The organism is Chlorogloeopsis sp. ULAP02 (assembly GCF_038404745.2).
GTDB lineage: Bacteria > Cyanobacteriota > Cyanobacteriia > Cyanobacteriales > Nostocaceae > Chlorogloeopsis.
Genome location: NZ_JAYKTT020000088.1, coordinates 1 through 57,671 on the forward strand (window position 1 = coordinate 1; position 57,671 = coordinate 57,671).

The 57,671-nt window shown below is 39.9% G+C and carries 46 protein-coding genes, 2 pseudogenes and 1 riboswitch (1 of these 49 running past the window's edge); of the genes and pseudogenes, 26 read left to right on the plus strand and 22 right to left on the minus strand.

The annotated features are described in order from the left end of the window. The 3 genes from U2718_RS31950 to hoxE form a co-directional block, all read left to right on the plus strand. The coding region (locus U2718_RS31950) for a dihydroorotate dehydrogenase-like protein (RefSeq protein ID WP_411813401.1) at positions 1-1,023 on the plus strand (1,023 nt) is incomplete at its 5' end. 308 nt (positions 1,024-1,331) lie between these two features. After that, positions 1,332-1,868, plus strand: a complete 537-nt coding sequence (locus U2718_RS31955) for a universal stress protein (protein ID WP_341994587.1) — start codon at positions 1,332-1,334, stop codon at positions 1,866-1,868. A 34-nt stretch (positions 1,869-1,902) separates the two neighbouring features. Beyond that, positions 1,903-2,409, plus strand: coding sequence for a bidirectional hydrogenase complex protein HoxE (gene hoxE / locus U2718_RS31960; protein ID WP_341994584.1), 507 nt, complete (start codon positions 1,903-1,905; stop codon positions 2,407-2,409). 122 nt (positions 2,410-2,531) lie between these two features. Here hoxE and dprA read toward each other — a convergent pair whose 3' ends face one another. Further along, positions 2,532-3,650 carry a DNA-processing protein DprA gene (gene dprA, locus U2718_RS31965; protein WP_341994582.1) on the minus strand — a complete coding sequence of 373 codons (1,119 nt, stop codon included), beginning with the start codon at positions 3,648-3,650 and terminating at the stop codon, positions 2,532-2,534. Between the two features lie 154 nt (positions 3,651-3,804). Here dprA and U2718_RS31970 point away from each other — a divergent pair, with 154 nt between their 5' ends. Further along, a complete protein-coding gene (locus U2718_RS31970) occupies positions 3,805-4,407 on the plus strand; it encodes an alpha/beta hydrolase (protein WP_341994580.1) in 603 nt (200 codons plus the stop codon). A gap of 9 nt (positions 4,408-4,416) precedes the next feature. Here U2718_RS31970 and U2718_RS31975 read toward each other — a convergent pair whose 3' ends face one another. Continuing rightward, positions 4,417-5,106, minus strand: coding sequence for a YdcF family protein (locus U2718_RS31975; RefSeq protein ID WP_341994578.1), 690 nt, complete (start codon positions 5,104-5,106; stop codon positions 4,417-4,419). Continuing rightward, positions 5,106-5,762, minus strand: coding sequence for a DUF2301 domain-containing membrane protein (locus tag U2718_RS31980; protein WP_341994574.1), 657 nt, complete (start codon positions 5,760-5,762; stop codon positions 5,106-5,108). The genes U2718_RS31975 and U2718_RS31980 overlap by 1 nt, the downstream gene beginning before the upstream one ends. Positions 5,763-5,948: 186 nt before the next feature. On the opposite strand from U2718_RS31980, the gene U2718_RS31985 reads away from it, so the two are divergent. Then, positions 5,949-6,128, plus strand: a complete 180-nt coding sequence (locus U2718_RS31985; protein ID WP_341994572.1) for a hypothetical protein — start codon at positions 5,949-5,951, stop codon at positions 6,126-6,128. Positions 6,129-6,194: 66 nt separating this feature from the next. Here U2718_RS31985 and U2718_RS31990 read toward each other — a convergent pair whose 3' ends face one another. Beyond that, positions 6,195-6,839 (minus strand): class I SAM-dependent methyltransferase, encoded by a 645-nt coding sequence (locus U2718_RS31990; RefSeq protein ID WP_341994570.1) that lies wholly within the window; start codon positions 6,837-6,839, stop codon positions 6,195-6,197. 201 nt (positions 6,840-7,040) lie between these two features. Next, positions 7,041-7,838, minus strand: coding sequence for an SAM-dependent chlorinase/fluorinase (locus tag U2718_RS31995; RefSeq protein WP_341994568.1), 798 nt, complete (start codon positions 7,836-7,838; stop codon positions 7,041-7,043). A gap of 112 nt (positions 7,839-7,950) precedes the next feature. Here U2718_RS31995 and U2718_RS32000 point away from each other — a divergent pair, with 112 nt between their 5' ends. After that, entirely contained in the window at positions 7,951-8,106 is a 156-nt protein-coding gene (locus U2718_RS32000) for a hypothetical protein (protein WP_341994566.1), read from the plus strand. A gap of 137 nt (positions 8,107-8,243) precedes the next feature. Here U2718_RS32000 and U2718_RS32005 read toward each other — a convergent pair whose 3' ends face one another. Beyond that, the gene (locus tag U2718_RS32005; RefSeq protein ID WP_341994610.1) at positions 8,244-9,539 is read right to left on the minus strand and encodes a hypothetical protein; all 1,296 of its coding nucleotides are present in this window, start codon (positions 9,537-9,539) and stop codon (positions 8,244-8,246) included. Positions 9,540-9,871: 332 nt separating this feature from the next. Here U2718_RS32005 and U2718_RS32010 point away from each other — a divergent pair, with 332 nt between their 5' ends. Further along, positions 9,872-10,315: a DUF3574 domain-containing protein gene (locus U2718_RS32010; RefSeq protein ID WP_341994564.1), complete on the plus strand. Its 444-nt coding sequence runs from the start codon at positions 9,872-9,874 to the stop codon at positions 10,313-10,315. Positions 10,316-10,553: 238 nt separating this feature from the next. Further along, positions 10,554-12,581, plus strand: coding sequence for a glycoside hydrolase family 10 protein (locus tag U2718_RS32015; RefSeq protein ID WP_341994562.1), 2,028 nt, complete (start codon positions 10,554-10,556; stop codon positions 12,579-12,581). Between the two features lie 149 nt (positions 12,582-12,730). On the opposite strand, the gene sipA is transcribed toward U2718_RS32015, so the two are convergent. Beyond that, on the minus strand, positions 12,731-12,958 hold the full coding sequence (sipA, locus tag U2718_RS32020; RefSeq protein WP_341994560.1) for a regulatory protein SipA: 228 nt from the start codon (positions 12,956-12,958) through the stop codon (positions 12,731-12,733). A 98-nt stretch (positions 12,959-13,056) separates the two neighbouring features. Further along, the gene (locus U2718_RS32025) at positions 13,057-14,079 is read right to left on the minus strand and encodes a sirohydrochlorin chelatase (RefSeq protein WP_341994559.1); all 1,023 of its coding nucleotides are present in this window, start codon (positions 14,077-14,079) and stop codon (positions 13,057-13,059) included. A gap of 38 nt (positions 14,080-14,117) precedes the next feature. After that, a riboswitch (cobalamin riboswitch) is annotated at positions 14,118-14,253 on the minus strand. A 200-nt stretch (positions 14,254-14,453) separates the two neighbouring features. Here U2718_RS32025 and U2718_RS32030 point away from each other — a divergent pair. Beyond that, positions 14,454-14,795: a hypothetical protein gene (locus U2718_RS32030; protein ID WP_341994557.1), complete on the plus strand. Its 342-nt coding sequence runs from the start codon at positions 14,454-14,456 to the stop codon at positions 14,793-14,795. A gap of 284 nt (positions 14,796-15,079) precedes the next feature. Here the strand turns inward: U2718_RS32030 and U2718_RS32035 are convergent, their stop codons facing one another. After that, positions 15,080-15,805, minus strand: coding sequence for a hypothetical protein (locus U2718_RS32035; protein WP_341994555.1), 726 nt, complete (start codon positions 15,803-15,805; stop codon positions 15,080-15,082). A gap of 184 nt (positions 15,806-15,989) precedes the next feature. Here U2718_RS32035 and U2718_RS32040 point away from each other — a divergent pair, with 184 nt between their 5' ends. Next, positions 15,990-16,625, plus strand: coding sequence for a sigma-70 family RNA polymerase sigma factor (locus tag U2718_RS32040; protein WP_341994553.1), 636 nt, complete (start codon positions 15,990-15,992; stop codon positions 16,623-16,625). Positions 16,626-16,896: 271 nt separating this feature from the next. On the opposite strand, the gene U2718_RS32045 is transcribed toward U2718_RS32040, so the two are convergent. Continuing rightward, positions 16,897-18,870 (minus strand): response regulator, encoded by a 1,974-nt coding sequence (locus tag U2718_RS32045; RefSeq protein ID WP_341994551.1) that lies wholly within the window; start codon positions 18,868-18,870, stop codon positions 16,897-16,899. A 9-nt stretch (positions 18,871-18,879) separates the two neighbouring features. Beyond that, on the minus strand, positions 18,880-25,026 hold the full coding sequence (locus U2718_RS32050; RefSeq protein ID WP_341994549.1) for a protein kinase domain-containing protein: 6,147 nt from the start codon (positions 25,024-25,026) through the stop codon (positions 18,880-18,882). A gap of 266 nt (positions 25,027-25,292) precedes the next feature. On the opposite strand from U2718_RS32050, the gene U2718_RS32055 reads away from it, so the two are divergent. Further along, entirely contained in the window at positions 25,293-26,123 is an 831-nt protein-coding gene (locus U2718_RS32055) for a DUF3386 domain-containing protein (RefSeq protein WP_341994547.1), read from the plus strand. Positions 26,124-26,145: 22 nt separating this feature from the next. Here the strand turns inward: U2718_RS32055 and U2718_RS32060 are convergent, their stop codons facing one another. Further along, entirely contained in the window at positions 26,146-27,474 is a 1,329-nt protein-coding gene (locus U2718_RS32060; RefSeq protein ID WP_341994546.1) for an AAA-like domain-containing protein, read from the minus strand. Between the two features lie 570 nt (positions 27,475-28,044). Between U2718_RS32060 and U2718_RS32065 the strand changes: the two genes are divergently transcribed. From U2718_RS32065 to U2718_RS32080, 4 genes are all read left to right on the plus strand, one after another. Next, positions 28,045-28,449, plus strand: coding sequence for a hypothetical protein (locus tag U2718_RS32065; RefSeq protein ID WP_341994545.1), 405 nt, complete (start codon positions 28,045-28,047; stop codon positions 28,447-28,449). Between the two features lie 108 nt (positions 28,450-28,557). Further along, positions 28,558-28,686, plus strand: a complete 129-nt coding sequence (locus tag U2718_RS32070; protein ID WP_341994543.1) for a hypothetical protein — start codon at positions 28,558-28,560, stop codon at positions 28,684-28,686. A gap of 76 nt (positions 28,687-28,762) precedes the next feature. After that, positions 28,763-30,046: a TIGR00341 family protein gene (locus U2718_RS32075; RefSeq protein ID WP_341994541.1), complete on the plus strand. Its 1,284-nt coding sequence runs from the start codon at positions 28,763-28,765 to the stop codon at positions 30,044-30,046. A gap of 2 nt (positions 30,047-30,048) precedes the next feature. After that, the gene (locus U2718_RS32080) at positions 30,049-30,858 is read left to right on the plus strand and encodes a potassium channel family protein (RefSeq protein WP_341994539.1); all 810 of its coding nucleotides are present in this window, start codon (positions 30,049-30,051) and stop codon (positions 30,856-30,858) included. Between the two features lie 89 nt (positions 30,859-30,947). Here the strand turns inward: U2718_RS32080 and U2718_RS32085 are convergent, their stop codons facing one another. From U2718_RS32085 to U2718_RS32095, 3 genes are all read right to left on the minus strand, one after another. Next, complete coding sequence (locus U2718_RS32085) at positions 30,948-31,820, minus strand: PEP-CTERM sorting domain-containing protein (RefSeq protein ID WP_341994537.1); 873 nt, start codon at positions 31,818-31,820, stop codon at positions 30,948-30,950. A gap of 319 nt (positions 31,821-32,139) precedes the next feature. Continuing rightward, entirely contained in the window at positions 32,140-34,458 is a 2,319-nt protein-coding gene (gene selD / locus U2718_RS32090; protein ID WP_341994535.1) for a selenide, water dikinase SelD, read from the minus strand. A gap of 305 nt (positions 34,459-34,763) precedes the next feature. Beyond that, positions 34,764-34,940: a hypothetical protein gene (locus tag U2718_RS32095; protein ID WP_341994533.1), complete on the minus strand. Its 177-nt coding sequence runs from the start codon at positions 34,938-34,940 to the stop codon at positions 34,764-34,766. Between the two features lie 287 nt (positions 34,941-35,227). Here U2718_RS32095 and U2718_RS32100 point away from each other — a divergent pair, with 287 nt between their 5' ends. Next, positions 35,228-35,905 carry a pentapeptide repeat-containing protein gene (locus U2718_RS32100; RefSeq protein WP_341994531.1) on the plus strand — a complete coding sequence of 226 codons (678 nt, stop codon included), beginning with the start codon at positions 35,228-35,230 and terminating at the stop codon, positions 35,903-35,905. A 132-nt stretch (positions 35,906-36,037) separates the two neighbouring features. Further along, positions 36,038-37,450 carry a pentapeptide repeat-containing protein gene (locus tag U2718_RS32105; protein WP_341994529.1) on the plus strand — a complete coding sequence of 471 codons (1,413 nt, stop codon included), beginning with the start codon at positions 36,038-36,040 and terminating at the stop codon, positions 37,448-37,450. Between the two features lie 840 nt (positions 37,451-38,290). Here the strand turns inward: U2718_RS32105 and U2718_RS32110 are convergent. Beyond that, the gene (locus U2718_RS32110) at positions 38,291-39,130 is read right to left on the minus strand and encodes a carbohydrate ABC transporter permease (protein ID WP_341994527.1); all 840 of its coding nucleotides are present in this window, start codon (positions 39,128-39,130) and stop codon (positions 38,291-38,293) included. A 1,421-nt stretch (positions 39,131-40,551) separates the two neighbouring features. Between U2718_RS32110 and U2718_RS32115 the strand changes: the two genes are divergently transcribed. Next, positions 40,552-42,750 (plus strand): ATP-binding protein, encoded by a 2,199-nt coding sequence (locus tag U2718_RS32115; RefSeq protein ID WP_341994525.1) that lies wholly within the window; start codon positions 40,552-40,554, stop codon positions 42,748-42,750. Between the two features lie 41 nt (positions 42,751-42,791). Here U2718_RS32115 and U2718_RS32120 read toward each other — a convergent pair whose 3' ends face one another. The 5 genes from U2718_RS32120 to U2718_RS32140 form a co-directional block, all read right to left on the minus strand. Continuing rightward, entirely contained in the window at positions 42,792-43,361 is a 570-nt protein-coding gene (locus U2718_RS32120) for a 5-formyltetrahydrofolate cyclo-ligase (protein ID WP_341994523.1), read from the minus strand. Between the two features lie 114 nt (positions 43,362-43,475). Continuing rightward, positions 43,476-44,420 carry a GDP-L-fucose synthase gene (locus tag U2718_RS32125; RefSeq protein WP_341994522.1) on the minus strand — a complete coding sequence of 315 codons (945 nt, stop codon included), beginning with the start codon at positions 44,418-44,420 and terminating at the stop codon, positions 43,476-43,478. A 23-nt stretch (positions 44,421-44,443) separates the two neighbouring features. After that, on the minus strand, positions 44,444-45,523 hold the full coding sequence (gmd, locus tag U2718_RS32130) for a GDP-mannose 4,6-dehydratase (RefSeq protein ID WP_341994520.1): 1,080 nt from the start codon (positions 45,521-45,523) through the stop codon (positions 44,444-44,446). 445 nt (positions 45,524-45,968) lie between these two features. Further along, complete coding sequence (locus U2718_RS32135; protein ID WP_341994608.1) at positions 45,969-46,802, minus strand: sugar transferase; 834 nt, start codon at positions 46,800-46,802, stop codon at positions 45,969-45,971. A gap of 112 nt (positions 46,803-46,914) precedes the next feature. Beyond that, on the minus strand, positions 46,915-48,048 hold the full coding sequence (locus tag U2718_RS32140) for a glycosyltransferase (RefSeq protein WP_341994518.1): 1,134 nt from the start codon (positions 48,046-48,048) through the stop codon (positions 46,915-46,917). A gap of 306 nt (positions 48,049-48,354) precedes the next feature. Here U2718_RS32140 and U2718_RS32145 point away from each other — a divergent pair, with 306 nt between their 5' ends. From U2718_RS32145 to U2718_RS32160, 4 genes and pseudogenes are all read left to right on the plus strand, one after another. Next, positions 48,355-49,293 carry an NAD-dependent epimerase/dehydratase family protein gene (locus U2718_RS32145; protein WP_341994516.1) on the plus strand — a complete coding sequence of 313 codons (939 nt, stop codon included), beginning with the start codon at positions 48,355-48,357 and terminating at the stop codon, positions 49,291-49,293. Between the two features lie 111 nt (positions 49,294-49,404). After that, positions 49,405-49,703: pseudogene (locus U2718_RS32150) on the plus strand (type II toxin-antitoxin system Phd/YefM family antitoxin). Beyond that, a pseudogene (locus U2718_RS32155) lies at positions 49,697-49,939 on the plus strand (Uma2 family endonuclease); the annotation flags it as partial. The pseudogenes U2718_RS32150 and U2718_RS32155, both read left to right, overlap by 7 nt. Before the next feature lie 42 nt (positions 49,940-49,981). Then, complete coding sequence (locus tag U2718_RS32160; RefSeq protein ID WP_341994514.1) at positions 49,982-50,869, plus strand: SMP-30/gluconolactonase/LRE family protein; 888 nt, start codon at positions 49,982-49,984, stop codon at positions 50,867-50,869. A gap of 114 nt (positions 50,870-50,983) precedes the next feature. On the opposite strand, the gene U2718_RS32165 is transcribed toward U2718_RS32160, so the two are convergent. Then, positions 50,984-51,901 (minus strand): DMT family transporter, encoded by a 918-nt coding sequence (locus U2718_RS32165; RefSeq protein WP_341994512.1) that lies wholly within the window; start codon positions 51,899-51,901, stop codon positions 50,984-50,986. A 283-nt stretch (positions 51,902-52,184) separates the two neighbouring features. Between U2718_RS32165 and U2718_RS32170 the strand changes: the two genes are divergently transcribed. The 4 genes from U2718_RS32170 to U2718_RS32185 all read left to right on the plus strand — a co-directional run. Continuing rightward, positions 52,185-52,529 (plus strand): hypothetical protein, encoded by a 345-nt coding sequence (locus tag U2718_RS32170; protein ID WP_341994511.1) that lies wholly within the window; start codon positions 52,185-52,187, stop codon positions 52,527-52,529. Positions 52,530-52,585: 56 nt separating this feature from the next. Further along, positions 52,586-52,771: a ChaB family protein gene (locus tag U2718_RS32175; RefSeq protein ID WP_341994509.1), complete on the plus strand. Its 186-nt coding sequence runs from the start codon at positions 52,586-52,588 to the stop codon at positions 52,769-52,771. Between the two features lie 331 nt (positions 52,772-53,102). After that, entirely contained in the window at positions 53,103-53,591 is a 489-nt protein-coding gene (locus U2718_RS32180) for a hypothetical protein (RefSeq protein ID WP_341994507.1), read from the plus strand. Between the two features lie 647 nt (positions 53,592-54,238). Beyond that, on the plus strand, positions 54,239-57,671 hold the 5' portion of the coding sequence (locus tag U2718_RS32185; protein ID WP_341994505.1) for a translocation/assembly module TamB domain-containing protein. It continues 2,219 nt past the right edge of the window; the window shows 3,433 of its 5,652 coding nt (coding positions 1-3,433); its start codon is at positions 54,239-54,241; its stop codon lies beyond the right edge, outside the window.

The following is a 57,671-nucleotide window of genomic DNA, read 5'->3' on the forward strand; positions in this document are numbered from 1 at the left end:
ACTACGACTTATATGGGGATGAAATTGCGATCGCCCCTTGTGCCTTCAGCATCCCCCTTATCAAAAGACACTGATAACATCAAACGCATGGAAGATGCGGGTGCGGCGGCAGTAGTAATGCATTCATTGTTTGAAGAACAAATTACCTTAGAACGCTACGAATTACACCATCACCTCACCTATGGCACTGAAAGCTTCCCGGAAGCTTTGACATATTTTCCTGAACCGAACGGTTTTCAAATTGGCCCAGAAGAATATCTTAACCATATTCGTAAAGCCACAGAACAAGTCAAAATTCCTGTGATTGCCAGCCTCAATGGTTCTTCTGTGGGTGGATGGGTTGACTATGCCAGATTGATTCAACAAGCAGGAGCCTCGGCGCTGGAGTTGAATATTTACTATGTTCCTACGGATATGGAACTCACCAGCGAACAGATAGAGCAAAACTATATTGATATTCTCCAGGCAGTTAAAGCTGAAATAACCATCCCTGTGGCAGTCAAACTCAGTCCTTATTTCACCAACATGGCAAATATGGCAAAGCGTTTGGATGATGCAGGAGCTGATGGACTAGTATTGTTTAACCGCTTCTACCAACCAGATATTAACCTCGAAACCCTGGATGTCGAACCAAATGTGCTTTTAAGCACTGCACAGGCGATGCGTTTGCCTCTGCGTTGGATTGCTATTCTCTATGGTCGCATCAATGCTAGCCTAGCTGCCACCAGCGGCATTCACAATGCACGGGATGTACTAAAGGTGTTGATGGCAGGAGCAAGCATTACTATGCTTTGTTCTGTGCTGCTACGGGAGGGAATCACTCACATTCGCTGTATTGAGAAGGAAATACGTGAATGGATGGAAAAACATGAATACGAGTCTATACAGCTGCTTCAGGGAAGCATGAGCCAAAAAAATTGTCCCGATCCCAGTGCCTTTGAACGCGCCCAATATATGCGAGCGCTACAAACATACAATCCAGAATGGGGAAGGGTTTACGAACCATCGTATTACTTGGGGTAATACTGTTCCTCACAATTTCCTCAAATTCTTGCCCTACAAAGTTAATTGAAGGACAAAGAGTATGTGACGCTTGGGCTTTGCTTTCAGCAAATTTCATTTATTGGAACCATAATTTTTTGTCGGGGCGGGTTTAGCGGATATCCTTTCGGTTTGAGCTACGTATTGTGTGTGATCTATTCATCTGAAAATAGCTGTAAGTTATGACACGAAATTGACACGCGGAAGTTTGGTTTCAAAATTCTGGAATAGACTATTAATCAATGATTTAATCCAAAATCTAAAATCCAAAATTGGTATGAGAGGTTTATATGTTTAAAAAAATTTTAGTTGCATTGGATCGCTCTGACATGGGCAAACCAGTTTTTGAACAAGGATTAGCTTTAGCAAAGATGAGTGGAGCTAGCTTAATGTTGCTGCACGTTTTATCTGTAGAGGAAGAGGGCGTGCCTTATATACCAATAGGTTCTAGTTTTGACTACTATTCAGGAATGACAGATCAAGTCTTAGAGTTTCAGCAACAGCAGTGGGAAAATAGGAAAAATCAAGGGATTGAGATGTTGCAACGCCTGAGCGCTCAAGCAAATACAGCAAGCGTAAATGCTGAATTTACACAAAATCTTGGCAGCCCAGGGCGAGTGATTTGTGATTTAGCTAGTAGTTGGGGTGCCGATCTTATTGTCGTTGGGCGTCGAGGGCATTCCGGTATGGCGGAACTATTTCTTGGTAGCGTAAGTAATTACGTCCTCCATCATGCTCCTTGTTCAGTTCATGTTGTGCATCTTGCCGCTAGTGCTAAAAAAGCTGAAGTGGCAAAAGAAAATACTGACACTTTCACCTCCAACTAAGTACAGATTTGTGTAAATCGCAGCTTAAAGAAATATGAAATCATCTCCCACTGTCCCACTACCTCATCCTAGTGCTGATAAGCGCTTTAAAATGCTAGATGCAACAATGAAGCGTCATCAATATCAACAAGATGCTCTGATAGAAATTCTCCATAAAGCACAAGAACTATTTGGCTACTTAGAAAGTGACTTGTTGCTTTACATTGCCCATGCTCTCAAACTACCACCCAGTCGGGTTTATGGTGTAGCTACCTTCTATCATTTGTTTTCACTTGCGCCCAAAGGCAAGCATACCTGTGTGGTGTGTACGGGTACGGCTTGTTATGTTAAAGGCGCACCTGAAATTCTCGCAAATTTAGAAAAATCTGCTCACATTCGCGCTGGAGAGACAACACCAGATGGACAAGTTTCACTGTTAACAGCTAGGTGTTTGGGTGCTTGCAGTCTTGCACCTGCTGTGGTTTTTGATGGCGCGGTGTGTGGCTATCAAACTGCGGAATCAGTTCAAGAACGGATTCGAGGATGGAAGTATATCTCGTGAATGTGAAAAAATTACATCTTAAAAGTGATGCTATCATCATGCTGAGAGTGAAAAAAAATCTTACCCAAGCCAATAATAATAGTCTCTTTTACTGGGAATAGTTGCGTGCCAAAAAAACACTATCAACTACGCCTATACCTCATTCCCGGCATTTGCGACACTAAACCCATCAATTCCAACTGCAACAAAGCACTAGCAACCTCACCTGTCGCCATAGCTGTTTGTTGGACAATTGTATCGAAGGGCAAATAATCTGAGGCAACTACATCCATTACCTTTTGCAGTTCTGGTGACAAACCAGGCAGTGTTAATTGCTGTGGTTCAGGAGATGCCTGAACAAAATCCATCTGTGGAATTGCTCCTAACATTTTTAATAGTTCGTCTAATTCCTTGAGGATGGGGGCAGCACCTTGGCTAAGTAGCTTTAAACAACCTTGAGATGGGTAATCATCCAGTCTCCCTGGCAACACATAAATATCTCTGCCAAATTCATTTGCATAGTTGGCTGTAATCAAAGCACCAGATTTCAAGGGCGCTTCCATTACCAATACGGCACGACACAACCCGGCAATGATCCGGTTTCGGCGGGGAAAGTGAGCGCGATCGGGTGGGGTTTTGGTTGGATACTCACTTAAAACTAACCCAGCAGCTAAAATCTGCTTGTACAGTTGTTGATTTTGGGCTGGATAGATGACATCTACACCTGTTCCTAAAACTGCAACTGTGCGTCCTCCGGCTTTAATGACGGTAGCGTGAGTTTCAGTGTCGATTCCTTCTGCTAAACCAGAAACTACTGTAAAACCATTTTTAACTAAAGCTGTACTAATTTGGCGAGTCCAACGAATACCATATTCTGAGGGTTGTCGTGTTCCAACAATTGCCACCATTGGTGTTTGTCCAAGATTCTCTTGTAGTTCCACTGCACCATGGTAGTACAAAACAGGTGGAGGACTGGAAATTTCCAGCAGTAAGCGAGGGTATTCTGGATCTGCTGGTGTCCAAAAATAGGGATTTTGCTCTTGGTGCTGGGCAAGTAATTGTTCGGGATGAAGATGCGATCGCTGTTTTACGACTTTTGCCAATGTCTGAAACCCGAAACCCTCCACAGCTTCCAATTGCTTTGGGCTGGCTTCCCAAGCTGTTTTGAGTGTACCAAAATGCTGTTGTAATCTTTGCATCAATATCGGGCCAATTCCAGATATGTGCGACCAAGCTAGCCAATATGCACGTTCAACTGCCAATTCTCCATCCTCATCTGCTCTGGGTTGATTATTCCCAGATTATGTATGTCTGTTTACGATAAGATGAAAATAGAATCTAAAATCGTGCATTTTTTATAGTAAAGACAAAGATTGATGGTATGTTTGATGCATAACAGCCAGCAATAAGTTGCCAATGTCATTGCCACGATTTTCTACCATCAAATGCCTCAGTCATTTTCTGTTCTGCGTTTCTAGTTGCTCATTATTTTTAGCTTTTAATAGTATTCTTAATTCTTCTCCTAGTTTGGCAGCAGAAGAAGTTGTGATTAGATATGGATTGTTTGAGGAATCACTCCCTGTCGCAGATTTACGTAAGTACGCCGAAAAGCAACAAGTTTCTGATGATTTACAATCTATTTTGGGTTACTTAAGCTCAAAACAGCAACAGAAATTACTGAAAGTACTACAGATGAAAATACCTTTGGGTGTTGTGGCTTTAGATAAGCTAGTAAACTCAGAAACTGGTAAAATAGCTCTAAATTTTGTTGCTCCAGCAATCGTTCGTCGTGACAACGCAGGGATACAAGCACTGCGATCTGCGATTATTTTAGGAGCTGCATCATCAAACGGTTTAGGAGTAATCTCATTTCTAGAAGCTTATCCTAGTCAGAAACTAGTCGTTAATTTACCAACAGCTTTAGAAATAATAAACAAAGCTGATTTATTTTCTAGTTTCTCTGGTTCTCTATTTACAGATGACTTAGGCTCCACATTACTATCGCCGTTAGAATTCTAAAATTAAATCTTAAGCTTTCCAACTGACAACCAAAGCATAAATATAAGCCACAACTTCATTAATCACCGATCGCACACCTGTACTATACATCCACCATTTACTTGGCTCGTAATTTTGTGGTGAGCTAGCAATCACTCCTACTTTAATTTTAGGTACAAGTGCTTGTTGGAATATCAGCCAACTTCTACGAGCATGGGTTGCATGGGTGAAAATATTAATTGCTTCTAATTTTAAATCGGCATTTACTAGCCACTGCTGCAATGCGATCGCAGATGCGTAGGTGCGATCTTTGGTAACTTCTTGGGAGGAAACAACAATAATTTTTTCTGGTTCTAAACCCAATTTTTGCAAAGTTGCCGCAGCTAGTGCCGCATAATTCTTATATTCAGCCAGATAAAATCCTCTTTCTAAAGGAGTTCCTGTAATAATGAGTAGACGATAGGAATTCTTTTTAAATTCAGCTAAAGCCTGTACCAGTGCATAGTCTGGTATCCAGCCTTCTACAACTAAGATATCTGCTTTGACAGGAGAAGTAACGGCAAGAAATGGATGTATGTTAACAAAGGTAAAACCAATTAAACTAGCAACCAAAGTCATGAAAATTCCCCATCCTGGAACCGTCAGCATCCACATTTGTTGACGTTTAAATAGACGGAAGACGGGGAACTTTTTCTGCCTGGGCTGAATTTTTCTGTGCATTACACCTTTGCAGAACGTTGGGATTTGAGATATTGAAACACAGATTTGTCTCCTATATCTGGAGGAATTGCTTGTACTGCTTTACGTACAGCAAAAACTATGAAGAAAATTGCCCAAATACCTAATAAAACTCGTTCCCACTGCATCGATAAAATACCTAGTAAATGTCCTAGTAATAGTAACGGCACAATCGGAGTGAGTACTTTAGTTTCCAGACGATTAAAGCAAAATCCTTCTTTAAAATAAATTCCTGTCAAAGCAGCAAAGGTAAAACCGACTCCCAATAAAGTCAAAGGTTGAGTGTAAACAGTAACAGCTAAGGGTTCACTACTTGATAGCGCCACTACTATCGAGGAAATGCTACCAATAACCCAAAATGCTTGCAAGATGCGGTGTAGTTCTACCATGTAAATATGAATGGTTAATAAACTCACACCAAGAGCAAGGCTGAAACAAGCATACAGAAGATTTACCCAATTGAAAATACTGGGGTGAGGATTGAATAACACTAGTGCAGTAGCGATCGCAAAGCAAACAGCAGCTACCATTAAGCCACCGCGATAGATCATCACGCCTGTGCGATCGCCCTTGTTAATTGTAAATTCACCAAACTGTCCTTGGTATACTTCTGGTGCAGGTAATGTTTGTGTAGTCATATACAAAATCACATGAATTGCTTAGACTTGGCTGGGCAATGTCTAATTAGATAGATAATTGTAACCAACACTTTTTATGATAAACAGCACAGGTGATCGCAAGTTGATAATTACCTAATTATATTTTCAGTACCTCCACAGCTTTTTTAACGTTGTTATAGTAATTCAAAACTGTAGAGTCACGTAATGATCGCCTCGATCATTCAACGCAAACAGAAAACTGGTGTCGAGTATCGCGTGCGATCGCTTAACTATGAACACCTACAAGTAACTTTCCCACCGAACATTTTTAGTCTAGCGATCAAGCTCACGCCTTCGCAGATAACTTTTCAACAGTTAGTGTGCATTGGGGTTGTTATGTGGTGATCACAATGCTTGCTGCAAATTTTTCTTTAGAAAAGGCGCTTACAACCCTGCGGAAAATCTGCGTCTCTATTGAACATTTCCTCCTTGCACGTACACCGTCGAAACAGGCTTCATCATCTTCCGTTCCACTTTGATGTCTTTAAATCCAGCCATTTCCAGATAGCGTGCGAACCTTTCTCCCGCTTCAGTCGCATCATCTTCTGTAGCGCCAGGGATTCTGGGCTGGTGAACAAGGGCTATGATTCCTCCTGTGCGCAACTGCTCTCTTAGCCGTCTTAGCACCTCAGTCTTGTGATCCCAGAACTGAAAGTTATTAACAGCCAGAATCTTGTCAAATGGGTTGTCGAAGGAGGGTAATTGCGATACCGAAGTGAGAACCAATCGCACTCGTCCAGCCGAAATGGCGCGTTGATTTCTTCTTGAAGCTTGCCTGAACATCACTTCAGAATGATCGATACCCCAAATCACACCGTAGATTACAATTTCACTCATCTTTTGGATTGTTACTCCAGGCCCAAAACCGATTTCCAAGACGCGGTCGGAGGGTTGCAGGTTAAGCAGGGAAATTGCCCACTCATTGCGTTCAAGATTTGATGGTCTATGTGCCATGATGAAGCCAGTGATATTCCCCCAAAATCCTGTGGGATGGGCGAATTGTGCTACAACTTTCTCTACAAGGCTCATAAGATACCTCCCTAAGCATCTTGTCAACAGAATACAGACACACAAGGTAAGCGGCTAACTATTTATGATGCGGAAACTTTCCGTATATCACACTAAAAGATTCAGGTCGAGAAAGGATTGCAAGTATGTTAGTTATAAACATTGGACGAAAGTTTTCTGGCTAACTTCTAACACCTGTGCCTTAACAGTACAACTTATCTGTTTGATGCCAATCTATCAAACAACCTCTTAATACCGAACTTGTACAGTATCTCCCAAATTCATCTGCAACTGAACCCGTGCATTACCGCAATTAATGGCAATTTCTACCCAGCCGTGACTGCCAACCAGCGCGATCGCCTCTCCTATTTTAACGTCTCCATAAGTACCACACCCGTTAATCATCTTTTCACCCACCTGTATGCTCCAGCTTTTGTCTTGCACGTAACTTCCAGGAATGTTAGTTACTAAGTTGCCGAAAGTATCTATATATTGAATAGAACCAGTAATATTGTTCTTTTCTAAGGAAATTTTGCCTATCTCCAGCCTAATCAAGGTTTCTGGGTTAATTTCTCGCCCTAACTCTTTGAGGGAAATACCGCTAGCTAGATGCGCTCCCACGGGTGCAAAGATGTCTCTACCGTGGAAAGTACTACTAGGTTGAGGAGTGCGCCAGTAATCGGGGTTTGTGAGTTCTACTGCTGCAATGGCAGAATTTTGACTTAACACTCCACTGAATAAACCATTATCCGGCCCCACTAAGAAACCTTTCGCAAACTGGAGAGCGATCGCTCTTCTTTTTCCTCCCACGCCCGGATCTACCACCGCTACGTGTACCGTCCCCACAGGAAAATAAGGGCAAGCATCCATCAAACAAAATCTGCCTGCTGCAATGTCTTGCGGCGGAATTTGATGTGTTAAATCTACCACTGTTATTTTGGGATTAATTTGGGCAATTACTCCCTTCATCACGCCGACATACACGTCGCGATCGCCAAAATCACTCAGCAATGTTAAAAGTGGTTGATTTTTAAAAGTTTCAGACATAAATTAACACTTTCTATACAATTTAGAATATTTTTCTGTAGCAAAAGTAACTAAATATTTGATATGTTATGATTACAACACATAAGTAAAAAGATGAAAGAGGATAATGCTTATGATCACAAACAGACTTGAAGCCGTCAGAAAAGCACGGGAAGCTCACAGAGAAAGTATTCGCAGAAGCCTGCAACATCGCTTAGAAGTAGCTAGAGCTAGAGGTGATGAGAAACTAGTTCGTCAGCTAGAGGAAGAGATGAGATATTTTAGCTAAATAAAAAGATTATTGTTCATAGTTTTCATAGTTTTGTTGTGCTTTAGCCCGCCTCATCAGCGGGCTGTTCTCTTGTTAAAGATGCGTAAAATACAGCAATTTGATATTCAATTCAGTGCATCACTTCTTGAGTCTGTTTATTTTTTCACTAAAATGTACGCCGTTGCATATTCAGGTAATTGGCTGATATACTGCCTAAAACCATTTTGATTCTGAAAAATACCAGCTAAAAAATCAAGTTGATAAAGATTGGGTAAAAATGCTCCGCCTGTATCGGCTATGATTCCCATTTTTAGTCGTTTGCTTCCACCTTGAGGATACTCAAGCACAATTATTTTGCCTAGACCAATGTTTAGAACATCTCCAGCAAAAGTTACTCCTGGTTTAATAGAAATTTTTGCATCTATCTTATAACCATAACCTTTGATAGCATCAACCTTTCTAAAATACCAATAACGCTTTTGTGCTCTGGGTGCTACTCCTTTTATAAAAGGTATTTCATTGTTTCTATCTACATTAAAAAATGCCTTAGAGCCATCATTAAAATTAATCAGTATTGTTCCCTGCATCAATGCTTCTTCTAATCCTTCTCTGGTGAGATAAGCAAGAGGTTCTACTTTTCCAAACTCTTTCCCACCTGGTTCATAAATACCTGATAATACATCTTGCTTTGTATATTTTGTGAAAAATTTATTTCCACTTAAATTATCTTTTAAGCTATAAATAGGTGTATTAAATTTGGCAGTTTTTTTGCGAGAACCTGGATGGGTAAATACAGCATATTTGGTAAGACGTAAACGTTCTTGATTACGGTTTTGGGGGTTATAAGCAGACCATTTTATAACTCGAAAATTCTGGTTAATAAAATTCGAGTCTTGTAAACGAGTAACCCGATTGTTAGCAATATCTTCTTGCAAAACAGCAATCATAAAATCTAAGGTTTTGAGAACATCTTGTACAGTTACTCCAGAACTAGCTAACAATCCTGTACGTAAAACATTTGCGTCTTGGGAAGAGTGGTTTTGAAAATATTTTTTGGTATTAATCAGAACAAATAATAAATCTTTTTGATTGAAGTTGACATTGGCGTTTGGTAATTTGGCTGAAGAGAGAATTTGATTACCACGAACGCTAAATTTATATTTTTTTAACTCATCTATAACTTTATAGGGTGCTGAACCTGATTTTTGCTTAGAGAAGGTAGATTTTTGTTGCTCTGTAGAATCTGAAGGTGCGAGTTGTGCGATCGCTGTATTCTGAAAATGCTGTTGAGGTAGATCAGAAATTTTCTGCTGCACAAGAGATACATTTTGTTGTTGGGATAGCTGGTTGGTAGTTGATTTAGTGTATAAATAACCACTCCCTAAACCAATAAGTGATAAAGTGGTAAAACCTACTGCGAATCGGAATTTTAAGCTAGATAGAATACTCATAGGTTGGTAACAATTTTTTGCTGATATAAAGTTAAATTTGCTCAATCTCGGAACAACATTAAATTGCTAATTTAGCAGTTGTACACACTATAGAACATCAAATTTTATCAAGTTCTACGAGAAAAGGGACTGGGTACTCGTGATTGGGGATTGGGAAGAATTTCTTTCCCAGTACCCAATCACCAATACCTATACAAAAATCACTTCCAATCCTAAAACTCTTTCAGGAGGCTTGTAGGAATAGATAGTGTGGGTACATTTTCCGTGTCGGTAGTTCACTGCAATTTTGGATTTAGAAATTATCAATTCTATATTGTCAGACGCATAAACAGATGATAACTTGGCAAAAAAGTCTCAATAATCTCATTCTTACAAGCCTTCTTGTAATCACTCCTGTCCATACAAATACTTATCTTCGCGCCCAGTCTCTCCAATCTTCTCAGAACTCAAGCATAAAGATTCTCATTAAAGAAGAGTTGTTCTTCGGCTTAAGCAAACCAAACGGAGGAACAATTTCTGAGGAGCAATGGCAACAATTTTTAAACCGTGTCATCACACCCCGTTTTCAAGAAGGATTAACCGTGATGGATGGCTACGGACAATATTTGAACAGTTCTGGCAGCCTGAACAGGGAAAAGACTAAGCTAGTGATTTTGATTTATGAAAATAACCACAAGAGGAATCAGATGATTGAAGAGGTGATCGCAAGTTATAAGCGCGCCTTCCATCAGGAATCTGTTTTGCGCGTCACTAGTTCTGTTAAGGTATCTTTTTAAGGAACAATTTGTACACTTACAAACTTCCTTGACTGCTAGTATGTAAATTTACTTAATAAAATGTCTAATAATTTTCTTATTCTACTAGTTTAAATTAAACCGTAAGGTAGGTACTGTAAAGAACGTAAAAGGCTTTGAGGAAAGTTAAGCATTACCCACCCTACAGAAGATGTTTGTTTATTGACAAGCTCAAGTTAAATTAACTAAAGAATAATATACAAACTAGCAGGGAGCGACAATGGTATCTAATTCTACTTCTTTCTCTGATATTCAGAACCATTGGTCACGCTTATTTATTATCGCTTTAGCCGAGCGTCGTATTTTAAATGGTTATCCTGATCGCACGTTTCGCCCTAATAATTCAGTTACTCGTGCTGAGTTTGCAGCCATCATTGCCAAAGTCTTTACGCAATCTTCAAGGCGAGAATATGTCCCTTTTACTGATGTTCCAAATACTTACTGGGCGGCGAATGCTATTAAAGGAGCTTATGAAACAGGATTTTTGTCTGGTTACCCCGATCGCACTTTTCGTCCCAATCATAGAATTGCCAGAGGCGATGTTTTAGTCGCTGTGGTTAATGGTTTAAACTTTGCTGCCAATATTAAACCTGATCTGCTCACAGAACTTCCCCAAATCTACAAAGATGCGGCAAATATTGCTGGATACGCTAAAAACCAGATAGCTATTGCTACCAAAGCTGGAATCGTAGTTAGTTACCCAGATGTAAAATTACTTAACCCAAATATAGCGGCAACCCGTGCTGATGTAGCAGCGATTGTTTATCAAGCTTTGGTGTATCTGGGAAAAGCCGAAAAAATTCCTTCTAACTATATAGTTGTGCAACCTCTAGCAGGAACACCAACGCCGACACCGCCTAATACTGTTAAGGTAAACCATCGCCGGGAATTTCGAGGGGCGTGGGTAGCCTGCGTCTGGAATAGTGATTGGCCGAAAAAAGCTGCACTTTCAGCTCTACAACAACAAGCTGAGTTAGTAAATATTATTGAAAAATTGCAATCACTAAATTTCAATGCCCTGATTTTACAGGTACGGCCGGAAGGCGATGCATTGTATGCTTCTCAAATAGAACCTTGGAGTGCTTGGTTAACAGGAACTCAAGGTCAAGCACCAATTCCATTTTACGACCCTTTGGAGTTTGCGATCGCTCAATGTCGCAAACGTAATATCGAACTTCATGCTTGGTTCAACCCCTATCGTGCTAAAACTTCCATCAAGCAAGGCAGTAATGTCCGTCCTCACATAGCAGTTACAAATCCAGAATATGTTTATCAGTGGGGCAATCAACTGTGGATGGAACCAGGAGCAAAAATTGTTCAAGATAGAGCCTACAACGTCATTCTAGACGTGGTGCGACGTTATGATATCGATGGCATTCACCTAGATGACTATTTTTATCCCTATCCCATCCAAGGGCAATCTTTTCCAGATAGTAAAACTTATGCCGCCTATCAAGCAGCTGGTGGTAAACTCAGCTTGGGCGACTGGCGACGAGAAAATGTTAATCAAATGGTACTGCGTCTAGCAGAGGGAATTAAATCAACAAAACCCGATGTCAAATTTGGCATTAGTCCCTTCGGTATTTACCGTCCCGGACAACCCCCTGGCATTGTTGGTTTAGATGCCTACAATGTACTGTATGCCGATGCTAAAAAATGGCTGGAACAAGGCTGGATTGATTATATCGCCCCGCAGCTTTACTGGCGTACCGACCAAACACAACAAAGTTATCCAACCCTGTTAAAGTGGTGGACAGAAACTAATCCGAAACAGCGACACATTTACGCTGGTAACAATATCTCTCAGTTAGACGGCAAAGCCTGGAAAGATGAGGAAATAGAAAAGCAAATCAAGATTAGCCGCAACCTAGTGGGAGATTTATCTTTGGGGAATATTTTCTTTAGCACCAATTCTCTGATCGAAAATCGTCAAGGCATCTCTGAGACGTTCCAAAATTCGCTGTATGCCAAACCTGCTTTAGTTCCTACTATGTCTTGGCAGAATGCAACACCACCAGCACCGCCCACTGCATTGCAAGTAAGTAACCGCAAGCTTTCTTGGCAGCCGGGTGATGATAAAAAGATTCGTTCTTGGACACTTTACAAGCAGAGTGGCGATAGTTGGACACTTCAGCGAATTTTATCAGCTGGTACTACTTTTGCCACTGTTGAACCGGGAACCTATGCTGTGTGTGCAGTAAATCGGTTAGCAAATGAAAGTGTAGGAGTGGTGATATCGGTAATATAAAAGGAAGGACACGGAGACACTTGAAGGAGTGAAGGTATGAAAGAGGGAAGGTATGAGGGTATTATTCTCATTCTCTCGTTCCCTAGCTCTCTTGCTCCCTCGTCTCTCCCTTTTCAGCAAGCATTTCATGTTAACTAAATTATTAAATTTTACGAATTAGCTTCTATACTTTCAATGTATTGGCTTTCCATGAGAAATGCTCCCCTAGCAAAGCGCACGCCCCAGTAACCTCCAGGGCGGCGATCTAGAACTACGCCTTCTTCGCCAATTTGAATCACATCCGGGGGACGCAGCATGGGCATCGGTTCAGCGGTTTTGACATAGGGCGGTAATGCCACAACACGGACTTTACTGCCAACGGTAAACTCTTTGGACATAACTAGGGGCTGGGGGACAGGGGATAGGGGACAGGGAACAGTTAACAAACAACTAATTGAATGATAACTGTTCACTGATAACTGATAACTGATAACTGCTAAGGAGCTTGCCAAATTTTTTGATGGTACTGCTCTATGTCTGCGTAGGGATCTATGGGAGGATGGGAGTGGTCGTGAGTGTGATGATGGTGGTGATGATGATCGTGAGAATGCCCATGTCCATGATGATTGGCTAAAGCTGCTAGCCGGAATTTGCACATTTCACAATTCATCTGTACTTGTCCTAATTGAGTTTCAATTTCTCGCTCTCGCAGTACAGAAAATAACTGTGGATGCAAACCCATTTCTGGCAGAGAAGTCATCACAATTTCTGGGTGTTGTTCCTGCTGTTGGGCTGTTATGTTAAAGATTTTTTTCACTAAAGCGCCCGTGAACAGGAAATATGGTAGGACAATGATACGTTTTGGCTGGTAGAGGCGGGCGCGACGAAAGCCTTCTTCGAGCCTGGGGTGGGTAATGCCAATAAAGCAAGTTTCAACAGTAGAGTAGCCACTGCCTTCCCAAAGAATGCGAGCGAGTTTGTAAACATCACCATTGGCATCGGGATCGCTAGAACCACGCCCGACAAATAAAAGTACTGTATCAGCGCGAGAAATTTGATGGGGGTTATTTTCTGGCTTGTCGAGTTCTGCTAGACGCGATCGCCACAATTCGATAATGGCAGGGGTAATGCCAAAGTGCCTGCCGTAGTGAAATTTCAACTGCGGATACTTGCTCTTGGCGCGATCAAGTTCATTAGTAATATCGAATTTATTATGTCGTGCAGCGAAGAGCAGCACTGGTAACACGGAAAATTCCGTGTAGCCTTTTTCTTGGCACTGGTCGATTCCTTCTTGAATAGTAGGGCCAGTTAATTCCAAAAAACAAGGCATAACTGGACGTGATGCATCTAAAGATTGATAGATAGCAGCAAAATCTAATAAAGCTTGCCTCCCTTCTGCATCCCTTGTACCATGACCAATCATCAATAAAGGACGTTTTATCGGCAGCGCAGGTAATTGCAGGCGATCGCTGGTTGGATATTCCAATTGGGTGAGACTTGTTGTGTTAAAAATAGGCATTCTGAGTTTAAGCTCCTTTCCTGTGCAACGCAGGAAATAGAGTGAGCAAGTAACAGATCGGCGTTCTGGCTTACGAAAATCAAATTCGCTTACAGCTGCGGCACAGCCTCGGACTTGCACCGATGTTTCCCTCTTCTGTTACGGTTCACAGTTGCCTTGTTATCTTAACTGAATCTCGTCCAGTTCCAAAATGCAGGGGGAGGGGGTAGAATTTTTTACAATCACTGAGCTTATACTCGTATAAAACTGTCAGCGAGCAACTCATCACAAATTTCAACTAGGTATTAAACCATATTAAGTATATTTTATAACATTGATTTACAACTCCTACCGATTTTGCAACAGACGCTACAAGTTTCGTACAGAGCAGATTTTTGTGTAGGTTACTTTACCAACTCCCAGTACCACGCCTAACAAAAACCGATCGCTACTTCTGTGAAATAGTCGAACGCGCTGCCAAACTCATCTGCACCACACCAGAATTCGACGAACTCGCGCAAGAAATCGGACTCGGTTCCCACACAAACGGCGTTACTATTGAGAGCGATCGCGCTAAACTCAGGGCAGAACTCGATGGCATGATAGCCCACCTCTACGGTTTAACAGCAGAAGAATTTGCCTACATCCTCACTACTTTTCCTCTCGTTCCCGAACAAGTCAAACAGGATGCACTAGAAGCTTATCGCACCTTTGCCGTTACGAGCAACATAAATTAGTAGACTGAAATCTTGCACCATTTCCAACAGTCTGGAGGCAAAGCCTCTAAATGCTCGTTACCAGGTTGAACCTGGTAACAAGAACTAGAGCCAGAGGCTCTCTCAATCGTAGGTAAAGCTCTTCCCGCAGGGGTATGGTGCAAGATGTGAATAGAGCGATCGGGTTAAAATTGTACATTATGATTTTTTTGTAAAACAGGCAATAAGAGAGATTAAAAATGCTAAAGGCATTAGAGTTTCAAACAAATATTCTGTGGTTCCAATAAATATAAATTTGCTGTATATTAACTCATATCAATTGTGTCTTTTGCCAAAAGTTCTGCTGCTTCTTGCAAAAGCTCATGTTGTTCTTGTTGAATTTTGGCTAATCGCTCTTGAATTTCTGCTAGTCTTTGCTGTTTATTAAAGTGAAGCAGTTGGGCATTGGCTGGTGGTAACAGCGGTAATTGATCAGTTGTGCGATCGCTTGTGATTTTTTGAATAGTCAAACTACCAATTTTAGTAAATGATAAAAAGCTCAGTTTAATAACAGCCAAAAGTAATTTGAAAGGAATTTGCAAGATTGACCAACTAGCTGTTTCAATCAAGCGTACAATTGCTTTGATGATACTCCAAATTATCGATATAGCAAACAGCAGAATAATTAAACTAATAATTGGATGATTAGTTGCCCAACTCAAAATTTCTAATAATCTGAGAATTGCAGGGTGTTCCCTCAGCCAATCATCCATAGAAGCGGAAATTGCAGTTTGAATTGCTGACGATGTTGAGATGGGAATTTGTTCAGCAGTTTGCAATGTTTGCTCTAGAGAATTTTTAGCTTGCTCAAAATTAGTAGTAACTGTATTAATGGCGCGATCAGTTGCTTGTGTTGCTGTTTGTTTCAAAGACTTGCCAACTTGCTGGGCTGAATCAGTTACAGAAGTAAATTTATCGTCAAAAAAATATTTAACTTGCTGAAAGCGTTGTGACGCTCCTTCAGTCCAATTTATTTTGATTTGAGGTGTCATACCAATTTTGGATTTTGGATTTTGGATTAAAACCATTGATTAGTAGGCTTGTCCAAAATTTTGAAACAAGACTCCCTACGGGATTTTGGTGTCATATTGTCTCCTTGTCTCCCCATTCCCTTCTTTCTTGATGAGCAATTCTACGCAATACTGAGAAAAGCTTGCTTTGTTTGCTAAAACTGTTATGCATCATCTGGAGGAACAATTACGCCGCTTAGTGAAAGAGGCTTGTGAATATCCAGCCGGAAATCCACAGCGTCAAAAGCGACTTACCCAAATCATTCGTTTGGCTGCAAACAAACTCTGGAAGGAAAATACTCCATATTATCAAGATGCACTACAACAAACTTGGTTGTATTTCTGCTCAAATGTTTGTGGAGCATATGACGCTACACGTGGATCTGTAATCACTTGGCTGAATACTTATCTGAGATGGAGATTGCAAGACTTTTACCGTCAGCAGCAGGAGGACAAAACTAAAAAAGCATATCTTAATATTAATCAATTCACTTTCGGCGATCGCACTCAAATCTATTACCTGGAAGAAAATTTGGCTGCTCCAGCGGATCTGCCTCCCATTTTAGAAACTGTAAAGTTTTGGGTGGAAGAAGATATTGATGGAGAATTGCGTAACACCCACATTCAAGGGCATCCAGAAGTTAATTGTCAGGTGTTAATTTTAAAACGTTTACCACCAGAAGTAAGTTGGAAGGAACTATCGGCGCAATTTGGTTTGTCTGTCTCTACTTTAAGCAGTTTTTATCAGCGTCAATGTCTGCCACGCTTACGTAATTTTGCTGAAAGGGAAGGATTTTTATAAAAAAATAGATTAGAATACATGTTTAAGTACCTAAACAAAATTAATTACACATTTTTTTGCTGTTCCCTGTTAAGAGTTTCCTGTTCCCTTGCCTCTACCCATAACTTTAATTTTGCCTAACCACTTATCTGTTCCCCGTTATTTCTTTTTCCCAGGCTGGAGCCTGGCAAAGCATCGATTGAGCTACAGCTTCGCAGTTTTCATCACTATGCATCTCATGTCTTTGAGCAGCAAGAACAGAAAACCGATCAGGCAGATGTGGTAGTGTACTTCACTTAGATGAAAGGCGCTGTATGATGCTAGTTGTTTGCACCCCTGGGTTTTTCGATTCCTGCTCCAGAATGTTGTATAAATTTTGTAATAATTCTTTAGTTGTGTAGGGTTTAGCGATAAATAATTTAACAGCTGCAAACCCTGCGAGTTTATCGCTGGGTGCTAAACCACTAACGGCAATTATTTTGACAAGTGGATTAATTTTTTGTAAGGCGCGAATGGTAGTTGCACCATCCATTGAGGGCATCATCATATCTACCAAAACCACGCTAATTTCATCTTGGTACTGAGCATACAGAGCGATCGCCTCAATTCCATCACAAGCTGTCAGCACTTTGTAATTGTAAGTTTCTAAGGAAATTTTTGTGGTTTCTAGAATTTGAGCTTCGTCATCTACAACTAGAACCAATTCTCCGTTGCCTTTAAGTAGTTCTAAGTCTTCTCCTAAGAGCGTTGCTGTTGCTTCTACTGCTGGCAAGAACACTTTAAATTCAGTTCCTTTGCCAACCTTGCTATGTACGTTGACAAAACCACCGTGGCTTTTAATGATACCCCTAACAGTTGAAAGTCCCAACCCTGTACCTTTGCCAACTTCTTTAGTGGTAAAAAACGGCTCGAATATTCTATCCACTATTTCTGAAGGCATCCCTACGCCCGTATCTGCGATTGTAATCTGAATATGAGGCCCAACACTAGCATCTAAGTTCATGCGAGCATAGTGTTCATCTATATATATATTTTCAGCATAAATACTGAGCTTACCACCATTGGGCATGGCATCGCGAGCGTTGACTACTAAATTCATCAGCACCTGATGCAAGTGTGTAGCATCTCCAATCACTGCCCAAAGTTCTGGCTTAATATCTGTAGAAAGTTCAATAGATTTGGGAAATGTTTCTTTGACGATCTGCTTAATTTCTGAGAACAAATGCCCAACTTGCACAATCATCCGCTTACCTTCAACTCCACGTGCAAATTGCAGCACTTGTTTAACCAAAGCAGCTCCACGTTTAGCGTTAGCTTCTATTGTCTTCATCATTTGCTGAGTTCGTTCATCGGTGTTGGAGAATTTTAGCTGCAATAATTGTGCTGCCGTCAGAATTGGAGTCAGTATATTGTTTAAGTCATGGGCAATACCACCAGCAAGCGTACCAATACTCTCCAGTCGTTGAGCACGTAAAAATTGACTTTCTAGTTGTTTTTTTTCTGTAATGTCGGTATTTACTGTTAATATTGACTTTGGTTTTCCATCTTGATCAGACATTAAAGTCCAGCGACTGGCAACAATAATCCCTTGCCCTTGTTTTGTGACTTGTTGTAATTCACCCTGCCAAAAACCATTTTCAGCTAGGCTTTTGTAGATATTTTGGAGTTGAGATGTTGTTTCCGCTCGATACAGAAGCTGATTCACCTTCTTGCCAATCGCTTCTTGCGGCTTCCATCCATACAAACTTTCAGCCCCTTTGTTCCAAAAATAAATTTGGTTGTCTAAGTCTTTAACGATAATGGCATCTGTGGTGATATCAAGCAAAGCAGCTTGTTCGCAAATTTGTAAATTTTGCTCCAGGAGTGTCTTCGTCAGATTCCGCAGCTTGAGATGGAGTTCGATCCGGGCTAAAACTTCTTCGTGTTGAAGCGGTTTGGTAATATAATCCACCGCGCCTAGACTTAAGCCTTTCACCTTATCGACTGTTTCGGCAAGTGCAGTCATAAAAATGATCGGAATATCTTTTGTTCGTTCATTAGCTTTCAAAAGACGGCAGGTTTCAAAACCGTCCATTTCCGGCATGAGTACGTCTAATAAAATCAAATCTGGTGGAGCATATTCTGCTCTAGCGATCGCACTTTCACCATCTTCAGCAACTAAGACTGTAAATCCAGCATCGGCTAAGAAATCAAATAGAATTTCTAAATTACTTGGAATATCATCGACAATTAAGATGACACCTTTTTTATTTAAATCAATATTCATAAAACCTCATTAAAATTTTTTGAGGAACTCTAAAATTTGTTTCCCTTTAAAACCTTTAGCAAGTTGGTGCAAATGAGTAGCGAAAGGAATCAATTGCTCATTTAATTCCCCTAATTTTTCAGCTTGTTGTGTAATACCCCTTAAGTCACCTCTCATTGCTAAATCTAGCAAAATCTGAAGCTCTTCTGCTGGTGGAGCCACAATAGGAGTTTCTGGCTGCAAATTAGAGGGATATAGTAAACTTTGGTTTTCATTTTTTATCCTTCTGACTTGATCTCGTTCTTCATATAGCCATTCCAACCCTAAGTGAACCCGTAATTTTTCTAACAAATCTCCGATCCGAATAGGTTTAGCGAGAAAATCATCACAACCGACTTCTCGACTCTGCGTTTGATCAAAATCAAAAACGCTTGCTGAGACAGCAATCACTAGTACTTGTTTTAGTTCTGGTAACTTTCTAAGACGACGAGTGGCTTCAAAACCGTCCATTCCAGCCATTACTAAGTCCATAAAAATTACATCAGGCTTAAATTCCAGCGCTTTTTTTATAGAGTCTAAGCCGTCTATTGCTTCTATGACATCAAATCCTAAAGGCTGTAGTATATTGACTAAAATAGAACGATTTGCCCATTTATCATCTACGACTAAAACTTTACGTTTAGAACCAACAAAACTGATAATTTTATGTTCGTTAATATTCTTTTTGTCAGTATTTTGGAAAAATTCTGGTAAATTCAAATCTAGCCAAAAAACGCTTCCTTTACCCAAAGTACTTTTTACCTTCAGTTCACCACCCATCATCTGAACTAATTGACGACTAATTGCCAATCCTAATCCTGTACCTTCAGTCTTACGAATATCCTCACCCACCTGCTGGAATGGCAAAAAAATCTCTTCTAATTGTTCTGGTGCAATGCCTATTCCTGTATCTTCTACTTGAAATCGAACTCTGTGGTTTGTCCTTTGTCCTTTCTTACAAAGTTCTGATCGCCGAAAGTTAGCGCTCAGACTTTGCGCTTGGTCATTTATCCTTTGTGTAGAATCATTCGACTGTTGAGCAATGACATCCACTTTGAAAGTTATACTACCTTTTTCTGTAAATTTGACTGCATTGCTAAGTAAATTAATCAAAACTTGGCGCAACCGTTTTTCATCGGCTCGAATTATTCTTGGCAGTGGAGATAGTGCTTTGTAAATTAGAGAAACTCCTTTTTGTTCGGCACGAATGCGACAAATTTCGATTATACTCTCCAGAAATTCTGAAAAATCAAACTCTTTGGGATAAAGTTCCATTTTTCGAGCTTCAATTTTAGAAATATCTAAAATATCATTAATAAGTGTGAGTAAGTGCTCACCACATTGATAAATAATGTTTATCCCTTTCTTTTGCCGTTCGGTTAAATTTTTATCTTTCTGAAATATTTGAGCATAACCCAAAATACCATTGAGCGGGGTACGAAGTTCATGGCTCATATTAGCGAGGAATTCACTTTTGGCATGATTAGCGGCGGCTGCTGCTTCTTCTGCTCGTTGCCGTTCGCGAATTTCCTGTTGTAGTTGTAAATTTTTGTCTTGCAACTCTATCGTTCGCTGTTGTACTTTGGCTTCTAGCGTCCGATTATATTCCTCCAAATCATTATAAAGGCGGGCATTTTCAATTGAGATTGCTGCTTGAGAGGATAAAAGTTGCAAAACTTCCAATCGCTCTGGTGTAAAAGCTCCAGCAGTCAATTTATTTTCTAAGTAAAGAATGCCAATCAGCTTACCTTGATTAACAATTGGCGTACATAAAATCGATTTTGGTTTGTAGTTAATAATATAACTATCTGTTGTAAATACTCCTTCATAATTAGCATTGCTCAAAACAACATTCTCATGAGTGCGCTGCACATAATTGATGACAGATTTTGGTAGCTGTTGACTCGAATCAACTGATATCGATTCTTGCACGTTTATTTCATTTTGTCGAAAATTTGCTGATGCTTCTATAAGTAATTTACCTGCCTTCTCTAATATTAATAAAACTGTTTCAGCACCAGCATTTTCCATCACAATTTGCATCAATTTAGTCAGCAACTTATCTAAAACAATTTCACTAGAAAGAGCTTGTGAAGCTTTCATTACTGCGGCTAAATCGAAAACTACAGGAATATCTGTAGTTGTAGAGCCGATTGTGATATTCATCTCTAATCCTTGGTTTTTTCGCTCCGATATGCGAGAGAAAATTTGCGGATATTTTGCTTCCAAATCTCTGACTTTTGCTGTTGCTCCCCAGCTAATATAGCCGTAGTAAGCATCAGTTAGATAAGTCTGAGCTACTTTTTCTCTACCACGCTCAAAATAAAACTTTGCTGCTAATTCATTAGCAAGCGCTTCTTCTTGAGTGTATCCTTGCTCTCTAGCACCAGCAATGGCTTGATCATAAAATTCCATTGCTTGCCAATATTGACCCAATACTCTTGCTTTCTCTGCCTCTACCAAGTCATATTTATGCAGAAAATTCATCGGTGCAGATTCTGCCCATTTTTGCATTTTTTCCTGGTTATTTGTTACTCTACTCAGAAATTGTTCTTGTTGTGAGTGCGGTACAGATTGATATCTTGCTAAATGGGCTAAAGAATCGTATAAATGGAACAATGGCACAGCTAGCAATCCTCTTACCCCGTCTAAGTATTGTTCAGCTTTGATTGAATTTTCCACAGCTTCAGCAAACTCACCAAATAGGTAGCATAAAATTAATTTGTTGAGAAATACATAGTGAATTAGCGTTCGCTCATTTGCTTGAATATACAGTGGCAATAATTGTTCTTCGTTATAAGCTTTACCAATTAAACGGTAATTATTTTCACCAGAACCTATCAAATTTAAAACTACCTGATGAAATATTTGGTGCCACTTTAAAGCAGTTTCTTGATTAATTTGAGCTATTGCCTGACTATATCTAGCCATTTCCTGTTCAAGGCTTTTTAACTCCGAACTGCTCCAGTATGAATATTGGCATTTATGACTTGCTGAATAGCCAGTATGCGCTAAATCTCCATTTTCCAGTCCACTAGAGTAAGCTTCTTCCAACAGTGGTAAAGTCTCTCTAACATGATGTTTCCAATGTATGATGAATGTTGAAACTTTAAATAAGGTTTGACATTTAGCTTCACGGGCATCTAATCGATCTAATAGATTTAAAGCTAGTTGTCCAAATTTATAAGCAGCTTCAATATCTTGTAACAGTCCACTGAAAACTATTCCATAATCAGCAAATCCACTAGCTGACAAAGGAGTATTTCCATGTTGAATAGATAAATTTACTTCCTGGCAAGCCATGAGGATAAATAATGCAGGTGCAGATTGATAGGCAGCAGGAACTAAACTTGCTATGATCTGAAGGGCTGCTAGCTTGTTCGTATCTTGCATTGGCGGCAGATTAATTAAATTTTCTATTCCTTTCTGTGCCAAATTTGTTGTTGTTTCCTCAATAGCTTGCTGAATATCTAAGGGAGTCGGTGATTCAATTAGTGTCACTCCCAATACTTGCAAGACTTGCAAACCCAACCTTACCGCTTCAAGCAGTTTTCTTTGCACTTCACGAACTTTGATTCGTACTTCATAAACTTTCACTTTATCTAGCAGTGTTTTGGCTTGTTGCAAAACTACCTCAGCCAGCCGCTCCATTTGCTCAAAATCACCGCTAAGAAATGCTACTTCCACTGCTTCCTGATGTAGAGCTAGTGTCATTTCATATTGCTGATGCCAGCTAGAAGTAATCAACAGGCTTAAACCCACCTTAAGATAACGGCTCGCCGACTCATATGCTGTTGCTGCTTTTGCTTTTTTACCTGCTATGAGATTAAGTTTAGCCAGTTCATACTTTTCTGACTCAGAAGTAAGTAAGTCAACACCATAATTCAGTTGGTTAACTAAGGCAAAAATCTTTTCTTGTCGTTCTTTAACTTTAGTATTTTGTAGTAGCAATCGACCGATTTTTAGATGAGTTGCTTGTTTCTGTGATTCTGGAATGAGAGAATAAGCCGCTTGCTGTACTCGATCATGTAAAAATTTATAAGCAATCAAAAGTTGTTCTTTGTTGTCTGTCAGTGATTCATTTTGTCCTCTATTAATCACTAAAGGAATTTTGTAAGATTCATTTAATGGTAAAACTAAACCATCCTGTAAAGATTCCCATAAATCTGTTGCTGTTTCTGACAAAGACTTTTGATTAACAATACTTAGAACATCTAAAGTAAATTCATCTCCAATACAAGCTGCTAACTTTAAGACATTTTGTGTTGTTGGTGCTAGCTTTTGAATCTGATTTATCATCAACTCAACGACATTATCAGTTATATCAATATCTTGCATTAATTCAATATTCCACTGCCAGCAGCCTTTACCAAAATCAAATACTAACAGGTTTTCTTGATGAAGAGATTTGAGCAGTTGAGTTAAAAAGAAGGGATTACCTTGAGTTTTGTTAAACACTAACTCGGCTAGTGGTTGTGAATCTTCTTGATTATTACGGAGAGTATCACTAACTAATTTATTTACATCAGTTAATTGCAAAGGCCGGAGAACAATATTGTTAATAATTACACCTGACTTTTGTATTTCTTCTAAAGTTAATATTAATGGGTGTGTTGCATACACTTCATTGTCTCTATAGGCTCCAATTAAGAATAGATATTGGCTGTTTGGATCATTTAGTAGCAGTTGAATTAACTTTAAAGATGCAGAATCTGTCCACTGTAAGTCATCCAAAAATATGACCAATGGGTGTTCTTTTTGACAAAATACATGAATGAATTGTTTAAACACCCGATTAAATCTATTTTGGGATTCGGTTAGTCCTAATTGAGGAACAACTGGTTGATGTCCAATAATCAGTTCGACTTCCGGAATAACATCAATAATAATCTGACCGTTAGTACCAAGAGCTTCTAATATTTTTGCTTTCCATAGTGCTATTTTTTCATAACTTTCTGTTAATAACTGCTGCATTAACTGCTGAAAAGCTTGAATCAAAGAAGCATAGGGAATGTTTCGCTTAAATTGGTCAAATTTACCAGAAATAAAATATCCTCTCAGTTGCACTATGGGTTTATGAACTTCATTGACTAAGGAAGATTTACCAATTCCTGAATAACCACTTACTAACATCATTTCTACTCCCCTTAATCCCTCCTTGTTATCAGAGGATAAAGAGGGATTTGCTACTCGCTCAAAGGCATCCATTAAGGTTGCAACTTCTTGCTCGCGTCCATAAAGTTTTTGTGGAATCAAAAATTGGCTATATAAATCTAACTGCCCGACAATAAAATCTTCAATTTTCCCAGTTGCTTGAAGTTTTCTAAGACATTCTTCTAAGTCAGCTTTTAATCCTAAGGCACTTTGATATCTTTCCTCAGCAGTTTTGGCTAACAATTTCATGACAATAGCAGAAACTGCTTCAGGAATCTCTGGATTGATTTCTTGAGGCGATACTGGTGTTTTTGCAAGATGGCAGTGAGTTAACTCCAAGGAATCGGTTGTTTGAAAAGGTAGCTGCCCCGTTAACATTTCATAGAAGGTGATACCTAGAGAGTAAAAGTCAGTTCTATAGTCAATTGAGCGGTTCATCCTGCCTGTTTGTTCCGGTGACATATAAGCAAAAGTGCCTTCAAGTAAATTGTGATTACTGACAGTCAAATTTTCTCTGGATAGGCAGGATGAAATACTAAAATCTATAATTTTAATTTCGCTTGTTTGCGGAATAATTAAAATATTATGAGGCTTAATATCTTTATGAATAATATGATTTTGATGTAATTGAGCAAGTGTTGTAGATAATTGAATAGCTATTTGTAAAAACTGTCTTAATTCTAATTTGTAATTAGCGATAAAAGTCTTCAACGGCTCTCCGCTAAAATAGGACAAAATTAATGCCAAACCATTTTGATAGCTTTCTAAAGCTAAAGGTTTTACAATCCCTTCTATATCCAATGATTGGAGTATTTTATATTCGTGCCGTAGTTGAGCAAGCTGTTCTATGGTGGGATACTCAGCTTTAAGAGTTTTAATAATTACTGGTGTTTGATCAGACTTCCTCAAACCACGATAAACACAGGTACTAGTACCCTCATAAATAACTTCAACGAGGTTGTAATCGGCAATAATAATACTCATTCTTTATTTTTTCACTCGTGTGAGGTTAATAGACAGCTAAGTATTTAATTCCTATGTTAATTATCGGTTCCGCCTCTGTTGCGCTTTGGTAATATCACCAATTGTTGACTTATATTTTGGGTGTAAACTGAATGTTTAACGGAATTTAAAACTATGTAATTAAAATTAAACTGATAACAATCGCAATTAGACATACAAATTAGACGGATGAAGACAAGGTATGATCAAGCGCAATTACTTTTAGCAGTTGTTCTGAGTTTAAAGAGATGAAACAATCACAAAAACACCTGACTAGGTGGTGTGTTTTGAGTTTAGCTCTAACTCTGTTGGCATTAACTCAGTTAGCCCAAGAAGCGATCGCTCAAAGTCTGCCACCCAGAAATATGCGTCTCCTCACCGATAAAAACACCTCAACCCAGACTCCAACTGTCTCGGCTCGCGACATATTTCGGGCTGCCTACCTAAATCGCTACACTTGGGATGAAAAATTTCCAGGATATACGGCTGAAGTCAAAATTAAACAAGGAAATGAAGAACACAACGGCTACATTCGTGTTAAACCAGACTTAAGTGTGGAAGTAACTGGCATAAATTCTGCACAAGCACGTGAGACAGTTGAGGGGCAATTACGCATGGTTGCAATCCACCGTCGTCGGATTCCGTTTGAGGTGGCACACAAAAACCATACTTATGAACTGGGTAAAACTGAGAATACAGGTGTTGTAGAGATTTTTGAGAAGGGAGAGTCAACAGACGCTCATTACAAGGTGTCTAAAAATCAGATTACTCAAGTTAATCGTACTTTAGGAAAGACATCGGTTACTGTAAACTTGTTGGATTCCTTAGTCACTCCCAAAGGCTATCTGGCAACACGTTATCGAACTATCTTTCGACAGCCTCAAACAAAAGAAGTGTTGGGAGAACAGGAATCTGAAGATACTTACCAGCAAATTGGTGATTATTATCTACTAAAGCGGCAGGTAATTCGCAACTTTCAAAAAGGGCAGCAGACTACTACTTTGATAGACTTCAACAACATCCAGTTATTACCAAAATCGACGAGTAACACACCATCAGACTCAAGAAAAGAAGTTTGATTTTGGCGATCGCAAGTCCGTTTCAAAAATTCTCAGGAAAAAATCGGCAGTGAGAACGCTTTTGTGTGCTTGCCATTTTTAAGATTTCCTCTAATGTTAATTGTTGATAGCAAAGTTGATAAAGAGCAATATTAATTAATGCTGGATGCCGCCCTATCAGTTTCATTAGCTGCTGTACTTGTTTATTATGTCTCCAATCCATGCCATACCGTTCTGCTAATTCCATTACTTGCTCATCAGTAAATTCCGATAATTTCAATGGTAGTCCAATCTTAAAGGGTGATTGATTGATATTAAGAGGAAGAGAAACATCTGTTGAATAAATAATTGCAAGTCGTAGCTTTTGCCATACTTCGTCTTGTTGTGCTTCTTCTTGCCATGAGCGTAACAGAGGTAGAAATTCTCTGGCTAAATCAGGATATTCAAAAATATGCTGAACTTCATCTAATACCAATAATAAAGGTTTTTCTAAAGATGCAAGCAAACATTCTTTTAGGTACAGGGTACAGCTTAGTTTACTACCAATTTCCTCGTCCCAGTGTTTCTCGGCGTGAAATTCTATGCCTAGTTGACGAGAAATACTTGCAGCCAACCATTTCATGAATAATTGAGACTTTTGTAGAACATCAATATCAACTTGATTAATATTTAGTTTTACAATTTTATAACCTAACGTTCGAGCATGAGCTAATAGCCGTAACATCAGAGAAGTTTTGCCCATCTCTCGACAACCCTCAATACGAATCACGCATCCAGGTTGCATAATTTCTTGATATGCTAGTTCTTCTAGTGGAGGACGAGAGATATATAACTTAGAATCTAAAGGTAAAGGCCCACTAGGGTATTTACAATATACAGTCAATTTTGATTGATAGTTACAGTTAAGCGATCGCTCCCTGGGTGTAACTTCACTTACAAATTTCTCTGCACAGACAAGTGTGGAAACAAGTTGAGGTGGTGTGGTACCCGCTGTCACTATTTGCTGTGTTGGGAACAATTCACGTTTTGGCAAGAAACCTCGATTTATTACTTCATCTTCTTGACTGCTTTTATCCAGACGATTAATATCATGAGAATTGAAGAGGGTGTAATCTTTTTGATCCAGCTGTAAATCAAAAGCACTAAAACATATTCGCAGAGTACGTGGATCTATCCTAGAACTTAAAGACCATAAACGACTCAGGCTAGAGGTGGAAACTCCTATGCGATCGCTTAATTCTGCTTGTGTAAAACGTTTACCTCCTCTTTCTGTTCTCTCTTCTTCCAAAATTGCGGCTTGTAATCTCCTCAATCCGACAACAGTCAAAACTACTCCCCGTTTTCGTTTTAATTTAGTTTTGTCTTCTTTCATCTGTTAATAAGTAGGTAATCCTAAATATGATTTTGGGATAAAATATTTCTAGTAAAGTATTTTTTGTGACTAAGTATAAAAATGTATATTTTGAGATTTGCCTTTGCTTCACTATGGTATAAAAAGATTTTGGCGTAATTTGAAAGCTTGGTAGAAAAACACTGTTTGAAGTGTTTCTACACTAATAATTTATATTTTTAAGTAGTGATGCTTAAATAAATTGGTATGAAAAATTATATGTATATTATTTTCTATTAAATGATTTAAGTGATATTTCTTGAGAGTAAGAAAATCTTAAATGATTTAAGTGATATTTTTAACTGCAAGAAATTAAAAAAACTTTAATTTTAAATAAACAATTTTAGATGAGGAATCAAGGATATTTGTCAATCTAACTATGAGAATAAATTTTCATAGTATTTTGGTGGTAAATGACTCTAGATTTATGAAATGAATCTATTAATTATTCCTAGTAATTAATTTGGGAGCGTTTCAAGCTTATTTGAATTCAAGTCGCTTAACTGATTTATCTGCACTTGAGATTAATAGGGTAAACATGGGAGATTGAAAATGATCGCAAATCTTTTTTTCCACAATCAAGTCACAGGAAAACTAGGGAATTCCATGAACAACATTATTAAAACTACAGGTATATTCTGTTCAACTTTACTAATGGTAACTGGATTCGTCACCCCAAAAGCAAAAGCATATGGAGTTTGTGGACTAAAAACACCCGAAGCCCAGTTTAAAACTGCAAAACACCTAGTAACTATTTGCCCTGGGGAAGCTAGCTTTCAAATGATTATCACTTATCACGATGGTTCAGGATATAAAAGAATGGCGGCAACTCGTAGAGGCGATCGCTTTTCTGGTTCTGATGCTCAACACAACTACATTATCGATTCCAAAAGATTTATCATTGGCACCGATGGGAAAGAACCGATTCGGGAGAATGTAATTCAAGCTCAGATGTGATGGTAATTAAATTATCATCAACGCCAAATTATCTGTTTTTAATCTTTAATACATAAATGCAAGCTTAGTATGTAACCGATTTTCGGTGAAGCAACTGGCGACAATCAAATGAAAGTGGCGGCGGTTGTTAAAGACAAAGCCAAAAACCTGAAGATGAAGTTTGATTCTTGCGATCGCCAGCCTGCTTCCAAAATTAGTAAACTAAGCCCAATTCTTTTGGTGCCTAGATTGCAATAATAGCATTGTCAAATATACCTCTAGCTAGAGACGCAACTCTCCTGCAATGCGAGATGTTTAGCGACAGGAGGGTGATATGCGGCAACTAATTATTCAAATTCCCCAAGGACAAGGAAACAAAGTCCTTGATATTGCTAAGTCTCTAAACGGGGCAAACCTTGCTAAATTTGAGGCAACAAATAGCGATGAACCAATAGACGTAGTGCTGGTTTACGTTTCCAATCGTCAAGTAGAAAAGCTGGTAGCAAAACTAGAAGAGCTACCGAAAGTAAGCTTCACATTGCTACCCACTGGCGTCATGCCTCTGCACCCTCCAGTTTCAGAAGCTCCGCAGCAAGTCACAAATGTAGAAGAACGTAGCCCAATTGAGATATTTTTGAGTGGTTTGCAGAGTGTTGGCTCTTGGCAGGGCTTTCTCGGATATGCAGCAATGGCAGGTTTTGTTGTCTGGATTGGTTTGTATACTGACACCACTTATCTACTCACAGCAGCAATGCTAATTGCCCCATTTGCAGGCCCGGCAATGAATTTAGCCATTGCTACAGCTAGAGGTGATCGCCAACTACTATGGCGCAGTATTCTGCGTTATTTTGCAGCACTGGCAGTGACAATTTTAGTTGCAGGTATCCTTAGTCTAATTTTACAGCAAAAGATTGCCACTAGCCTCATGATTGAGCGCAGTCAAATTTCCTCCGTAGCAGTTTTATTACCCTTAGCCGCCGGAGCAGCAGGGGCGCTGAATTTGGTGCAATCTGAGCGCAGTAGCCTGGTATCTGGTGCCGCTACTGGTATGCTTGTGGCTGCTTCTTTGGCTCCTCCAGCAGGCATTGTGGGCATGGGCAGTGCGATCGCTCGATGGGATTTAGTAATTAATGGTTTGTTCCTGTTGCTGCTGCAACTGGTAGGAATTAATTTGACAGCTGCATTGTTGTTCCGGTTTTTTGGTTTGTCTGCGCGGGGAGTACGCTATACACGCGGCAAAAGCTGGTTATTTCCTGTCACATTAGCATTGACTTTGCTAGGTTTGACAGCTTTATTAACTTGGCAATTTAACAGTCCTCCAGATTTACAGCGCTCTACTCTTGCTCAACGAGCTGATGCTCAAATTGAAGAGGTAGTCAGTCAAAACCCTCTAGTTGATTTGGTTCAGACAAATGCCCGCTTTACCCGTTCTCAAATCCCAGGACAAAACACATTACTGACTACAGTTTACGTTCAACGCCGCAAGGGTGTAGATATCTCTGCTGAAGAAATTCGCTCTCGACTTACCCAAGCTATTCAAAGCCGTCTACAGCAACAAAACTTTGATGTTATACCTCTGGTAGATGCGATCGTACTTGAGCCGCCCGCAAGCAAGTAACTATGAGTAGCCTCATTCCATCTCACAAACAAGCTTTAGAAAAAGAGCGTCATGAAATCCTCCAGCAACTAGAAGAATGGCTGGAAATTCCAATGTTAGTGCTTGCCTTTGTATGGCTGGCACTGTTTGTGATCGAGTTAATCTGGGGATTAAATCCTTTGCTGGAAGTGTTTAGCAACACGATTTGGATAATTTTCATTCTTGATTTTTTGCTAGAACTGACATTATCACCCCGCAAGCTCCCCTATCTCAAACGTAATTGGATCACTGTTGTTTCTCTGTTCTTACCCGCTTTACGTATTTTCCGTATAGTTAAGGTGCTGCGGACGCTACAAACAGTAAGAGCGGTGCAAGGATTGCGGTTGCTGCGGGTGATGACAAGTACCAATAGAGGTATGCGGGCATTGAGTGCTAGTTTTAACCGTCGTGGGTTTGGCTATGTGGTAGTTTTAACAGTAATTATCACGCTAGTTGGATCTGCGGGGATGTATGCATTTGAAAATCAGCTTCCCGATGGTTCTGGATTGACTAATTATGGTACTGCCCTGTGGTGGACAGCAATGCTAATGACAACAATGGGTTCGGAATATTGGCCGAAAACACCAGAAGGTAGGGTACTGTGCTTTCTTCTAGCTTTATATGCTTTTGCTGTCTTTGGCTACGTAACAGCAACTCTAGCCACGTTTTTTATCGGTCGGGATGCAGACGATGACCAAGCGGAAGTAGCTGGTGTAAAATCAATTACGGCACTACATGATGAAATTGCTGCCTTGCGAGCAGAGATTCAGAAATTATTAGAGCGAGATTCTTAAAAATAAGTATAATTCATGCCTTAAATTACTATAGCTCATTTACAGTACCTATCAGCTTAGTAGACATGTGATCACAAAACCAGATACTTTCATATCTTTTTCTTTCTCAGCAAAAGTTTTACAGTACCTCCTACAACTAAGGCTAAAGTACTAGGAGTGGTGGAAAAATCGAAGGGTACAGCAGCAGTGTTAGTGGTAACACTTACAGATTGAAGGTCGATGTTAGCTCGTGCAGATGTGGTATCATCTCCAAGAAAAATAAAGTTAGAAGTTCTGTAAACATCACTTCCAAATCCGGTAGCTGTGGTGTAGTCACGTAGCGAACCATTCAAGAGAGGAGTAGCACCACTACTGAGCGTATAGGAGTTACCAGAAATATTCAAATCATAACTACTTAAGCTTGATAGCAAACTAGAAACGTTACTTACTTGTTCACCAACAGCATCAAAACTTGCATTAGCCTGAGAGAAAATATCACTAGTTCTAAAACCTATTTCTATGCCTTGCTTATCACTACTGAGAACTATGACGCTGAAGCCGGCGCGAGGATGACTTGGATCTTGAGTATCTACTTGGGAATTAATCCTCACAGTAAAACTCAGCTTATAACCAGCATTTCGATCTAGCGAGGGAAATGATGAGTTAACGAAGGTAGTAGGAGTGATATTAAAAAACGGAGACGTAGCATTTGGAGTAACTGCGACATTATAGTTGCTATAGCCACCATATATACCATTATTGTTACTCGCACTGGTATTCAAATTTGTTACACCACTGTTGAAACTTTGAGTACCTCCATTCGGAGAACCAAAAATTAGCCAATTTGATGGTGCATTATATTGATCGGGCGTCACGCCTGATGCGCCATCATAAAGAATTAATCCTCCATCCAAAGCCATTGCACGGTTAGCTGTTAGCAGCATAGCTAATCCAATGGTAAAAGCAACTATTTTGTTTCTCATAATGATTTATGTATTCATGTAAGTAATTACAGCAATTTTCAAATGCAGCGATTATAGGTGATTGTACTAACACAATATTTCTATACAATTACACCTGTATACTACCTAAGCAATAATATGTTTAATACTTAAGTATGCAATGTTGCTTTTATATTGAAAATTCTCGCTTTAAGTCGGAAATATCTAGTAATTTTTGTAATAATTACTTATTTATATTGTATATTAATAAACATAAAAATGGCTAGAGCTAAAATTAGAGCAAAATTTAATACATACTATTCTAAGTGTTGAGTAACACAGCGCACTCTGCAAAGCAAGTTTATAGATTTTGCATTAGAGAGGAATAGTGAATCAGAGTAATGGGCTGTGTACCTGCAATATGTTTTGTGATTTGGGCGATCGCACAACTCGATTCATACCCCAAAGCTTTCAGTTCAGCTAGACAACTATCAGCTTGTTCCACAGGAATGGAGGCTAATAAACCGCCAGAGGTTTGCGGATCGAATAGTAAAGAATAATTAGGATGATCTTCCCATTGCTCGAAGTTGACAATGTAACGGGAGGCACGTAAATTTTCGGGATGTATTGAGCTAAAAATTCCTTTTTGTAAAGTTTCTCGTGCGCCTGGTAAAACTGGAATGGTTTCCAATTGCAACTCCACAGCTACACCAGAAGCTTGCACCATTTCTATCAAGTGTCCGAGCAAGCCAAAACCTGTAACATCAGTACAAGCGGTTGCTCCATATTTCATGAAACACGTAGCTGCTGCTTGATTTGACAACAACATCGACTCCACGGCAGCATCAATCCAACGCCCTTTGGCTTGACGGTGCATATCAGCAGCAAATAACGTCCCCGTTCCCAGCGCTTTAGTTAAAATTAACACTTGTTCTGCCTGCATTCCGCCTTTACGCAAAAGTTTGTCAGGGTAAACCAAACCATTGCAAGTTAAGCCAAATGCCAGTTCTGTACCTTCAGTAGTGTGTCCGCCAATCAGGGGTGCTTGTGCTTGATTTAGCACTTTTACGGCACCGGATAACATTTGGTAAAGTGTTTCTTCGACTTTGGCGGGTGCAGCGTAGGGAATGGTGGCGATCGCTAATGCACTTTGAGGAGTTGCCCCCATTGCAAAAATATCGCTCAAGCAATGATTAGCACTAATTTGACCAAAAACATAGGGATCATTAATCAAAGTGCGAAAATAATCTATCGTCTGCACAATGAATCGATTAGCTGGCACTTGCACCACCGCCGCATCATCTGGTGCATCCAACCCAATAACAATATCCTGTCTTTCTTCTCTAATTGGTTGTTCTAGTTTAATTCGGTGGAGAACTTTCTCTAGAACTGTACTACCAACTTTAGAACCACAGCCAGCACAGCGCATTCTTGAAGAAGACGCAAAGAGAGAAAAATTCCCCGTGTCCTCTTGCTCTCCCATCTGAGGCAAATTACTAAACCTCTCCATAAAACGGCGATCAATCCAGTCTTTCCAGCGCCACAAGAGTTTGTGAGGTGGCAAGGTAAAAGAACCGCGTGTGGCGATCGCTTGTCCATTGCCTGTACCAATTAAGCTTAAATATTGTTTCTGTGGTTTGTAGGGTTTGAGGGGTTTTCCTAGTAAAATTCGCCTTAAGTTCTCAAACAAAGGTTTACCTTGCCGAACAGCAAATACTCCGGCTTTCGGACGAGGATAATTTACCATTGTGGCGATATCTCCAGCAGCAAATACGTGCGGGTGAGACAAAGATTGTAATCTATCGTTGGCTAAAATAAAGCCTTGCTCATCAGTCGCTAATCCCGCAGCTTTTAACCATGAGGGCGCAGATGCCGCTGTCACCCAGAAAATGTGACTGCATTCCACAGTCAAACCAGATTCACATATAACTTTATTCGGTTCGACTTGACATACACTTTCCCCTAAATGCACCTGAATACCACGATTAGTCAAAAGTTGGTTCACCAAATGCTGTACTGACTCATGATAATTGGGCATTAACTCAGCATTTCGCTGAAACAAATGAATCTTTAGATTGGGAATCGAACTTTCATCATGGAAAGTTTTACCAGATAATTCCCTTGCCCTTCTTTTTATCTCCTCTAAATGAGCCTGCATCGATAGTGCTAATTCCACACCACCAGCACCTCCACCCACGATTCCAATAGTTAGCGATTCCTGCGGTTTTTGTGCAAGATTTTCGACAATTTGATACCAATGTTTCAATAATTTCGATACTGGTTTTGCCGGAATTGCATATTCTGCTGCTCCTGCTACAGATATCGTCGCTGGAGTGCTACCAATATCAATTGACAGTAAATCAAAAGTTACTGCCGGATGATGAGCGCAAATTACTTTGTTATTTTCTAAATCTAAACCTATGACTCGATTTATATACAACTGTGCTTGAGCAAATTTTGCTAAAGGTTGCAAGTCAATGTGGCATTCATCATGGTTATAGAATCCGGCAATGTGTCCTGGTAACATCCCAGAGTAGGGTGTATCATAGCTTTCAGTAATTAAAGTTATTCGCACTCCCGGTAGAGGTTTCATACCAAACATTAGCAGCACTATTGCATGAGTATGACCACCACCAATCAGCACTAAATCTTGAATAATAGGCTGTAAATTTTGCTGCATATTAATATTTGGCAAATACTTCTGTCCGAGCTACTACCATTGATTTAGTTATCTATAATGCTGTTAAAGTAGAAACCAGAATCAATAATATTCTAACTTCTGAATGTTAAGTTCAATGTCTCGTCAATATTTTAGATGCCTCACTCTGGCTCTTATCCTGGAACAGCAGGCACCTCTCGGAGCAAGTCGGGTTCATTGTGTATAAATGTGATTTGCAATGTCCCTATTAGCTCTTTATAGGTATGAGTTGCTCTAGGCTCTGCTGACTCAAATGCAAATCTGTCTATTGTAGAGAGGCAGCGAGTCTATCCAAGTTGGCACTCGGCACTTAAAAATTGATGCAGATTTAAGATGTTTGAGTACAGGTGAAAGTCAGTAATCCAAGCTCCTGCTTGGTTAATTGCCTCACTTACATGAGCTGTCGTCTGAATCTGTTCTGCTTTGGTGAAGCCATCCAGACGTAGAAACTGTTGCTCAAACACAAGCTAACCTCCGAAGTGAATCAGTTCTAATATAGAGGAGTAACGAGAAAGCCGTCTTCATCCTGCAAGCTCATCTACTTGGAGATATGAAGACAGTCTACTCCTGGATGCCTTAGTGGGATAGCTCTTTGTGATCTGAAATTGGTACTATATATTAAGACGATAATTAAGACGATAAAAATCTCTTAAAAATTCAAGTATCAAAAATTATCATATATGTACTTTTGGATGCGATCGCCATCAATCCTGCTAGGACAGATAAAAATTGAGCTAGTGGAGATAAGATTTTGTTAGAGAAATTATTCTCTCGTAAAATTGCTAATTGGCTAAGTAAACCAATATCTTCACCGAAGTTCGTTAAAAAACAATTGGTGATAGCACTACAAAATTTAGGTAATGAGAATATAGAAACCAGCTTGGCTGCAATTGATACATTAGAACAAATTTCTCAAGATTATCCACAGTACCACTGGAAAATTATAGAAAATCTTTCTGTTTTTGTACGAAACAATACCACCTTTCTTGCCAAAGTAGAAATAGAGAGCAACCCGTCATCAAAAATTCGTGCAGATATTCAAGCTGCTTTAAGTGTTATTGCTAGAAGAGATGCTACAAAAGATCCAGAAAATCAGCAACTTGATTTAAGCCACACGAACATACCGGGAGTAAATCTTCACAAAGCTAATCTACAGGGCGTAAATCTCTATCAGGCAAATCTATCTGAAGCTAATCTTGTTGATGCAAACTTGCAGGAATCAATTCTTAGTGCAGCAAATCTATCTGAAGCTAATCTAAGTGGTGCTAATCTCTCTAGAGCTATTTTGCATGCAGCAAACTTACGTACAGCAAATTTGACTGGTGCTAACCTTACTGAGGCGAGCTTGTTTCTAGCTAATCTTCATGGCACAAACCTTGAGAGAGCAAATCTTGTCGGCACTAATTTACGAGATGCAAATATCTATTGAGCAGATATTTTTAATCATAGTTAAATCCTCAATTGTATTTTTTGATATATAGTTTCATTTTTGGATAAATGCTATAATTTTGCTCTTTATACTTCCCTCCACTCCTTATTTGTAATGAGGAACACTATTTTTATGTCTGCCAAAAAGACAGACGTGCTGAAAAGTTGTTTGATAGCAATAACAATACTATTGAGTCTGTCATCGGCTGCGAGTATATTTATTGATTCGCAAGTTGAGGAATTGTCAACTGAACAGAAAATAGCAAACAAAAATCAAGCATTAACTACAACAGCCATATTTTTTCTAGGATTAGCAGTTATGGTTAATGCTTACTATGCAGCAAAGCGTGCAGAAGCAATTCAAAATAGTGCGATCGCTACTGAGAAAAATCATGAAATTAGTATAAAAAATTTACAGCTAGCGCAAGAGCAATTAATTACAGAGCGCCTGATGACTGCAATTACTCAGTTAGGGCATGAGGATGTGGCAACACGAACAGGGGCGATTTACATACTAGAAAAGGTTGCTCAGGATTCTCCACAAGAATATTGGACAATCATGGAAATTATCTCTGCATTTGTACGAGAGAAAGCTGGTATTAAAGAGGAACTAGCAAAAATACCGATAATTTCTACTGATATCCAAGCAGCCATGACTGTGATTGGTAGACGTAATGTAGAGCGAGATCGAGAAAATCAGAAACTAGATTTACGGAATGCAGTGATCAGGCAAGCAGATCTAACAAATGCTAAACTACAAAGCCTAGATTTAAGCGGAGCTGACTTGACAAGAGCACAATTGCGAGGATCTGACTTGTTTGAGTCTAATCTTGAGAATGCCAAACTCTGCGGAACAATTCTCTACGAAGCTAATTTACGATCATGCAATCTACAAGCAGCTAACTTCAGTGGAGCGAACTTAAATCGAGCCAACTTAGCTGAAGCGAACTTACGTTCTGCTAATTTATCTGGGGCAAGTTTGCGTGCAGCTAACCTTTCGGGAGCAAATCTCTACAAAGCTAATTTGCAAGGAGCAAACCTAAAAGTTGCCGATCTCTCCAAAGCAAAGTTATTTCTTGCGAACTTACAAGGAGCAAAACTTGGTAAAGCTAAACTACAGCTGAGTGGTCTCATTGGTGCTAACCTCAAAGGTGCTAACCTCAATGGCGCTGACTTGGAGCAAGCAAACCTGAATGCAGCCAAACTCCAACAAACAGAGATATTTTTTGCGAATTTGGATCAAGCTAGCCTCAGAGAAGCCGATTTGTTGGGAGCAAATTTGATGGGAGCCAATCTGCAACAAGCAATGTTTCATGAAGCTAATCTCTGCGGTACAAATCTGATGGGAGCCAACTTATTTGGAGCCAATCTTGATGATGTTAAACTACAAGGGGCAATTTTAAGAGGAGCCAAAAATTTGCAATTACAGCAGATTCAATTTGCAGTTGGCGATCACACAACTGTTTTACCTGACTATCTCGAAGCTCCAGCCAATTGGATGCGATCGCAACACTCACAAACATCAGCAATGGAATCTGAAACTTGACTTGAGAAGTGTAGTTAAAGCAACATTTTAAAACTTTCTTTCCTACCAACGGATACACCGTACCTACGCTCTTGCGCATAGCGACTTCTGTTCCCCGTGGGGGTTCGGTGCAGGGTAAGTAGCCGCTTTGCGTGTACCGCGTCTACTGCCTTCTGCCTTCTACCTAAAACATCTCACTATGTTCGTCATCCCAACATTTACTATCATGCCAAGTTCTATTCGTATTTTCGCATTCTAACTTACTCTCGATCCAGGGAATTGACGTTGGATGGCTGGAAGTAGAGGTTGAACTATTTGCTGCAAGCTGAGAACTGTAAAGCAGTATGAAAGTGAACGATGAAGTGCCAAAAGCAACTATAGCAAGAATCAAAAGATAAATTTTGCTCCTTTGGATTTGCTGTGGATAGCGCATAGTTTTTATATATTTTAATTGCGACAAACACAGTTATATATCCGCCTATCTTGGCATATTATTTTTCATACTTAATAGATATTGCAGTCATCTTAATTAAAGATATACAAGTAGATAGGAATAAAGATTTTTCGTGAAGACTAAGTAGAAGTTAGATGATATAACCTAGCATTAGAAAGATTTGTAAGGTTTCTCGCTTCTTTATAAAATCATCTTGATTTTTTCTCCTACTTAGTTGTTCATTGTTTTTTTCTTTCACTTTTATCTGGTTACAACAAACAAATAATTTTTGATTTTCTAAGTATATATAATTAATAATTTTCATCACTTATTGTTTTTTTAATAAAAACTGTTGAGTTTTTATGTGAATAAAAATGTTTCTAAAAATCCAACAATGATATTACTTATTTTAGATTGTTACTAAGTATTTACCCTTTCACACCGCTACCAGTTTCTGTAGGTACAATATAACGTTGTAAAAATAAGAATAGTAACAGTACTGGAGCGATAGAAATTACAGAGCCAGCAGCTACCAAGCGCCAGTCTAGAGAAAATGTACCTGCTAGCTTGGCTACTCCCAAAGGAAGAGTATATAAATTTTCATCTTGAATGACGATTAAAGGCCAAAGAAAGTCACTCCATGAACCAATAAAAACAAAAATTGCTAGTGTAACCAGTGCTGGACGAATGGCTGGCAACATAACATACCACCACAAGCCTAACTCAGAACAACCATCCATACGTGCTGCTTCTTCCATCTCTTTGGGAACGCTCATAAAAGCCTGCCGCAATAGAAAAATACCAAAGGCAGAGGCTAAACCAGGAAAAATCACACCCAAATAAGTATTTCTCAAACCTAGCTGGACTGTCAAAATGTATAGAGGAATCATCACAATCTGAAAAGGAATCATGATTGTAGAGACGATCGCAATAAAAATCCAGTCTCTGCCCACAAAAGATAGCCTTGCCAAGGGATAAGCAGCTAAAGCACAAAACAGTAAATTTAAGCCTACAGTTAGCAACGCCACCAGGGTACTATTGAACAGGTACTGTCCAAAAGGATTGGTTTGCCACACCGTCACAAAGTTCTCAAAAGTTGGTTGAGCTGGCAATAACTGCGGCGGCGACTGAAAAATATTTTCGGTTTGAGATTTTAACGCCGTACTCACAAGCCAAAGTAGGGGGAAGAGCGTCGCAGCTGCGATCGCTCCCAACAATCCATACACTCCCAGAACTTTGAACTGTGAATTACCACTCGAAGAATTCATATTAAACCTCTACAAAAACTGCGCTCGGTTACTCATCATAAATCTGTAGCTTATACCAATTTTGGATTGCCAAGCTTGTATCTGAGTGAGTTCTAAAACAGCCGAGACTTGCCTTTTTAATCACATCCTGACCATATTTATATTTTTTGTAATATTTTCTTAAGAATTTGATTGACTTTTAGTGTCAAGCTGATAATCTAATAATTGAGAGCAAGTAAAATTAACGACAGGCACACGTTAATACTCCAAATTTCCGGACTATGGCTCGTGCCTCCTGCCTGAGTCCAACGCAGTGATACTTTGCTTCCCTAGAACATTCAACAAGAAAGATTATCAAGCCTATTCAACAAGAAAGATTATCAAGCCTAACATTCAGATTTGCACTGTTCTGATTTTTGTTAATAGAGTGCTTGTGTAATCATGCAGAATTTTTAACTGCAAGTTTCTTGAAAAGACTAGGATGTACTTAGGCAAGCTAGTTCCCTGTGTATTATGTCCACCCTTCATTGTAATTACTCCCATCAATCAATTTTTGAATATCGCGATTTACCATCTTAATTGCGATGCCATGAATTACCTTAAGTCTAGCAGGTGGCTGCTAGACTTAATTTTTATTAAATAGCTAATATACTCTTTCTCTTCTCTGCATTCTTTAGTGTTAGGACTTACGTAAAATTCCTCTAAAATTCTCTTAACTCCGTGTCCTCTGCGTTCTCTGCGGTTTATTATTCCATAACTCGTGCGTAAGTCTTGGTGTTTTTAAATTATGTATTTTTAAGAAAAAGAGAAAGGCATCACAAGGTATCACTTAGAGTTAATAAATGCCTCAATACTATTAACAATAAGTTGTCTTTCTTCATAGCTAAAACCTACATCACACCCAAATTATAAGTCTGTGCAACAGAATGATTACAACTCAAGCTTGTTGCAAATGGAAATATAAAAATAGCAATTATAAATATAATTGCGATTACAAATGGAAAAGTAGCAAAAAATAAACTAAAAACTCTCAAAAAGACAAATCTAATTTGAAATATAAGTTTCGTAGAAGTTTGTTCAAAATGTTCTACATTTGAACGAACGAAAGAAAGGTGGATTGAATATTATCAATACAATGCTGATAAAAATTAAGGTAAAAAACCACGCAATCAATTGAGACCAAGTGCTTTATTGCATAGATAAAATAGATATGTTTTATTGAATATTTTTTATTAAACGAGTATATCTTTTCTCTAATATGTCTTGCCACCTGCTTTGACCATAAATTTTTTCATACTATCCAAATGCTCAACAGAACCATATTGACAATGTGTTGATTGTATAATTTCTGTGGGAATACTAAGTTTACGAGTATAAAGTTTTGCCTATTCACTAACAGGTGAACCACTTACTCAGAAAAAACGTTTGAGAAAAACAGACTGATGAAGAGGCCTCACTCCAGCAAAGTTAAAGCTTTCCCATTACAGCTTGTTCTTATTGTTCCATTTGTTTTACAAATTTTTGGAGCAGTTGGTCTGGTGGGCTACCTGTCCTTTAAAAATGGGCAGAAAGCCGTGAACAACTTGGCAGATCAGTTAATGAATCGAACTAGCAGTCTAGTAGACCAACACCTGAATTCCTATTTATCGATTCCTCATAAAGTGAATCAGATTAATGCTGATGCGATCCAGATGGGATTATTGGATGTGCGCGATCGCCAAACTGTCAGCAAGTATTTCTGGAAACAGATGCAGGTGCATGACTTGTCTTACATCGGTATTGGACTGACAACAGGTGAAGGAGCAGGGGCAGGACGGTATGACGGTAAAACTGTCACGATTGATGATTGGAGTGCCAAGCCGCCGAAAAATTGGTACAGCTATGCCATAGATAATCAAGGCGATCGTACCCGTGTCATTGATACTTTTGATTGGAACAACTTTAAAGAACCCTGGTACACAGAACCCGTGAAAGCGGGAAGACCTATCTGGTCGCGGATCGTCACCATAAATTACAACTATCCATATATCGCTGCCTCCGCTGGTCGCCCCATCTATGACGCCCAAAATCGATTGCTGGGGATGGTTGGCGCAGACATCCATCTATTGAAGCTAAGTGAGTTTTTAAGACGTTTGGATGTCAGCCGCAATGGACAGGTTTTTATTGTGGAGCGCAATGGAATGCTAATCGCAAACTCTAGCACTCAACAACCCTTTACTTTGGTCAAAGATAATATTCAGCGGTTGAAAGCTACAGACAGTTCTGATCCAACAGTTCAGAGCATTGCCAAACAACTCCAACAAACCTTAAAGGGATTCCAGTCCATTACTAAACCCAGAAAACTGCAACTGAACTGGCAAGGAGAGACACATTTTGTTTATGTTACCCCTTGGCGTGACCAATATGGACTGGATTGGCTAGTGGTGGTTAGTGTGCCGGAACACGCTTTTATGGCACAAATCAACACCAATACCCGCACTACCATTTTGCTCTGTCTAGGAGCATTGATTGTGGCAACCCTGATGGGCTATTTCACCTCCCGCTGGATTACACGCCCGATTTTGCGCATGAATCTAGCAAGTCAGGCAATGGCATCTGGTAATTTAGAGCAAACACTAGACAACAGTAGCGTTCAAGAACTCAACACACTTGCCCACTCCTTTAATCACATGGCAGGGCAATTGCGCGAATCCTTTACTGCCTTAGAGAACAGTAAAGCAGAGCTAGAAGATCGGGTAGAAGAACGCACTAGCGAACTCAAAACCGCCTTAAGTGAGTTGCAACGCACCCAAGCACAAGTAGTTCAGAACGAAAAAATGTCAAGTTTGGGTCAACTAGTAGCGGGCGTAGCCCATGAAATCAATAACCCAGTCAACTTTATTCACGGCAATATTACTCACCTGAATGAATACACTCAAGATTTGCTGCGGATGATCCAACTCTACCAGCAACGCCACCCCAGCAATGATCTAGAAATTCAAGCGCTAGCCGACGAAATCGATTTGGAGTTTCTAGTTGATGATTTAAAGAAAATGCTGTCTTCGATGAAAATCGGGACTAATCGAATTCGGACGATAGTTTTATCGTTGCGTAACTTTTCCCGCATGGATGAAGCGGAATTTAAAACAGTTGACATTCATGAGGGGATTGAAAGCACGCTGTTGATTTTGGCACACCGTCTCAAAGAAAAATCAGAACGTCCGGCAATTGAAGTGATTCGAGATTATGCCAACTTACCCCAAGTAGAATGCTATCCCGGACAACTCAATCAAGTGTTGATGAATATTCTGGTGAATGCAATCGATGCCCTCGATGAGGTAAATGCCAAGCGCACCCACCAGGAAATAGAGGAAACTCCAAATCAGATAACTATCCGTACTTCAGTCATTGACTCGCAGTCTGTAGAAATTGCGATCGCCGACAACGGATCGGGAATGCTAGAGCAGGTTAAAAATCGTATTTTTGATCCTTTCTTCACCACCAAACCCGTAGGTAAGGGAACAGGCATGGGCATGGCTATTAGCTATCAAATTATTACTGAAAAACATGGTGGTCAATTAGAATGTTTTTCTACCCCTGACAAAGGAACAGAGTTTATAATTCAATTGCCGATTAGACAGCGAGTTTGTCAGGCAGTCTAAAAGTTTAACTTACAGAATTAATCTCATCTAATCCAGTTCAGTTAAGATTTCACAGCATCAAAATGGATATACTTTAATCCAGTTTCTGTACAAACAGCACCTAAAGGTTTATCCCAAGATTCAATCGGTAATTGAGGTAAATAAGCAAAATCAAAAACAATGCCAATAGTAGTTTTATTAGCCCACTCAGGTGCCGCCAGCAAGCGATCGTAATATCCCCCACCGTAACCCAAGCGATAACCTTGATAGTCACAAGCAACAGAAGGTACAAGAATTAAATCCACCTCAGTGGAATCTATTGTTGGGGCATGAGGATGGGGTTCGTTAATGCCATAAGCTCCAATCTGTAAAGATTCCTTTGGTGTCCAAATGTGCCAGTACAAGGAATCGCCGACACAGCGAGGAAATCCCCAGATTTTACTATTGCCAAACAAAAAGCTCAAATCAGGTTCTTGGCGAAAGCTGAAATAAGCCAGGATTGTTTTTGCTTGAGTAAATAAGGTTGATGTGAGCAGGTGGGTGCAGATGCGATCGCTCTTTTGTTTCCATTCTGTAACTGACATTAATTGACGTTTTTTTAAAAGCGATCGGCGTAGTTGTGTTTTTTCCATTCAATTATGCATAGAAAATTAACCAAGAAGAAACAAAGACACCAAAGAAACATTTATATGTATCTTGGTGCCTTTGTGGTTATATTATGCCTAATTTAATTTGACATATTAAACTTAAGCAGCATTTTGCCGCCACCAGTCAATCGTATTCTTCAACCCTTTTTTTAAGTCCACTTGGGCAGTGAAGCCAAAGGCTTTCTCCGCCCTTTGTGTATTCAAGCAACGACGTGGTTGCCCATTAGGCTTGTCAGTTTCCCAAACAATTTCGCCATCAAATTCCATCAATTCACAAATCAGGTTAATCAAATCGCGGATCGAGATTTCATAACCTGTTCCTAAATTAACTGGTTCTGGGTCGTTATAAAATTGACTACCCATCACAATTCCCCGTGCCGCATCCTCAGAATAGAGAAACTCACGGGTAGGACTACCATCACCCCAAACAGAAATTTTCTTGTCTCCCTTAATTTGGGCGTCGTGAACTTTGCGAATTAAGGCTGGAATTACATGAGAACTTCTAGGATCGAAATTATCTTCTGGCCCGTATAAATTCACAGGCAAAAGATAAATGCCGTTAAAGCCGTACTGTTGGCGGTAAGCTTGCAACTGTACTAACAAAGCTTTTTTTGCTACTCCATAGGGGGCGTTAGTTTCCTCTGGATAGCCATTCCATAGGTTGTCTTCGTTAAATGGTACCGGAGTAAATTTTGGATAGGCACAAATAGTGCCTATACAGATAAATTTTTCTACGACCGCTTGATAGGCAGCGTGAATCAGCTGAGTTCCCATCATCAAGTTATCGTAGAACAATTCGGCGGGTTTTTCGCGATTGAGACCGATACCACCAACGTGGGCTGCAAGGTGAATGACAATATCTTGCTGATCGACTGCACGTTGGCAGTTTTCCATCAAACGCAAGTCGCAATCGCGCGATCGCGGCACCGTAATTTTCTCCCGATTTGCTCCTGCTTTCACGAGACAATCTATCACCTGACGTCCAAGAAAACCAGAGCCTCCAGTGACTAGAATCCTTTTATTATTCAGTTCTAAGGCCTTCATTATGATATTTTGCTCGTGTTTTTTTACAAGTGAAGCACGCCCAACTCTTGTCGAATCATCGCATTATCTTTAATTGCTTTGACTACATTGCCATTAGGGGAAGTCAAACCTAAAGCTTGCAAGTCTGCTTCTACCATTAAGGCGACTAGTTCTTCAAATGTTACCGAAGGTTTCCAACCCAACTTTTGCCGTGCTTTTGCAGAATCACCAATTAACAACTCTACTTCTGCTGGGCGGAGATAGCGTGGATCGAACTCCACATACTCTTGCCAATCAAGATTTACATAACTAAATGCTAGTTCTAGAAATTCTCGGACTGAGTGAGTTTCACCAGTGGCAATCACGTAGTCTTCAGGCTTATCTTGTTGTAGCATCATCCACATTGCCCTAACGTAATCCTTGGCGTAACCCCAATCACGTTTGGCATCTAAATTGCCCATATAAAGCTTTTTCTGTCTTCCACCAAAAATCCGAGCAACTGCCATTGTGATCTTACGCGTCACAAATGTTTCACCCCGACGTGGAGATTCATGGTTAAAAAGTATGCCATTGCAAGCGAACAAGCCGTAAGATTCGCGATAATTTACCGTTTGCCAGTGGGCGTAAACTTTAGCGCAAGCATAAGGGCTGCGGGGATAAAATGGTGTTGTTTCTTTTTGAGGTACCTCTTGTACCAAACCAAACATTTCTGAAGAACCAGCTTGGTAGAAACGCACCTGAATCCCGGTACGATGCTGATAATCACGGATTGCTTCCAACAAACGCAGCGTTCCCATTCCAACTGCATCTGCGGTGTATTCGGGTGAATCAAAACTTACCCTGACGTGGGATTGAGCACCCAAGTTATAAATTTCGGTTGGCTGCACTTCTTCTAAGATGCGACGTAGTGTAGTGCCGTCAGTTAAGTCGCCATAGTGAAGAAACAGTCGCACTCCCTCTTTGTGAGGATCTTCGTAAATGTGATCTATACGGTCTGTGTTGAATGTTGAAGTCCGGCGAATAATACCATGAACTTCGTAACCTTGTTCAAGTAAAAACTCGCTCAAATAGGAGCCATCTTGACCGGTAATACCAGTAATCAAAGCTCGCTTCGGTTGCGTCATGCTCAATTGCCCTTATCCTTTTGATGATATTTATACAAGCGACTTCGTACAAACTAGCAAGTAATTACTGTGTTGCTCAATGGGAAACCTACGAATTTCGCTTGTTTCTTAGCCACTTTAACTCAGTAAATACGCTGATTTTAAAATAACTTTAAGGTTATTACCTAGCAAATCGGCAAAAAATTGTTGATATCCAGCAAATAGTAATCTTACTCTTTACTAATAATTTATATATTGAAAGATTTCATAAAGAATAAATTAAGCTTAAGTAGATGATTGTAGTAAATAACACATTAGAAAATGAACAAAAACTCAAAGCGGATCAGATAAATAAACTCTGAAATTTTGATTATCTAAAATTTTTTAGTGAGAGATTAATTAATGTGTGAAGAGTTGACTTCTGGGGTTATTAACTGCCCCAGAAAATCATTGCAGTACTAATCTTTCAATAAGCTCCGTTATCTTTGGGCAGAACGACTACACGAACAGTTTTCAAAATAATCCATAAATCGAGCCAAAAATTCCTGAATTTGACATAATGCAGGTCTATTTGAACTCGTCGGGGATAGGGAATGTCATTGCGACCAGAAACTTGCCATAATCCGGTGATTCCAGGTCGAATTGTTAAAATCTCATCGATATGGTAGCCGTACTTGGGTAATTCTTCCGCTACTAAAGGTCTAGGGCCGACAACACTCATATCCCCCTTTAAGACATTCCAAAACTGAGGAAATTCGTCCAAGCTAGTAATTCGCAAAAATTTTCCAATCTTTGTAATCCGAGGGTCGTGCTTGAGTTTAAAACTGGTTTCAAATTCTTTGCGCAACTCAGGTGATGTATCCATCATTTGCATGAGGATTTCGTCGGCATTGCTCACCATTGTGCGGAACTTGATACAGTTAAATGACTTGTAGTTTTTTCCAACCCGTTCTTGGACATAAAAAATAGGGCCGTTTGAACTTAGAGCAATCAGCGAGGCCAATATTAAGTAGACGGGGGAAAACAAAATCAGCACAGAGAGCGAAAAAATTATATCGAACAGGCGTTTGCCAAACTCTCCGTTTAAAGCCTGAAGGGATAAACCTTTGAGCTTAACTTTACGCGTCTTTCTAGGTTGACCGCGTTTTAAGAACGTACGCGATCGCCCAATTGACGTCAACCTCGTTTCGTTGGGTTGCGTCAGTACTTCGGACGGGGTAACACTGTTTGAAAAAGAGCGCCCCGTGCCAGATGTGCTACGCGATCGCTTGCCAAAGAGGAGTGAGCTCTGGGCAGTCATCATAATCCTTAATAATCCACACCACACATAGTCCCAATCTTAAAGCCAAAAGCAGGTGTTTCTGGGAGCTTTTTTGCAAAACCCTGCACTAAAAATTAACTTTGTATGCTACTCAAGGTTTTTGTTCAATACATTTGTGTAAAAATTCTAGATAACGCTGGGAAAAAATTTGGCGAGAAAACTGATTAGCGTGCGATCGCGCATACTCTGGATTGAATTTACCTTGATAAGCTTCAAAGATTTCTGTGGCTTCTATCAATGCTGTTTCTGTTTGTTCGCCAAACAAAACACCCGTTCCTGTTTCTCCCCAATCACGAATATCTCGCACCGTTTCTTTGGCACCGCCGACACCATAGGCAATTACAGGTGTGCCACAAGCTTGGGCTTCTACTAAGGCAATACCAAAATCTTCACAAGCTGCATACACAAATCCTTTGGCATGAGCCATATATTTTTTAACAACCGCATCGGGTTGCCATCCCAGTATTTGTATATTAGAGTTTGCTATCTCACGGATTTTCGTCATTTCTGCTCCTGTGCCAATTACTACTAGTTTTTTTTGCATTTGGTTAAAAGCCCGAATTATTAAAGATACTTGTTTGTAACTTACTAACCGGGAAACAGTCAGATAAAAATCCTCTTTTTCAGGAATAAAAGGAAAACTATCGATATCAACAGGTGGATAAATAACAGTTGCTTCTCGGCGGTAACAGCGCCAAATTCTACGAGCTGTGTGCTGGGAATTAGCAATAAAGTAATCAACACGATTAGCGCTAGTTACATCCCACAAACGCAAATGGTGTAATAAATAACGTGTTGCCCAACCAGTTACACCACTGCCTAGTTTGCTGTGGCGCAGATAATCAAAAGTCAAGTCCCAAGCATAGCGCATGGGACTGTGGCAGTAACAAATATGTAACTGATCGGAAGTAGTCAGAATGCCTTTAGCGACGGCGTGAGAGGAAGAGAGAATGACGTCATATTCCCGCAAATCGAGTTGTTCAATGGCGAAGGGTAAAAGAGGTAAATAATTTTGTACTCCTTTGCGGGCGAAGGGAAAGTGCTGGAGAAACGTCGTACCAATTTGACGCTTGTATAAATAACTTTCTGGGTTGCTGGATTCAAAATCGATGAGGGCATATAAGTCCGCATCTACGTGAGTGAGGATTTCCCGCACAACTTGTTCTGAACCGCCAGTGGCTTTAGGTGTCAGCCACTCATGCACTAAAGCATATTTCAAGGGCACAGCTAACTTTTGATAAGTGGTTTAAAAAAATTAGATAAATAATGAGATTAACTGAAAAGTTTCCCTTTGTAATCAAAAAATGGGAAATGCCCCATATCAGTTAAAAGACGTAACTATTCCAAAAGAAGTTCCACAAATGTCGCAACCTGATAATCTCAGATTAGGGGCTAGGGATTAGGGACAAATAAGAGGAGGGGGAGAGGGGGAAGTGGGGGAGTGGGAGAATTTATCAAAAACATTCCCCTTGTCCTCTTCTTAGCCCCTAGCCTCTAGCCCCAGAATTATTGAGATAGGAATTGGGGATTTATGCGAATTCTGATTATGGGTGGCACTCGATTCATTGGTGTCTATTTGACTCAACTGCTAGTACAAAAAGGGCATGAGGTGGTGTTGTTCAATCGTGGCAATCGTCCGACACCAGTTGAGGGTGTAGGACAAATTACAGGCGATCGCACAGACGCTACCCAGCTTAAAGAAAAACTTGCTAGAGAAAATTTTGATGCTATTTTTGATAACAACGGGCGGGAACTCAGTGATACTCAACCACTGGTAGAAATTTTTCAAGACCGTGTGCAGCATTTTATATATATGAGTTCTGCTGGAGTATACCTCAAATCAGACCAGTTACCTCATGTTGAAGGCGATCCAGTTGATCCTAAAAGCCGTCATCGGGGTAAACATGAAACAGAAGCTTATCTAAGGGAAGTGGAAATTCCTTTTACTTCGATTCGTCCGACGTATATCTACGGCCCCCAGAACTACAATGATTTAGAAGCTTGGTTTTTTGATCGGATTGTACGCGATCGCCCCATTCCTATTCCTGGTAATGGACTGCATATTACCCAGTTAGGACACGTCAAAGATTTGGCAGGGGCAATGACAAAAGTTTTAGATAATTCTCAGGCGATTCAGCAGGTTTACAATGTCTCTGGCGATCGTTTTGTCACGTTTGATGGTTTAGCGCGTGCTTGTGCTGTTGCTGCTGATAAATCTCCGGATAAAATTAAAATCGTGCATTACGATCCGAAAAAATTTGATTTTGGTAAGCGTAAAGCTTTTCCCCTACGGATGCAACATTTCTTTGCTTCAGTAAATAAAGCAATCACACAATTGAATTGGCAGCCTGAGTATGATCTGATTTCTGGATTAGAAGACTCGTTCCAAAATGATTATCTGGCATTAGGAAGAGACAAGATAGAAATTGATTTTTCTGTAGATGAAGAGATTTTGCAAGCAAATAGCTAATCGTTAATTGTTAACTGTCAACTGTAGCTGTTGATGAGTATCAGCACTCTTCGTGAGGCTGATATTCAGCAGCATTATATAATATATGTACATATTGCTGTACATAAGCTAATTTTTCCCTACAAAATTACATCCCCAACAGATGCCAGAAATGATTTTTTTAAGTTGTTAGATTTGGTAGTAGAAAACCATCAAATATATATCATTAATCGTCGTGATAGTGAAAATGTAGCCTTAATTTCTGAGTCAGATTTGATGAGTTTGATAGAGACAGTTTATTTATTGCGATCGCCTAATAATGCTCGTCGGTTAATGGATGCAATGGAGGAGTCTAAAACTGGTAAAATAAAACCCAAACTATTCAAGAATTGCAGCAGGAGTTGAGGCTTGAGCAAGAAGAGAAATTGTAATGCTGCCCACAGGAGGGGAAACTGGTAAACGCAATGCCAAACTGACAACACGATTTGTCTTGTGAAATGAACAAACTCAACTTGGCTTTGTTTTGGAGTTGATGTCCCCATCGGATATTTTGAGCGAAATATATCGTATTGGGCAGGAAGTAGAAGTACTGGAGCAACCATTAACTCTATTGGGAGAAGATGTATTGCCGGGGTTTGTATTGAACTTACACTTTGTATGGAATTAAGCTAAATGAGGCGATCGCTTTGTCAGTTTTTTGGTTTAGCTTATGTCTGTGATCAATTCACCTCAGTATAAACTCAACAATATTTTGACGGCGCGTGCTCGTTTGGGAGAATGCCCTGTTTGGGATTCAACCAACAAGTTGCTTTATTGGGTTGATATTTACAACCATCGAGTCAACCAATTTAACTCTGTGACTGAACAGAATGTATTTTTTGATGTTGGAGATGTAGTTGGCTCTGTTGCTTTAGCGGGTGCGAATCGGTTGATTGTAGCACTGCGGCATGGTTTGGCATTTCTCAACACTCAATCAGGTGAGGTAATGCCTATTATCCAGGTAGAAGCAGATATGCCTGATAATCGCTTAAATGATGGTAAATGCGATCCTAAAGGACGATTTTGGTTTGGTTCCATGTGTCCTGGTAAAACTCAAGGTAGCCTTTATCGTTACGATCCTGATGGTTCATTACACGTAATGGAAACAGGGCTGACAATTTCTAATGGATTAGGCTGGAGTCCCGATCAAAATACATTTTACTTGGCTGATTCTGACCAGCAGAAAATTTATGCTTACAATTTTGATGCTGAAACAGGTAATATTCGCAATCGCCGTGTTTTTGTGGATTTAACGAGTGAATCTTTTTATCCTGATGGGCTAACGGTTGATAGTGAAGGACATATCTGGGTGGCGATGTGGGATGGGTGGTGCGTAATTCGCTTTAACCCTCAAGGTGAAGAGATAGGGCGGATACCTCTACCTGTACAGCGTCCTAGTTGTTGTACTTTTGGTGGTGAAGACTTGCAGACACTTTACATCACCACTGCTTCGGTTGGACTCAGCGAAGAGGAGATCCAAAAAAGTTTTTACTCTGGCGATTTGTTTGCTCTGCCAACACAGATGATCGGATTGCCCGCTTATAATTTTCTTGGTTAAAACAACAGATGAGAACACGGGAATCAAGACATAGTTCTCGTTACCAGGTTGAACCTGGTAACGAGGGTTTGTGGGCTGCCGCCTGGTGGCTGTCAGTAGGAGTCTTGATGTGAATTACTTAAAATAAAATAGCAATCCTGTTCCAGCGATCGCCATGCCAACACCTGCGATCGCTCTCCAAGTAATTTTCTCACCCAACCACATAGCGATCGGGATGATAAATACCGGGCTAGTTTGCAGCAGAGTTGAAGCTACACCCGCAGCAGTAAATTTCAAGGCTGTTTGCTGTAACCAAATTCCTAAATAAGTTCCACAAAAAGCTGCAAAGAAAATTCCGAATATGACTGGCGATGATTTCCACTCAGGGCAGAGCAATATTCGATTCTGACGCCTCGGAAGAGATGCCCAAATCAGCAAAATCAATACTCCTGCACTCAATCGCAATAAAGCAGCCCATAAAGGACTAATGTTGGTATCAGCGAATGCTGCACGAGAGAAAACAGTTCCTGTAGCATTTGTTATTGCTGTTAACACACCTAAGCCAATTCCGCGCCCTAGATGTGTTGTCATACGATCACCCAGATCGGGAGTACGTTCTGTTACTACCCAAGCAACTCCTGCAATTGTGAGTAAAATACCGTACCAAGCACTGAGATTTAGCCGTTCTTGCAGGAAAATTTCGCTCGCGATCGCTGCTATGGGTGGTGCAAGAGTTCCCATTAGTAAGGCGCGACGCGCCCCTATTGTATTGATAGTGGCAAAGAAAGCTGTATCTCCCAAGCCAATGCCGACAATGCCGCTGCATAGCAGTAGAAAAAGAGGCACAGGAGGAATATTGGGTAATAATTCGCCTTTGATCGCAATCGTAAACAGAAGCAGAGCGATCGCAACTATACCCTTGATCAAATTCAGTTGTAATGGTGGAATGCGCTCTCCCAAGCGCCCATACACTACAGACGCGATCGCCCACAAACAGGCAGCAGATAAAGCCGCTATTTCACCTTGAAAAGCTGCAAATGATGATTTTAACAAAATATTAAAAATTATCACTACCCCTTTTCAAAAACAAAATAAATTTCATATTTTTAAGATAAATACCTGTATAAACATTAGCACTCAATGCCCTTTACTGCTAATTTTTGGAGAGCATAACATTAGCACTCACATGAATAAAGTGCTAAGGCATTCCTAAAATTTATTACTGATGATATAGGCTGCAATAATACTTTTTGTGGATGTAATTTTAATGTGAAATTATATCATTATCAAATAAATTAAAATCTACGCATTACAGATTCATAATAGGAACTTAGAAATGAAATATACTTTTGACATTGTAGGAGTATCTCCAGTTTTAAACTTCTTTCATCACCAACAAAAAACATTACAAAAGCCACAATGTAAAGGAGTAGAATACATAGCAACACATATGTGTACTTTAGATGCATTAATAGAGTCTGTGGAAGCAGTACCGCAAAAATGGGGTTGGGACAAAGACGAAGTTGTAGGTACAGTAATAAATTTTTGGATGAATAACTCAGAGAGTATTCGTTATTGGAAAGTACGTTTAAATGATGCAGGTAAAGAAAATTTACTAGTGGCAAGAGTTGCAGATGTTAAGGCGTTAAAAGCCGAATTGGAATATTTATTAGGTGAGTAGATATAGATAAAAACGTAGTAGAAGTGAGTTTTTTCACATTCAAAACTGCTATAAATATGCCTTATCAAAATATTGATGAGTTACCAGATTCTGTCAAAGAGCATTTACCCAAGCAAGCTCAAGAAATTTTTCTAGCTGCTTTTAATAATTCTGAAGAAAGTGCTTTCCGGGTTGCCTGGAGTGCAGTAAAGCGAGATTACGAAAAAGGCGAGGACGGAAAATGGCATCAAAAGCCAGAATGAAAAGAATTTAGATCTTAACTGGCTTAGGGCAGGAAGCCATAAATAGAGCGTACTAAATGATTATAGTTTGCAATAATTAGACTGAGAAAAGAATAATAACAGTCATTATTTAATAGTTTATAAGATTCGGTTGATGAGGATTACTATCAGATAGATTCATTTATTGCTGGAGCGTAGTCATATCACACCCAGAATGCCCCCAGTCTCTACTCCTCTGGTATAAAGCGATCGCATTCATTGCATCCAGCTAGATTGACACACTTTTGTCATAGTTATTGATCAAACTAGAAATATAGGACTGACACTAGTTTTTTGTTTATTTATTAGCAAGATGTCTCACGCTTTTTCTATTCCTAAATCTAGAGATACTGTCAAAATTTTGACTACTAGCGTTGCAGCCAGCCTTCTCGCAGCTGGGATTTCGACCGAAATTGCACCACAAATTCAGCAACCAATCTCACAACTTGCTGTTGCTAGTTCCGTAAATAATCAGATGAACGAGCCTGGACGACAAGGCAGTAATTCTACAATAATGTTAGTAACAGTTGTAGCAACTGGTGTTGTCACTGGCGTTGTGTTAAGCAAAAAAGGGAATCGCCGCCAACATAATTTTTCATTAGGGGAGCAACAAACTTCTACCATTAGGCTTGAGCAGACTAGCCGCAAACTGCAAAAGAAACTTATCAACCTGTTGCATGACGATAGAGATGCTGCAACACGTCTTTTAACCCAGGCAAAACAAAAATATCCTGGTAAATCGATAGATTGGTACGCCGAGAAGGTAATTTACGATCTAGAGCGGGATCGCGGTGGGTTATAAGTGCGCGAGCCGATGTTGAAGTTAGGGGCTAGAGGCTAGGGGCTGGCAAGAGGACAAGGAGAAGGGGGGAGGGGAAGACAAGGGTAAAATCTTTCTCCGCGTCCCCGCGTCCTCTTCCCAATCCCCAGTACCCAGTTTTTCTGCAAGGGTTAATTATGGCTCCTCGTCAACTTTATACATTGGGATGTGTGATAAATTTTTTACTTGCTCCAGTATTACTCGGTATACCAATTTTGAATTTTAGAGATTAGATTAGGTGGATAAGTTTATATTCCTTTTATGCTTGTTGAGCAAACAACAGAAGTCAAGAGTCAGAATCTTCTGATTTCTATGCTTGTTAGTAGTTTTTAACAATCTCAGATTTTAAAGTAATATGAAGCGATCGCTTACAAATAAAAATATCAAACTATAAGCAAACAATTCTAGATTTATCAGTAAGATACTTACAACACAGCCGTATTTTTTTGGATATTGGTATTCAAAACTATAGCTACCATAGACAAAATCTACTTTAGCTAGTCATTAATCTCCAAGTCCAAATCCAAATTAGGTTTGTATGCTGGTAATGGCATAGCTTTAGCAGCTAATAGCGTCAGTGAATTCTACTAGTGTGCCTGCCAAACTCAACTAGTAAACGGTAAAACCAAATGAGTAAATCTCTAAATCCCAAGTGTCAATCCCAAAACCTTACCAATAAACGTCTATGGTTGCTGATGTTAAACCGTGGCGGCATTGGTTTAGGTGGAATTTTACTACTTGGACTTGTAGGGGGTGCTTGGCGATTATGGAGTTTTATTCACAAAGATTTAACACCATTGGCAGAAAAAAGCCTGACGAATACACTTAATCGTCCTGTCAAACTGGGAGAGGTAAAAGGATTTTCGCTCTCTGGAGTAAAGTTTGGGGCTTCAGCCATTCCGGCAACGCCTACAGATCCAGACTATGTTGCAGTTGGTACTGTAGAAGTGGGTTTTAATCCATTGCAGTTACTTTTTACCCACGATCTTAAGCTAGATGTCACTTTGGTTAATCCGAACGTTTATATTGAGCAGGATGAAGAAGGACGCTGGACTAGTACTACTTTAGCAAAGCCAGTTAAAGGCGGATTTATTCAAACAGAGTTAGATAAACTCCGATTTCGGGATGCCCAGTTGACATTAGTACCAAATGAGCAATGGAGAAGAGAACAAGAAAAAAATTTTAAAGTAGCAAGAGCAGAAAAAAATAAACCAGAAACATCTTCCCCTACTATCCAATCCGTATTTCCTCCTGGTTTCTTCTCGGCAGTCACATTTTCTCAAATCAATGGAACTGCTCAATTACTAGAAAGCAATGAATTGATAAAGTTTGATGTAGTAGGGAAAGCAAATACTGGTGGCAACCTTTCTTTGCAAGGAGATATCCGCCCAAAAACACTGGCAACTAATTTAAAAGTGCGGGGGCAAGACTTGCTAGCCTCTGATCTTACTCGCCTGATAAAATTACCACTAGCATTTCAGGCTGGTAAGGTAAATGGTGAGTTGCAGATGCAAGCCCAATTGAAGCAAAATCAACCGCCTTTATTATTTGGTAGTGTTGGTTTGCAAAATGTCCAGGCTCAAGTTCCTCGTGTACCACAACCATTTATCAATTCCCAAGGAACACTTCGCTTTCAAGATACGGAAGTAAAGCTAGATAATATTGTCACAAATTACGGGAAAGTACCACTGGTAACTCATGGCATTATCGACACTAGAACTGGTTACAAGCTGGCAGGGCGTGTCAATGCAGTCAGTGTAGAAGCTGCTCAAGAAACTCTCAAGCTGAAACTGCCTGTACCTGTAACTGGGGAAGTAAAAGCAGATTTGCAGTTAGCTGGAGAACCCACCAATCCTATTCTTTCAGGTACAGTTGCCACGATTAAGCCTGCTCGCATCGACAAAGTTGACTTTAATAGCGTCAAGGGTAAGTTTGAATATTCACCTACAGCAGCTGTAATTACATTTAAAGATATTCAAGGACAGACAAAAGTCGGTGGTGAGATTGGCGGCACTGGCACGGTTGAGCTTGGCACGACTCCTCAATTAGATTTTAATTTAACGGCAAAGAATATTCCGGGAGATGCGATCGCCTACCTTTACAACTCCAAAACCCCGTTCCAAATAGGCACCGTCTCGGCTACAGCTAAACTGACTGGTACTACTGATAACGTCCAAACAGTGATGCAATTTCGAGCTAATCAAGCTCAATATCCCACGACTGGTGAAGTGGTGGTGAAGGGCGATCGCAGTTTATCTTTCCAGAATGTGGTTGTGAGTGTAGGTGGTGGCAAGCTGCTGGCTGCTGGCAATTGGAATCAACAGCGCTGGCAAGCTGTAGCTGATGTTTCCGAGATACAACTAGAACGCTTCATCAATCCCAGTCAACTGCAAAATGTATCTCTTCATAATGCTAACTTGAACGGCCGTCTCATCCTCTCAGGTACCTCCGCTCCCTTCAACATTGCTAGCATTGACACTCAAAACGCCAAAGTTCAAGTTGCAGATGGTACGGTGGCAGTTTCCAAAATTCAACTGGGAGAAAAAAGTTTTTCTGCTCAACTTGTAGCAAATGGCGTGCGGTTGGGGCGTCTGTTGAAAAATTCTCCCCCAGCATTACAGGGAGCATTGGCGGGTAATTTTCAAATCTCAGGCAATACAGGTGCTTTCAACCTTAAAACTTTACAGGGCAGTGGTTCAGCACGTTTAGCAGTGGGTGGTGGCACAGTTACCGCCTCAAATATTCAACTGGTTGATGGTAATTATCAAGCGCAGGTGCAAGCAAATAACTTGCCATTGCAACAATTAGCACAATTACCTCAGCAATTTCAAGGAAGGCTAAAAGGTCAGTTCAATATCGCAGGTTCTTTGGAATCCTTCCTACCGCAAGCTATCCAAGCGAAAGGACAAGCCCAGCTAAATGTAGCGAGTGGCACTATTACTGCTACAAATATCCAATTGGCAAACGGTCGCTATCAAGCTGTAGTTGATGCTGAGGGTGTGGAATTAAATCAGTTCTCCGAGCAGTTGCAAGGTAAATTGGGTGGCAAAATCCAAGTTGCTGGAAATTTAGAAACACAACGGCAGTCGCTACAACGGGGGGAACCCTCCGAAGTCGCCACAATAGGGGGAACCCCCGCACGGCACTTGTCTGCGCAACGCGCTGCCTCAAATTTTGCGTCTCTACAGAATTTGCGGGCGCTCGGTCAATTACAGTTTTCTCAGGGTATCGCTGGTATTGAAGAACCACTCACAGCGGAAATTGGCTGGGATGGAGAAAAGCTGCTGATTCAAAGAGCAACAGCTCGTGATTTAAACGCTAATGGCTACATATTAACCACAGCTACTTCAGATATCATACCTGAAATTACCGAGTTAGCTCTGAATGTTCAAGCAAAAAATTACAATTTAAGTAAATTACCTATCAAATTACCTAATGCAGTTAATTTAACAGGTAAAGCTGATTTTAGCGGGCAAATTACTGGAAAACTGCCTACACCCAATTTATTAGGAACACTTGCACTGAGAGATTTAGTAGTCAATAAATTTACTTTTGAACCAGTATTAACTGGAAATATTCAGTCAGTGCAGGGACAAGGTTTAAATTTGAATGTTATGGGTGCGCGTGACAAACTTGCCTTCAACCTAGATGCAAATAATCGCCCTAATGCTTTTGCTGTGAAGTGGCAAGAAGCTGCCGCAACTGGAACAGTACAAGGCGATAATTTAGTGGCTAAACTAGAAAATTTCCCCTTAACAGTTTTGAATGTGGATGTGCCTGCTACTACTTTCCTGGGTACCGGTAAAATTGCAGGGTTGTTATCGGGCAATTTACAAATTAATCAGAAAACTTGGGCAACGGCAGGAGATATTGCGATCGCTAAACCACAACTAGCTCGCATCAGTGGCGATCGCTTGTCAGCTCAATTTCGTTATGAAGATGGCAAAGTAACTCTGCGCGATAGTGCCTTTATTAGAGGAAACAGTCGTTACGCTATGGTTGGTACTTTTGCACCAACAACTGCAAAACCCCGAATTCAAGGTAAATTAACAGTTAGCCAAG

Bases quoted from the DNA above. Each gene is read 5' to 3' on its own strand.
- U2718_RS31955 (WP_341994587.1), top strand. From the start codon at position 1,332: ATGTTTAAAAAAATTTTAGTTGCATTGGATCGCTCTGACATGGGCAAA.
- hoxE (WP_341994584.1), top strand. From the start codon at position 1,903: ATGAAATCATCTCCCACTGTCCCACTACCTCATCCTAGTGCTGATAAG.
- U2718_RS31970 (WP_341994580.1), top strand. From the start codon at position 3,805: ATGTCATTGCCACGATTTTCTACCATCAAATGCCTCAGTCATTTTCTG.
- U2718_RS31975 (WP_341994578.1), bottom strand. From the start codon at position 5,106: ATGCACAGAAAAATTCAGCCCAGGCAGAAAAAGTTCCCCGTCTTCCGT.
- U2718_RS31980 (WP_341994574.1), bottom strand. From the start codon at position 5,762: ATGACTACACAAACATTACCTGCACCAGAAGTATACCAAGGACAGTTT.
- U2718_RS31985 (WP_341994572.1), top strand. From the start codon at position 5,949: ATGATCGCCTCGATCATTCAACGCAAACAGAAAACTGGTGTCGAGTAT.
- U2718_RS31995 (WP_341994568.1), bottom strand. From the start codon at position 7,838: ATGTCTGAAACTTTTAAAAATCAACCACTTTTAACATTGCTGAGTGAT.
- U2718_RS32000 (WP_341994566.1), top strand. From the start codon at position 7,951: ATGATCACAAACAGACTTGAAGCCGTCAGAAAAGCACGGGAAGCTCAC.
- U2718_RS32005 (WP_341994610.1), bottom strand. From the start codon at position 9,539: ATGAGTATTCTATCTAGCTTAAAATTCCGATTCGCAGTAGGTTTTACC.
- U2718_RS32010 (WP_341994564.1), top strand. From the start codon at position 9,872: ATGATAACTTGGCAAAAAAGTCTCAATAATCTCATTCTTACAAGCCTT.
- U2718_RS32015 (WP_341994562.1), top strand. From the start codon at position 10,554: ATGGTATCTAATTCTACTTCTTTCTCTGATATTCAGAACCATTGGTCA.
- sipA (WP_341994560.1), bottom strand. From the start codon at position 12,958: ATGTCCAAAGAGTTTACCGTTGGCAGTAAAGTCCGTGTTGTGGCATTA.
- U2718_RS32025 (WP_341994559.1), bottom strand. From the start codon at position 14,079: ATGCCTATTTTTAACACAACAAGTCTCACCCAATTGGAATATCCAACC.
- U2718_RS32035 (WP_341994555.1), bottom strand. From the start codon at position 15,805: ATGACACCTCAAATCAAAATAAATTGGACTGAAGGAGCGTCACAACGC.
- U2718_RS32040 (WP_341994553.1), top strand. From the start codon at position 15,990: ATGCATCATCTGGAGGAACAATTACGCCGCTTAGTGAAAGAGGCTTGT.
- U2718_RS32045 (WP_341994551.1), bottom strand. From the start codon at position 18,870: ATGAATATTGATTTAAATAAAAAAGGTGTCATCTTAATTGTCGATGAT.
- U2718_RS32050 (WP_341994549.1), bottom strand. From the start codon at position 25,026: ATGAGTATTATTATTGCCGATTACAACCTCGTTGAAGTTATTTATGAG.
- U2718_RS32055 (WP_341994547.1), top strand. From the start codon at position 25,293: ATGAAACAATCACAAAAACACCTGACTAGGTGGTGTGTTTTGAGTTTA.
- U2718_RS32060 (WP_341994546.1), bottom strand. From the start codon at position 27,474: ATGAAAGAAGACAAAACTAAATTAAAACGAAAACGGGGAGTAGTTTTG.
- U2718_RS32065 (WP_341994545.1), top strand. From the start codon at position 28,045: ATGATCGCAAATCTTTTTTTCCACAATCAAGTCACAGGAAAACTAGGG.
- U2718_RS32070 (WP_341994543.1), top strand. From the start codon at position 28,558: ATGAAAGTGGCGGCGGTTGTTAAAGACAAAGCCAAAAACCTGAAGATG.
- U2718_RS32075 (WP_341994541.1), top strand. From the start codon at position 28,763: ATGCGGCAACTAATTATTCAAATTCCCCAAGGACAAGGAAACAAAGTC.
- U2718_RS32080 (WP_341994539.1), top strand. From the start codon at position 30,049: ATGAGTAGCCTCATTCCATCTCACAAACAAGCTTTAGAAAAAGAGCGT.
- U2718_RS32085 (WP_341994537.1), bottom strand. From the start codon at position 31,820: ATGAGAAACAAAATAGTTGCTTTTACCATTGGATTAGCTATGCTGCTA.
- selD (WP_341994535.1), bottom strand. From the start codon at position 34,458: ATGCAGCAAAATTTACAGCCTATTATTCAAGATTTAGTGCTGATTGGT.
- U2718_RS32105 (WP_341994529.1), top strand. From the start codon at position 36,038: ATGTCTGCCAAAAAGACAGACGTGCTGAAAAGTTGTTTGATAGCAATA.
- U2718_RS32110 (WP_341994527.1), bottom strand. From the start codon at position 39,130: ATGAATTCTTCGAGTGGTAATTCACAGTTCAAAGTTCTGGGAGTGTAT.
- U2718_RS32115 (WP_341994525.1), top strand. From the start codon at position 40,552: ATGAAGAGGCCTCACTCCAGCAAAGTTAAAGCTTTCCCATTACAGCTT.
- U2718_RS32120 (WP_341994523.1), bottom strand. From the start codon at position 43,361: ATGGAAAAAACACAACTACGCCGATCGCTTTTAAAAAAACGTCAATTA.
- U2718_RS32125 (WP_341994522.1), bottom strand. From the start codon at position 44,420: ATGAAGGCCTTAGAACTGAATAATAAAAGGATTCTAGTCACTGGAGGC.
- gmd (WP_341994520.1), bottom strand. From the start codon at position 45,523: ATGACGCAACCGAAGCGAGCTTTGATTACTGGTATTACCGGTCAAGAT.
- U2718_RS32135 (WP_341994608.1), bottom strand. From the start codon at position 46,802: ATGACTGCCCAGAGCTCACTCCTCTTTGGCAAGCGATCGCGTAGCACA.
- U2718_RS32145 (WP_341994516.1), top strand. From the start codon at position 48,355: ATGCGAATTCTGATTATGGGTGGCACTCGATTCATTGGTGTCTATTTG.
- U2718_RS32160 (WP_341994514.1), top strand. From the start codon at position 49,982: ATGTCTGTGATCAATTCACCTCAGTATAAACTCAACAATATTTTGACG.
- U2718_RS32170 (WP_341994511.1), top strand. From the start codon at position 52,185: ATGAAATATACTTTTGACATTGTAGGAGTATCTCCAGTTTTAAACTTC.
- U2718_RS32175 (WP_341994509.1), top strand. From the start codon at position 52,586: ATGCCTTATCAAAATATTGATGAGTTACCAGATTCTGTCAAAGAGCAT.
- U2718_RS32180 (WP_341994507.1), top strand. From the start codon at position 53,103: ATGTCTCACGCTTTTTCTATTCCTAAATCTAGAGATACTGTCAAAATT.